General features: G+C 72.9%; 49 protein-coding genes and 1 pseudogene (2 of these 50 running past the window's edge). 33 read left to right on the top strand and 17 right to left on the bottom strand.

From position 1 onward, the window contains the following. A protein-coding gene (locus BX283_RS26145) for a hypothetical protein (RefSeq protein WP_101389932.1) crosses the window boundary here: on the top strand, positions 1-532 show its 3' portion. It extends 146 nt beyond the left edge of the window; only the last 532 of its 678 coding nucleotides appear in the window; its start codon lies off the left edge, out of view; its stop codon occupies positions 530-532. A gap of 163 nt (positions 533-695) precedes the next feature. On the opposite strand, the gene BX283_RS26150 is transcribed toward BX283_RS26145, so the two are convergent. From BX283_RS26150 to BX283_RS26160, 3 genes are read right to left on the bottom strand one after another with little or no spacing between them, the layout of a single operon-like run. Further along, positions 696-1,829, bottom strand: a complete 1,134-nt coding sequence (locus BX283_RS26150; RefSeq protein WP_101389933.1) for an Mrp/NBP35 family ATP-binding protein — start codon at positions 1,827-1,829, stop codon at positions 696-698. A 40-nt stretch (positions 1,830-1,869) separates the two neighbouring features. Further along, positions 1,870-2,451, bottom strand: a complete 582-nt coding sequence (locus BX283_RS26155) for a DUF1003 domain-containing protein (protein WP_101389934.1) — start codon at positions 2,449-2,451, stop codon at positions 1,870-1,872. Beyond that, a complete protein-coding gene (locus BX283_RS26160; RefSeq protein ID WP_101389935.1) occupies positions 2,444-3,715 on the bottom strand; it encodes a magnesium transporter MgtE N-terminal domain-containing protein in 1,272 nt (423 codons plus the stop codon). Before BX283_RS26160 ends, BX283_RS26155 begins: the two co-directional genes overlap by 8 nt. Before the next feature lie 216 nt (positions 3,716-3,931). Here BX283_RS26160 and BX283_RS26165 point away from each other — a divergent pair, with 216 nt between their 5' ends. Further along, positions 3,932-4,681 (top strand): hypothetical protein, encoded by a 750-nt coding sequence (locus BX283_RS26165; RefSeq protein ID WP_101392582.1) that lies wholly within the window; start codon positions 3,932-3,934, stop codon positions 4,679-4,681. Positions 4,682-4,859: 178 nt separating this feature from the next. On the opposite strand, the gene BX283_RS26170 is transcribed toward BX283_RS26165, so the two are convergent. Beyond that, positions 4,860-5,369: a hypothetical protein gene (locus BX283_RS26170; RefSeq protein ID WP_101389936.1), complete on the bottom strand. Its 510-nt coding sequence runs from the start codon at positions 5,367-5,369 to the stop codon at positions 4,860-4,862. Positions 5,370-5,481: 112 nt separating this feature from the next. Between BX283_RS26170 and BX283_RS26175 the strand changes: the two genes are divergently transcribed. Continuing rightward, entirely contained in the window at positions 5,482-6,399 is a 918-nt protein-coding gene (locus BX283_RS26175; RefSeq protein ID WP_257583877.1) for a DMT family transporter, read from the top strand. Here BX283_RS26175 and BX283_RS26180 read toward each other — a convergent pair. Continuing rightward, entirely contained in the window at positions 6,377-7,504 is a 1,128-nt protein-coding gene (locus BX283_RS26180; RefSeq protein ID WP_101389938.1) for a magnesium and cobalt transport protein CorA, read from the bottom strand. The two genes, BX283_RS26175 and BX283_RS26180, sit on opposite strands and share 23 nt — an antisense overlap. A 427-nt stretch (positions 7,505-7,931) precedes the next feature. Between BX283_RS26180 and BX283_RS26185 the strand changes: the two genes are divergently transcribed. The 4 genes and pseudogenes from BX283_RS26185 (at position 7,932) to BX283_RS26200 (ending at position 11,062) form a co-directional block, all read left to right on the top strand. Continuing rightward, positions 7,932-8,516: a suppressor of fused domain protein gene (locus BX283_RS26185; protein ID WP_101389939.1), complete on the top strand. Its 585-nt coding sequence runs from the start codon at positions 7,932-7,934 to the stop codon at positions 8,514-8,516. A 116-nt stretch (positions 8,517-8,632) separates the two neighbouring features. Continuing rightward, positions 8,633-9,270, top strand: a pseudogene (locus BX283_RS26190) (DUF6758 family protein). A 119-nt stretch (positions 9,271-9,389) separates the two neighbouring features. Further along, entirely contained in the window at positions 9,390-10,253 is an 864-nt protein-coding gene (locus BX283_RS26195) for a PHP domain-containing protein (RefSeq protein ID WP_101389941.1), read from the top strand. A 203-nt stretch (positions 10,254-10,456) separates the two neighbouring features. Beyond that, positions 10,457-11,062 carry a MarC family protein gene (locus BX283_RS26200; RefSeq protein WP_101389942.1) on the top strand — a complete coding sequence of 202 codons (606 nt, stop codon included), beginning with the start codon at positions 10,457-10,459 and terminating at the stop codon, positions 11,060-11,062. Between the two features lie 89 nt (positions 11,063-11,151). Here BX283_RS26200 and BX283_RS40745 read toward each other — a convergent pair whose 3' ends face one another. Further along, a complete protein-coding gene (locus BX283_RS40745) occupies positions 11,152-11,304 on the bottom strand; it encodes a hypothetical protein (RefSeq protein ID WP_180357254.1) in 153 nt (50 codons plus the stop codon). 362 nt (positions 11,305-11,666) lie between these two features. On the opposite strand from BX283_RS40745, the gene BX283_RS26205 reads away from it, so the two are divergent. Next, on the top strand, positions 11,667-12,497 hold the full coding sequence (locus BX283_RS26205) for an NYN domain-containing protein (protein WP_257584379.1): 831 nt from the start codon (positions 11,667-11,669) through the stop codon (positions 12,495-12,497). Between the two features lie 293 nt (positions 12,498-12,790). Here BX283_RS26205 and BX283_RS26210 read toward each other — a convergent pair whose 3' ends face one another. Beyond that, a complete protein-coding gene (locus BX283_RS26210; RefSeq protein ID WP_101389943.1) occupies positions 12,791-13,648 on the bottom strand; it encodes an alpha/beta fold hydrolase in 858 nt (285 codons plus the stop codon). A 102-nt stretch (positions 13,649-13,750) separates the two neighbouring features. Further along, positions 13,751-15,742 carry a DEAD/DEAH box helicase gene (locus BX283_RS26215; protein ID WP_306822823.1) on the bottom strand — a complete coding sequence of 664 codons (1,992 nt, stop codon included), beginning with the start codon at positions 15,740-15,742 and terminating at the stop codon, positions 13,751-13,753. 456 nt (positions 15,743-16,198) lie between these two features. Between BX283_RS26215 and BX283_RS26220 the strand changes: the two genes are divergently transcribed. Further along, positions 16,199-16,969: a ferritin-like fold-containing protein gene (locus BX283_RS26220; RefSeq protein ID WP_373979293.1), complete on the top strand. Its 771-nt coding sequence runs from the start codon at positions 16,199-16,201 to the stop codon at positions 16,967-16,969. 21 nt (positions 16,970-16,990) lie between these two features. Here the strand turns inward: BX283_RS26220 and BX283_RS26225 are convergent, their stop codons facing one another. From BX283_RS26225 to BX283_RS26240, 4 genes are all read right to left on the bottom strand, one after another. Further along, positions 16,991-17,254, bottom strand: coding sequence for a hypothetical protein (locus tag BX283_RS26225; RefSeq protein ID WP_101389946.1), 264 nt, complete (start codon positions 17,252-17,254; stop codon positions 16,991-16,993). Positions 17,255-17,444: 190 nt separating this feature from the next. After that, positions 17,445-17,672: a DUF3107 domain-containing protein gene (locus tag BX283_RS26230; protein WP_101389947.1), complete on the bottom strand. Its 228-nt coding sequence runs from the start codon at positions 17,670-17,672 to the stop codon at positions 17,445-17,447. A 133-nt stretch (positions 17,673-17,805) separates the two neighbouring features. Further along, positions 17,806-18,447, bottom strand: coding sequence for a TetR/AcrR family transcriptional regulator (locus tag BX283_RS26235; protein WP_101389948.1), 642 nt, complete (start codon positions 18,445-18,447; stop codon positions 17,806-17,808). Between the two features lie 146 nt (positions 18,448-18,593). Beyond that, positions 18,594-18,812, bottom strand: a complete 219-nt coding sequence (locus BX283_RS26240) for a hypothetical protein (protein ID WP_101389949.1) — start codon at positions 18,810-18,812, stop codon at positions 18,594-18,596. Positions 18,813-18,929: 117 nt separating this feature from the next. Here BX283_RS26240 and BX283_RS26245 point away from each other — a divergent pair, with 117 nt between their 5' ends. From BX283_RS26245 to BX283_RS26310, 13 genes are all read left to right on the top strand, one after another. Further along, positions 18,930-19,898 carry an alpha/beta fold hydrolase gene (locus tag BX283_RS26245; RefSeq protein WP_101389950.1) on the top strand — a complete coding sequence of 323 codons (969 nt, stop codon included), beginning with the start codon at positions 18,930-18,932 and terminating at the stop codon, positions 19,896-19,898. Positions 19,899-19,906: 8 nt separating this feature from the next. Then, positions 19,907-21,388, top strand: coding sequence for a DUF3152 domain-containing protein (locus BX283_RS26250; RefSeq protein ID WP_101389951.1), 1,482 nt, complete (start codon positions 19,907-19,909; stop codon positions 21,386-21,388). An 88-nt stretch (positions 21,389-21,476) separates the two neighbouring features. Next, on the top strand, positions 21,477-21,572 hold the full coding sequence (locus BX283_RS42470; protein WP_317453741.1) for an Ms4533A family Cys-rich leader peptide: 96 nt from the start codon (positions 21,477-21,479) through the stop codon (positions 21,570-21,572). 173 nt (positions 21,573-21,745) lie between these two features. Next, positions 21,746-23,467, top strand: coding sequence for an ABC transporter substrate-binding protein (locus BX283_RS26255; protein WP_101389952.1), 1,722 nt, complete (start codon positions 21,746-21,748; stop codon positions 23,465-23,467). Between the two features lie 2 nt (positions 23,468-23,469). Beyond that, a complete protein-coding gene (locus tag BX283_RS26260) occupies positions 23,470-24,477 on the top strand; it encodes an ABC transporter permease (RefSeq protein WP_101389953.1) in 1,008 nt (335 codons plus the stop codon). Further along, the gene (locus tag BX283_RS26265) at positions 24,474-25,463 is read left to right on the top strand and encodes an ABC transporter permease (protein WP_101389954.1); all 990 of its coding nucleotides are present in this window, start codon (positions 24,474-24,476) and stop codon (positions 25,461-25,463) included. The genes BX283_RS26260 and BX283_RS26265 overlap by 4 nt, the downstream gene beginning before the upstream one ends. Continuing rightward, entirely contained in the window at positions 25,460-27,085 is a 1,626-nt protein-coding gene (locus tag BX283_RS26270) for an ABC transporter ATP-binding protein (protein ID WP_101389955.1), read from the top strand. The genes BX283_RS26265 and BX283_RS26270 overlap by 4 nt, the downstream gene beginning before the upstream one ends. A 192-nt stretch (positions 27,086-27,277) precedes the next feature. After that, positions 27,278-29,707 (top strand): DUF3492 domain-containing protein, encoded by a 2,430-nt coding sequence (locus BX283_RS41715; protein WP_257583878.1) that lies wholly within the window; start codon positions 27,278-27,280, stop codon positions 29,705-29,707. 529 nt (positions 29,708-30,236) lie between these two features. Then, the gene (locus BX283_RS26290; RefSeq protein WP_101389956.1) at positions 30,237-31,292 is read left to right on the top strand and encodes a hypothetical protein; all 1,056 of its coding nucleotides are present in this window, start codon (positions 30,237-30,239) and stop codon (positions 31,290-31,292) included. An 82-nt stretch (positions 31,293-31,374) separates the two neighbouring features. Then, positions 31,375-32,346 carry an NAD(P)-dependent oxidoreductase gene (locus BX283_RS26295; protein WP_067163749.1) on the top strand — a complete coding sequence of 324 codons (972 nt, stop codon included), beginning with the start codon at positions 31,375-31,377 and terminating at the stop codon, positions 32,344-32,346. Then, a complete protein-coding gene (locus tag BX283_RS26300; protein WP_101389957.1) occupies positions 32,334-33,083 on the top strand; it encodes a spherulation-specific family 4 protein in 750 nt (249 codons plus the stop codon). The genes BX283_RS26295 and BX283_RS26300 overlap by 13 nt, the downstream gene beginning before the upstream one ends. Positions 33,084-33,146: 63 nt before the next feature. Further along, complete coding sequence (gene moeZ / locus BX283_RS26305; RefSeq protein ID WP_101389958.1) at positions 33,147-34,325, top strand: adenylyltransferase/sulfurtransferase MoeZ; 1,179 nt, start codon at positions 33,147-33,149, stop codon at positions 34,323-34,325. Positions 34,326-34,451: 126 nt separating this feature from the next. Further along, complete coding sequence (locus tag BX283_RS26310; protein WP_101389959.1) at positions 34,452-34,937, top strand: hypothetical protein; 486 nt, start codon at positions 34,452-34,454, stop codon at positions 34,935-34,937. Positions 34,938-34,984: 47 nt separating this feature from the next. Here the strand turns inward: BX283_RS26310 and BX283_RS26315 are convergent, their stop codons facing one another. The 3 genes from BX283_RS26315 to BX283_RS26325 form a co-directional block, all read right to left on the bottom strand. Next, the gene (locus BX283_RS26315) at positions 34,985-36,541 is read right to left on the bottom strand and encodes an alpha/beta hydrolase (RefSeq protein ID WP_101389960.1); all 1,557 of its coding nucleotides are present in this window, start codon (positions 36,539-36,541) and stop codon (positions 34,985-34,987) included. A gap of 170 nt (positions 36,542-36,711) precedes the next feature. Next, entirely contained in the window at positions 36,712-38,277 is a 1,566-nt protein-coding gene (locus BX283_RS26320) for an alpha/beta hydrolase (RefSeq protein WP_101392584.1), read from the bottom strand. Between the two features lie 81 nt (positions 38,278-38,358). Continuing rightward, positions 38,359-41,202 (bottom strand): YbhN family protein, encoded by a 2,844-nt coding sequence (locus BX283_RS26325; protein WP_373979294.1) that lies wholly within the window; start codon positions 41,200-41,202, stop codon positions 38,359-38,361. 233 nt (positions 41,203-41,435) lie between these two features. Here BX283_RS26325 and BX283_RS26330 point away from each other — a divergent pair, with 233 nt between their 5' ends. The 6 genes from BX283_RS26330 (at position 41,436) to nudC (ending at position 52,968) form a co-directional block, all read left to right on the top strand. Beyond that, on the top strand, positions 41,436-41,888 hold the full coding sequence (locus tag BX283_RS26330) for an MGMT family protein (RefSeq protein ID WP_101392586.1): 453 nt from the start codon (positions 41,436-41,438) through the stop codon (positions 41,886-41,888). A gap of 152 nt (positions 41,889-42,040) precedes the next feature. Next, on the top strand, positions 42,041-45,661 hold the full coding sequence (locus BX283_RS26335) for an ATP-dependent DNA helicase (RefSeq protein ID WP_101389961.1): 3,621 nt from the start codon (positions 42,041-42,043) through the stop codon (positions 45,659-45,661). Positions 45,662-45,746: 85 nt separating this feature from the next. Continuing rightward, positions 45,747-46,649, top strand: a complete 903-nt coding sequence (locus BX283_RS26340) for a hypothetical protein (RefSeq protein WP_101389962.1) — start codon at positions 45,747-45,749, stop codon at positions 46,647-46,649. Between the two features lie 93 nt (positions 46,650-46,742). Next, a complete protein-coding gene (locus BX283_RS26345) occupies positions 46,743-50,492 on the top strand; it encodes an ATP-dependent DNA helicase (protein WP_180357255.1) in 3,750 nt (1,249 codons plus the stop codon). Positions 50,493-50,502: 10 nt separating this feature from the next. After that, entirely contained in the window at positions 50,503-51,921 is a 1,419-nt protein-coding gene (locus BX283_RS26350; RefSeq protein WP_101389964.1) for a dipeptidase, read from the top strand. Between the two features lie 75 nt (positions 51,922-51,996). Next, a complete protein-coding gene (gene nudC, locus BX283_RS26355; RefSeq protein WP_180357256.1) occupies positions 51,997-52,968 on the top strand; it encodes an NAD(+) diphosphatase in 972 nt (323 codons plus the stop codon). Positions 52,969-53,049: 81 nt separating this feature from the next. On the opposite strand, the gene BX283_RS26360 is transcribed toward nudC, so the two are convergent. Beyond that, the gene (locus BX283_RS26360; protein WP_101389965.1) at positions 53,050-53,292 is read right to left on the bottom strand and encodes a mycoredoxin; all 243 of its coding nucleotides are present in this window, start codon (positions 53,290-53,292) and stop codon (positions 53,050-53,052) included. A gap of 239 nt (positions 53,293-53,531) precedes the next feature. Here BX283_RS26360 and BX283_RS26365 point away from each other — a divergent pair, with 239 nt between their 5' ends. The 5 genes from BX283_RS26365 (at position 53,532) to BX283_RS26385 (ending at position 57,399) form a co-directional block, all read left to right on the top strand. Further along, positions 53,532-55,715 carry an ATP-dependent DNA helicase UvrD2 gene (locus BX283_RS26365; RefSeq protein ID WP_180357257.1) on the top strand — a complete coding sequence of 728 codons (2,184 nt, stop codon included), beginning with the start codon at positions 53,532-53,534 and terminating at the stop codon, positions 55,713-55,715. Positions 55,716-55,937: 222 nt separating this feature from the next. Next, complete coding sequence (locus tag BX283_RS26370; RefSeq protein ID WP_101392587.1) at positions 55,938-56,243, top strand: hypothetical protein; 306 nt, start codon at positions 55,938-55,940, stop codon at positions 56,241-56,243. A 161-nt stretch (positions 56,244-56,404) separates the two neighbouring features. Further along, the gene (locus BX283_RS26375; RefSeq protein ID WP_067163768.1) at positions 56,405-56,773 is read left to right on the top strand and encodes a WhiB family transcriptional regulator; all 369 of its coding nucleotides are present in this window, start codon (positions 56,405-56,407) and stop codon (positions 56,771-56,773) included. Beyond that, the gene (locus BX283_RS26380) at positions 56,770-57,093 is read left to right on the top strand and encodes a hypothetical protein (RefSeq protein WP_101389967.1); all 324 of its coding nucleotides are present in this window, start codon (positions 56,770-56,772) and stop codon (positions 57,091-57,093) included. Before BX283_RS26375 ends, BX283_RS26380 begins: the two co-directional genes overlap by 4 nt. A 120-nt stretch (positions 57,094-57,213) precedes the next feature. Next, entirely contained in the window at positions 57,214-57,399 is a 186-nt protein-coding gene (locus tag BX283_RS26385) for a hypothetical protein (RefSeq protein ID WP_101389968.1), read from the top strand. Between the two features lie 146 nt (positions 57,400-57,545). Here BX283_RS26385 and BX283_RS26390 read toward each other — a convergent pair whose 3' ends face one another. Beyond that, positions 57,546-57,671 carry the final stretch of an AarF/ABC1/UbiB kinase family protein gene (locus BX283_RS26390; protein WP_101389969.1) on the bottom strand. Its footprint extends 1,299 nt past the window's final position, so only the last 126 of its 1,425 coding nucleotides appear in the window; its start codon lies beyond the right edge, outside the window; its stop codon occupies positions 57,546-57,548.

Here is a 57,671-nt window from a genome sequence, read left to right on the forward strand (position 1 = left end):
GCCGCGCTGGCTGATGCAGGTGGCCACGGCGGCGGACGGCACCGTGCAGCACGGGTCCACCGGCCACGGCGACGAGCCGTCGATACGGCCCGACGCGACCGACCGCTCCGCCGCCGAGCGCGAGCGCTTCGCGGTGGTCGTGAGCGTGCCCGCCAACCCCACGCGCCGCAGCGGCGACGGTACGGGAGTGCTGGAGGCCACCTCGGTCTCCTCCGCGGCCTGGCTGGCCGGGTCCGGTCTGCTCTCGTTCACCTGGCCCGCCCAGATGGACCACGTGCTGCGCGGCGAGTGGCTGGACCAGCAGACCGAGGCGGCGTGGGAGCTGGCGGACGACCTGGCCGGGCCGGACTGGACGACGCTGTCGTTGCCGGTGGACGGGGTCGCCACGCCGTTCCACTACCGGGAGTCCGAGTTCGGCTGGGTGCTGGCCGGGACGGCCGGGGGCGGGGTGCATCTGGGTGCGTATGGGCGCGGGCTGAGCGCGTACGGGCTCGGGTTCGCGGTGGTGAAGGACATCACCACGTACGCCTAGGTCCGCTTCGGGACGGTTGTATCGCGGCTGCGGGCCGGTGGTGGGTTGCTCGCGCAGTTCCCCGCGCCCCTTAGATGGGCCCGAAGGGCCCTCCCAAGGGCGCGGGGAACTGCGCGACCAGCCCCCACCGGCCCGCAGGTAAGAACTTGTTCCTCTGGAACTCTTAGAACTTGTTCCTCGGGGTGATCCCCAAGGACATGCCCGACAGGCCCCGCTGGCGGCCGCCCAGCTTGCCCGCGATCGCCCGCAGGGCCGCGCCCGCCGGGGAGTCGGGGTCGGAGAGGACGACCGGCTTGCCGTCGTCGCCGCCCTCGCGCAGGCGGACGTCGATCGGGATCGAGCCGAGCACCGGCACGTTCGCGCCGGTCGTCTTGGTCAGGCCCTCGGCGACCTTCTCGCCGCCGCCCGTGCCGAACACGTCGACCATCTCGTCGCAGTGCGGGCAGGGCAGGCCCGCCATGTTCTCGACGACGCCGACGATCTTCTGGTGGGTCTGGACCGCGATCGAGCCCGCCCGCTCGGCCACCTCGGCGGCCGCCTGCTGGGGAGTCGTGACGACCAGGATCTCCGCGTTCGGGACCAGCTGGGCCACCGAGATCGCGATGTCGCCGGTGCCCGGGGGCAGGTCGAGCAGGAGGACGTCCAGGTCGCCCCAGTAGACGTCGGCCAGGAACTGCTGGAGGGCGCGGTGGAGCATCGGGCCGCGCCACACGACCGGGGCGTTCCCGGGGGTGAACATGCCGATGGAGATGACCTTCACGCCGTTCGCCGACGGCGGCATGATCATGTTCTCGACCTGGGTGGGCTTGCCGTCCACGCCCAGCATGCGGGGCACCGAGTGCCCGTAGATGTCGGCGTCGACGACACCGACCTTCAGCCCGTCCGCGGCCATCGCCGCGGCGAGGTTGACCGTCACCGAGGACTTGCCGACGCCGCCCTTGCCGGACGCCACCGCGTAGACGCGGGTCAGCGAGCCGGGCTTGGCGAAGGGCACCTCGCGCTCGGCGGTGCCGCCGCGCAGCGACGTCGCGAGCTCCTTGCGCTGTTCGTCGCTCATCACGTCGAGCGTGACGTCGACGCGCGTGACGCCTTCGACCCGCTCGACCGCCTCGGTCACGTTCTTCGTGATCGTGTCGCGCATCGGGCAGCCGGAGACCGTGAGGTACACCGTGACCGCGACCGCCCCGTCCGTCCCGATCTCGACCGTCTTGACCATGCCGAGCTCAGTGATCGGTCGGTGGATCTCTGGGTCGTTCACCGTCGCCAGTGCCTCGCGCACCGCGTCATCCGTAACCATATGGAGATGGTACGGCGCCGGGTCCCGCCTCCGGAAAGCCCTAGCGGCGGTCTGATTCGTCACTTCCGTAGGGGGCCTCCGGCGGGAATACGACGCGCCGGTCCTCCATCTCCTTGATCATGTCCTGCAGTTCCGAGCGGATCCAGTCGCGGGTGGCGACCTCGCCGAGGCCCATCCGCAGCGCGGCGATCTCCCGGGTCAGGTACTCGGTGTCGGCGATGGAGCGCTCGTTGGACTTGCGGTCCTGCTCCAGGTTGACGCGGTCGCGGTCGTCCTGCCGGTTCTGCGCGAGCAGGATCAGCGGGGCCGCGTACGAGGCCTGGAGCGACAGGGCGAGGGTCAGGAAGATGAACGGGTACTCGTCGAAGCGCAGCGGCGCCGGCGCGAAGATGTTCCAGACCACCCAGAGGATGATGACCAGGGTCATCCAGACGATGAACCGCCCGGTCCCCAGGAAGCGGGCGATCTTCTCGGAGAAGCGGCCGAACGCCTCCGGGTCGTACTCGGGCAGCAGGCGCGGCCGGGGCGCGCGCGGCAGGTCGAGGCGGGTGCGCGGGCCGCGCGGCACGGCGCTCGCCCCCGACGCGCGCGTGCGGTCGCGCTCCTCCGTGCGGTCAGCCATGCGAACCCCCCTCGGCGGCGTGGAACTCCGCCTCGCGCCAGTCCTCGGGCAGCAGGTGGTCGAGGACGTCGTCGACGGTGACCGCGCCCAGCAGCGAGCCGCTGTCGTCCACGACGGGCGCGGCGACCATGTTGTACGCGGCGAGGAACGCGGTGACGGCGGGCAGCGGGGTCTCGGGGGACAGCGGCGGCAGGTCGTTGTCCACGATCGAGGAGACCAGGGTGAACGGCGGGTCCCGCAGCAGCCGCTGGAAGTGCACGGTGCCCAGGTACTTGCCGGTCGGCGTCTCGTCGGGCGGCCGGCACACGTACACCTGCGCGGCGAGCGCGGGCGAGAGGTCCTGCTGGCGTACGCGCGCGAGGGCGTCCGCGACCGTGGCGTCCGGGCGCAGCACGATCGGCTCGGTGGTCATCAGACCGCCCGCGGTGCGCTCCTCGTAGCTGAGCAGTCGGCGCACGTCGGCCGCGTCGTCCGGCTGCATCAGCGTCAGCAGGCGCTCCTTGTCCTCCTCGGGCAGCTCGGAGAGCAGGTCGGCGGCGTCGTCCGGGTCCATCGCCTCCAGGACGTCGGCGGCCCGCTCGTCCTTCAGCTTGCCGAGGATCTCCACCTGGTCGTCGTCCGGCAGCTCCTCCATCACGTCCGCGAGCCGGTCGTCGTCGAGGGCGGCGGCCACTTCGCCGCGGCGCTTGGGGGAGAGGTGGTGCAGCACGTTGGCGAGGTCGGCGGGGCGCAGCTGCTCGAAGGTGGCGAGCAGGCTCTCGGCGCCCTGGCCGTGCTCCTCCAGGGAGAAGCCGGTGACCGCGGACCACTCGACGGTCAGGGTCTCGCCTTTGCGCCGCAGGGCGCCGCCCTTGCCGCGCCGTACGAAGACCTTGTCGATCTCCCAGTCGCGGCGGGCGGGCAGCTGCTGGATGGCCACGTCCAGGACCGTCACCTCCTCGCCCTTCTCGACGAGGGTGACCCGGCGGTCCAGCAGCTCGCCGAGCACCAGCCGCTCGGTGGGGCGCTGTTCGAAGCGGCGCAGGTTGACGACGCCGGTGGTGATGACCTGGCCGGACTCGACGCCGCTGACCCGGGTCATCGGCAGGAAGATCAGCCGGCGGCCGGCCACCTCGACGACGAGGCCGAGCAGCCGGGGCGGGCGGCGGCCGACCCGCAGTATGGCGACGAGGTCGCGCACCCGGCCCACCTGGTCGCCGTTGGGGTCGAAGACGGCGACGCCGGAGAGGTGCGAGACGAAGATCCGGGGGACGCCTGCCGCCATGCTGAGCGCCTCCTCTTGGGCGTGATCCGACCTTGTCGCGGCCTGAAATGGCGCTGAATATCTGATTCAGGCTAGCCGGTGACCATCCGGCGCGCCTTTGAGGGGCGTCCGTACGGCTCTCTGCCGGGCAGCGTAGACGGCCCGGGTAGGGTGCCCTCTGCCGACCCCGACTTCGCGCCCCCCACCTCGCGCGCTCCGACGAAAGGCCGTGTGCCGGTGACCACTCGCTCCCTGTCCGTACGGGCCCGCCGGGCCGCGCTCCCCGTCGCACTCTGCGCGGGGCTCGCCACGGCCGTCACGGCGTGCTCCTCGGACCCGGACGAGGGCACCAACGGCGTCGGCAAGCTCTCCGCCACCGACATCGAGGGCAAGGCGCGCACGGCGGCGGACGGCGCCGACGCGGTGCACCTCAGCGGCACGCTGGTCAGCAAGGGCGGCTCGTACCGGATCGACATGCGGCTCAAGGGGACCGGCGCGACCGGCACGGTCACCTCGAAGAACAGCACGTTCACGCTGCTGCGGGTGGGCGACGAGCTCTTCCTCAAGGCCGACGCCGGGTTCTGGTCGCACAAGGACAAGGGCGGCGACCCGGGGAGCGCGGCGGCGGGCAAGCAGCTCGACGACAAGTACGTCAAGGTGCCCTCGGGCGACCCGTCGTACCAGGAGCTGCGCGGCTTCACGGACAAGAGCGCGCTCCTGAAGGGCATGCTCGGGCTCCAGGGCGAGCTCTCCAAGGGCGACCGGTCCAAGGTGGGCGAGGTGCGCACCATCCGCGTCAAGGCGGGCGAGGACGGCGAGGGCGGCACGCTCGACGTCTCGCTCCAGGGCACCCCGTACCCCCTGCGCTTCGAGCGCGCGGGCGGCGCGGGCGTCCTGGAACTGGGCGACTGGAACCAGGACTTCGCACTGGCGCCGCCGTCGAAGGACGCGACGGTGGATTACGGGAGCCGCCTTCCGAAGCGGTAGGGCTTCGCGGCCCGGTCTTTGTCTGCGGGCCGGTGGCGGGCTGGTCGCGCAGTTCCCCGCGCCCCTATAGATGCGCCCCTTCGGGGCGCCCAGGGGATTGCCGCGGAGCGGCACTTTTAGGGGCGCGGGGAACTGCGCGACCAGCCCGCCACTCACCCGCAGACGAAGACCGGCCCCTTCAGCGCCGCTTCCGCTTCAGCAGAAGCCTCGGCAGCGCCGCCGGCGCCGGCCGACGGGTCGTGGCTGACGTCTCCACCGGGCGGGCGGCCAGCGAACCGGAGGGCATCTCGGTGCGCACCGAAACCGGCGCCAGGCGCAGCACCCGGCACTCCCGCGCCCAGCGCCCCGTCACCGCCTCCCCGTCCGGCGCGTTCAGCCGCTTCGTCTTCAGCTCGGCGGCCACCGCCTCCCACAGCTCGCTCTGCGGCGCGACCTCGCTCACCGCGGCCGTCCAGACCACCAGGCGGCCGCCCTTGTCCTTGCTGCGGACGGTCACCTCGGCGGTGCCGCCGTCGGCCAGGCCTTCGAGGGGCTGCTCGCCGGGGCCGCCGCCCACCACATACGCGGCGCCGTCGTGCCATACGTGCCACAGCGCGCGGTCGGCCGTCCCGGTGCCCCGCACCCAGATCAGCCCGGACTTCTTGGTGGCCTCCTCGACGAGGGCCCGGTCGAGCAGCGCAGGTGTCATGGGGTCACTTTATGGGACGGCCGGTACGGGGGTGGCGGCGTTGTCCACAGCCCGGACCGACAGTTCCGTAAATATGTTTAGCGCCTTACTCTCCGCCCCTTACTCTCTTGTCGTGCCCACCACCACCGCGTCCGCCGCCACCCCGGCCCTGACCGCCTCTCCGGCGGCGCCCCGGCTGGACTTCGCGCTGCTCGCCGTCGCCATCACCAGCGTGTCGCTCTCCGCGCCGCTCATCGCCGCGACGGCGGCCCCCGCGCTGGCCATCGCGTTCTGGCGCAACGCCATGGCGGTGGGGGCGCTCACCCCGCTGGCCGCGCTCAGGTACCGGGCGCAGCTGCGCGGGCTGACCCGGCGCGAGGCGGGCCTCGCCATCGCCGCAGGGGCGCTGCTCGCGCTGCACTTCGGGCTGTGGCTGCCGAGCCTGCGGATGACGTCGGTGGCGTCCTCGACCGCGCTGTGCACCACCACCCCGATCTGGACCACCATCGCGCTGCGCCTGCGCGGCCACCGGCCGCCCGCGATGGTGTGGGTCGGGACGCTGGTCGCCTGCGCGGGCGTGGTGATGCTCACCGGCGTCGACATGACCACCTCGCCGCGCGCCCTGGCCGGTGACGCGCTCGCCCTCGGCGGCGGTATCGCGGCCGCCGGATACGTGCTGCTCGGCGCCGAGGTCCGGCGGACCGTGGACACCGTCCCGTACACCTACCTCTGCTACGGGACGGCCGCCGCCGGGCTGCTCGCCGCCTGTCTGGCGAGCGGCGCGGACCTCACCTCGTACTCCGGGGCGACCTGGGCCAAGCTGGCCGCGCTCACCGTCGCCGCCCAGCTGCTCGGCCACTCCCTGCTCAACCGGGTGGTGCGGGGCCTGGGGGCGTCCGTGACGTCCACGGCGATCCTCCTGGAGACACCGGGCGCCGCCCTCATCGCGGCGCTCTGGCTGGGCCAGCAGCCGCCCGCGCTGGCCTGGCCCGCCCTCGTGGTGATCCTCGCCGGGCTCGCCCTCGTCGTCAGAGCCAACCGTTCCGCTTGAGCGTGCGGTGGATGACGAGGCAGCTTCCGGCGATGGCGGCCAGGACGAGCGGATAGCCGTACTTCCAGTGCAGCTCCGGCATGTGGTCGAAGTTCATGCCGTACACCCCGCACACCATCGTCGGTACGGCGATGATCGCCGCCCATGAGGTGATCTTGCGCATGTCCTCGTTCTGGGCGAACGACGCCTGCGCCAGATTGGCCTGGAGGATCGAGTTCAGGAGCTCGTCGAAGCCGACGACGTGCTCCTGCACGCGCGCGAGGTGGTCGGCGACGTCCCGGAAGTACTTCTGGATGTCCGGGTCGACCAGCCGCATCGGCCGCTCGCTGAGCAGCTGCATCGGCCGCAGCAGCGGCGAGACCGCCCGCTTGAACTCCAGCACCTCGCGCTTGAGTTGGTAGATCCGCCCGGCGTCCGTGCCGCGCGGGCTGCCCTTGGAGGGGGCCGAGAAGACGTCGATCTCGACCTCGTCGATGTCGTCCTGCATCGCGTCCACGACCGCCAGATACCCGTCGACGACCTGGTCCGCGATGGCGTGCAGCACGGCCGATGGGCCCTTGGCGAGCAGCTCGGGGTCGTCCTGGAGGCGCTTGCGCAGCGCCCGCAGCGAGCCCTGGCCGCCGTGCCGGACGGTGATCACGAAGTCCCGGCCGGTGAAGCACATGACCTCGCCGGTCTCCACGACCTCGCTGGTCGCGGTGAGTTCGGCGTGCTCCACGTAGTGGACCGTCTTGAAGACGGTGAACAGCGTGTCGTCGTACCGCTCCAGCTTGGGCCGCTGGTGGGCGTGGACCGCGTCCTCGACGGCCAGCGGGTGCAGCCCGAACTCGGCCGCGATACCGGCGAATTCGGCCTCGGTCGGCTCGTGCAGCCCGATCCAGGCGAAGCCGCCGTCCTCCTGAACCCGCCGCATCGCCTCGCGCGGCGACAGGCACGAGTCGGCCTGGGTGCGCAGCCCGTCGCGGTAGACCGCGCAGTCGACGACCGCGCTGCTCGCGGACGGGTCGCGGGTGGGGTCGTACGAGTTGTACGGGGCGGTGCTCTTGCGCAGCGAAGGGCGCAGGGACGGGCGGACCGCGGCGCGCAGGTCACGGATCATGGACATGGCAGAACTCCTTCACGGAGGGGCCGCCGGCGGGCGTGGCACTGCCGGGAATGGGGACGTGACGCGACGGCTGCGTACAGCTGCGTACGTCCGCAAAGCGGGCGGTACCGCGGGTGCGGTGACGGCGTTCGCTACGGAAACGGACTGGGTGAGGCGATGTGCTCTTCCGTCGTGCGAAATGCCATGAGACTCAGAGGTTTCCCGGTGGAACGGCCGGGTAAGGAGGTCTCGATCACAGGGAACAACGAAGGCGCACGGAAGAGCGGTTGGTACTGCCAGGCCGACTTCGATCCATCGCAGCCCCACCTCCTCCGGCCGGTCCCCCGTGAGGGACTTCCTGCTGCCCTGAACAGCGGCCAAGACTATCAGCCGGCGCAAGTGTCAAGTCCGTACTTTGCTCGTTCGATACGGCTTCTATGCTCAACTCATGGTTGATGTTCTTGCTCTCGTCGAGGCCAGGCTGCGTACCGCCCTCGGCGAACCGGACGCGCGCGCCGCGGTGACCTTCCTCGGTACGGACCGCATCGAGGTGCTGCGCTTCGCCGACGGGGACATCGTCCGCTACGCCACCCTCGGCATGTCGGCCCAGCCCATGACCGACCCGGCCGCCGCCCTCGCCGACCCGGTCAAGGGCCCGCGCGCCGAGTTGGTCCTGTCCGTACGGGCCGGGCTCGCCGACACGGACAAGGTGCTGCGGCCGCTCGCCGTCCTCGCCTCCACCCCGCAGGTCGAGGGCGTGATCGTGGCCCCCGGCGCCTCGCTCGACATCGGGGAACCGCTGTGGCCCGGAGCGCCGTTCAGCTCGGTCCTGGTCGCGGAGCCGGGCGGCCTCGTCGAGGACCTGGAGCTCGACGACCCGATGGACCCGGTCCGCTTCCTGCCGCTGCTGCCGATGACGGCGAACGAGGCGGCGTGGAAGCGGGTGCGGGGCGCGCAGGAGCTGGAGGAGCGCTGGCTGGCGAACGGGACGGATCTGCGGGATCCGCTGCGGGGGTCCGTGCGGCTGGACTGAACGTTCCGCCGCGGCCGCACGATGCCGCGGCCCCGCGTCCGTCACCGGGGCGCCCCACACGCCGGACGGGTGATCGTCCTTGACGCGGCGCGGGACGGGGAGGACCGTGGGCATTTATGAGGGGCGAACCCAGTTGCCCGAAGTGCGGAGGCCGGGTCAGGGCGCCCGGTCTCTTTGCCGACTCCTGGCAGTGCGATGTGCACGGGACGGTGCATCCGCTGCAGCCGGTGGTCCCCCGAGCGTCGAGGCCCTCGGCGTCGTGGTGCACCGGTCGAAGGTGCCCGTCTGGATGCCGTGGCCGCTGCCGATCGGCTGGCTCTTCACCGGCGTGGCGTGCGCGGGCGACGACCGCAACGGCGGGCGCGCCACCGCGGTGGCCTGCTCCGGCCCGGCCCCGCTGGGCGGCATGGGTGAGCTGCTGCTCGTCGCGGAGGAGCTGGGCGTCGGCCTCGGGGCGCGGTACGCGGGCATCGACGGCCCCGACCCCGGCCCGTACATCAGCGTCGACCAGCCGCCGCACACCAAGGTCCTCGCGGCCGGGCGGCCCACCCCGCTGTGGCATGTGACCGGCACGCCCGACGACCGCGCGGTCTTCGCGGGCGAGGCGCGCGGCCTGTGGCTGTGGGCGATCGTCTGGCCCGAGCAGTCGGGCCTGCTGCTCTACGACGAGCTGGTCCTCACCGATCTGCGCGACGCGGGCGCCGAGGTCGAGCTGGTGCCGTGCGGGGCGCTGTCGCCGCGGATCCTGTCGTGACGCGCGCGTGGCAGGGCGCCCCGAGTGCGGTGACCGCCACAGCCGTTACGGGCGGGACAGGGGCTACGCGCAGTTATCCTTGATTGTCCCCCCTGCCGGTTCTACGCCTGGAGTCACGCGTGCGCATCGATCTGCACACCCACTCCACGGCCTCCGACGGTACGGACACCCCGGCCGAGCTGGTCCGCAACGCGGCCGCCGCCGGTCTCGACGTCATCGCGCTCACCGACCACGACACCACCCGGGGATACGCCGAGGCGACCGCCGTGCTCCCCGCGGGCCTGACCCTGGTGACCGGCGCCGAGCTCTCCTGTCGGGTCGACGGCATCGGGCTGCACATGCTGGCGTACCTCTTCGACCCCGAGGAGCCGGAGCTGGCGCGCGAGCGCGAGCTGGTCCGCGACGACCGGGTGCCGCGCGCCCGGGGCATGGTCGCCAAGCTCCAGGAGCTGGGCGTCCCCGTCACCTGGGAGCAGGTGGCGCGGATCGCGGGCGACGGCTCGGTCGGCCGCCCGCACGTCGCCGAGGCGATGGTCGAACTGGGTGTCGTCGGCTCGGTGTCGGACGCGTTCGTGCCCGAGTGGCTGGCGGACGGCGGACGTGCCTACGTCGGCAAGCACGAGCTCGACCCGTTCGACGCGATCCGGCTGGTCAAGGCCGCCGGCGGGGTCACCGTCTTCGCGCACCCGCTCGCCGTCAAGCGCGGCCGGGTCGTGCCCGAGACGGTCATAGCCGAGCTCGCCTCGGCCGGCCTCGACGGCATCGAGGTCGACCACACGGACCACGACGCGCCCACGCGCGCGAGGCTGCGCGCACTGGCCGGCGAGCTCGGGCTGCTCACCACCGGCTCCAGCGACTACCACGGCGACCGCAAGGCCGTGCGGCTCGGGGAGTGCACCACCGACCCCGAGATCTACGGTGAGATCACCCGCCGTGCGACGGGCGCGTTCCCCGTTCCGGGCGCGGGCGGAACCGACCGCTGAGCGCTCCGCGAGGAGTGCGGTTCGTTCGGCTGCGGGTTGTCTGTGGCTGGTCGCGCAGTCCCCGCGCCCCTTGGGGGCGCCGGTACCGCACCGGCCTTCCGTAAGTCCGCCGAGCCCGGGCCCTTTCGCTTGCCCTCCCCGGAGGACTCCGCCATGCGGGGTCCCCCTTTCCCCGTACACCCCTCTTCCTGCAAGGCACCACCGTGTTCGACGCTGCCGTCTTCGGCTCCCTGTTCCTCACCCTCTTCGTCATCATGGATCCCCCCGGGATCACGCCGATCTTCCTCGCGCTCACCTCCGGCCGCGCCGCCAAGGTGCAGCGCAAGATGGCGTGGCAGGCCGCGGCCGTGGCCCTCGGCGTGATCACCGTGTTCGGTCTGGTGGGCAACCAGATCCTGGCGTATCTGCACATCGACGTGCCCGCGCTGATGATCGCGGGCGGTCTGCTGCTCCTGCTCATCGCGCTCGACCTGCTCACCGGCAAGATGGAGGAGCCGAAGCAGACCAAGGACGTCAACGTGGCGCTGGTGCCGCTCGGCATGCCGCTGCTCGCCGGTCCCGGCGCGATCGTCCAGGTGATCCTCGCGGTCCAGAACCACGACACGTTCTCCGGCCAGGTCGCCGTGTGGAGCGCGATCCTGGCGATGCACATCGTGCTCTGGCTGGTCATGCGGTACTCGCTGCTGATCATCCGGGTGATCAAGGACGGCGGTGTGGTCCTGGTGACGCGGCTCGCGGGCATGATGCTCTCCGCGCTCGCGGTGCAGCAGATCATCAACGGCGTCACCCAGGTGATCCACGGCACCTGACGGCTGTCCGCCGCGTAACGGAAAGCGCCCCCGCACCGACGATTCGGTGCGGGGGCGCTTCGGCTTGCCGCGTAGAAGATCCTTACGCGTTACGAAGCCGGACTGTCGGCCGGGCGGATGTAGATGCGCTGGCCGATTGCGGCGGCCTGCTGCACGATCCGGTTGACGGAGGCGGCGTCCACGACGGTGCTGTCCACGGCGGAGCCGTCGACGTCGTTGAGGCGCATGATTTCGAAGCGCATGGCTTCTCCCTTCGTCTGATCCTCCTGAAGGAGAACTACTGGTGCGGGGGGCTCGGCTTCTCCAGCCTGCACCCTCACGGAGTCCGGACAGTTGCCCGCCCGTTACGACTGTTCAACGGGTTGCCCTTGGCAAACATTCCCTACGCTAAGGAAATTTTTTCACGGTCTAAATACTGGCAGGTAAGGCACCGGTTGTGTGGGATCGCTCACGCCACGGAGAATGGGGGGCAATGAGCGACGCAGGCGACATCCCAGGCATCCCCGACGGCCCCGGCGGCCCGGTCCACCCCACCGACGCGGGCGGCTCCGCGGCGTCCGGCATCGGCGCGCAGCTGGAGCGCACCAACCAGCTGCTGCGGCGGATGCTGGCCGAGGTGGCCAAGACGCCCTCGACCCACGCGATCTTCGTCGACGCGGGCTATGTGTACGCGGCGGCGGGCCTGCTGGTCGCCGGGACGGAGGACCGCCGGTCCTTCGACCTCGACGCCGAGGGGCTGATCGAGGCCTTCATCGACAAGGCGCGCACGATCTTCGCGGACAGCCGGCTGCTCCGGGTGTACTGGTACGACGGCGCGCGCCGTCGCATCCATACCTCCGAGCAGCAGTCGATCGCCGAGCTGCCGGACGTCAAGGTCCGCCTCGGCAACCTCAACGCCAACAACCAGCAGAAGGGCGTCGACTCGCTGATCCGCTCCGACCTGGAGTCCCTCGCCCGGCACCGCGCCATCAGCGACGCGGCGCTCATCGGCGGCGACGAGGACCTGGTCTCGGCGGTGGAGGCGGCGCAGGGGTACGGCGCCCGGGTCCATCTGTGGGGCATCGAGGCGGCGGAGGGGCGCAACCAGGCGGAGCCGCTGCTGTGGGAGGTCGACAGCCAGCGCACGTTCGACCTGGACTTCTGCAAGCCGTACGTGACGCGGCGGCCGGTGACGATGTACGAGGACAGCGGGCCCGCGCCGACGCGGGACGACGTCCGTTTCGTGGGCGCGCAGATCGCCGCGACGTGGCTGTCCTCGCGGGGCCGGGCGGCCCTGGCCCAGCTGCTGCCGGGTCACCCGTATCTGCCCGGCCCGGTCGACCAGGACCTCCTGGTGGAGGCGGAACGCCTGCTCCAGCGGTCGCTGCGGGGCCATGCGGATCTGCGGCGGGCGCTGCGGGATGGGTTCTGGCAGCACTTGCAGTCCCAGTACTGAGTGCGCCCCTTGTCGGCCCGGTGTTCGTCTGCGGGTGGGTGGGTGGCTGGTCGCGCAGTTCCCCGCGCCCCTGGGGGGTCGGCCGCAGCCGGAGAACCCAGCTTAGCCACAGGCTTTTAGGGGCGCGGGGAACTGCGCGAGTAACCGGCCACGGTCCGCAGACGAGCGAGGGGTTAGGGGCGCGGGGAACTGCGCGACCAGCCACCCGCGGCCCGCAGACAAACGACGGCCTCTTCAGGGGCGCGGGGAACCGCGCGCTCAGATCACCAACGGCCCGGAGACGAACTGCCGCCTCAGACCCCCGTCGCCCAGAACTCCGTCAGCGCCGCAGCCAACGCCTCGGCGTGCGAGACGTTGGGGGAGTGCCCCGCGCCCGCGATCACCGTGTGGCGCGCATCCGTGGAGCGGGCGAGCGCAGCCAGCTCCTCGACCGTCCACACCGTCTCCCCCGACCCGTACGCGACATGCAGCGGCACCGGCAGCGCCGCGATGTTCTCGGTCCGGTCCGGTTCCGTACGCAACTGCCGCCCGGCTGCGATGAGTTGGCCGGGCCGGGTGTTGAACCACCGCTGCCGCAGGAACGCGGCGATCTCCGGCGCGTCCGGCTCGTACGCCGGATCGCGGCTGTCCAGCCACCGCGTCACCGCCCACACCGCCGCCGGGGGCAGCACCGGCAGCGCGGCCCGCAGCAGCCGGATCTTGGCCCGCTGCTCCGGACCGACATGGCCCGGCCCCGACGACAGCAGCGTCAGCGAGCGGAACGAGCGGGGGGAGAGGCGGACGGCCGAGCGGGCCACCAGTCCGCCGAAGGAGTGGCCGACGAGGTGCACCGGCCCGTCGCCGAGCGCCGCCGTCTGCGCGATCACGTCCTCGGCGAGGGTGCGGGGCGTGTAGCCGCCCGCGCCGCGCGGCCCGGGGCTCTCGTGCTGGCCCCGCCCGTCGACCGCCACCGCCCGGTACCCGGCCCGGGCGAGCGGCTCCAGGAGCGCGAGGAAGTCCTCCTTGCTGCCGGTGAAGCCGGGCAGCAGCAGCGCGGTGCCGAGCGCCGGTCCGACGGGTTCCGCGTCGAGCACGGCGAACCGGCCGCGCGGTGTCACCAGCGCGTACGCGCGCGTGCCCGAAGGCAGGACCAGGGACCGGGGCTTGCTCATATGCCGAGCGTAACCGGGGTGCGCGGGGCCCGGAGCGGCGCCCCGGACGCACTTCGGCCCGGCACCCCCGTGGGGATGCCGGGCCGAAGGACGCGGTGTTGCTTACGCCTCGGGCGCCGCGACCTTGCGGGTGCGCGTGCGGCGGGGCTTGGGCTCGGCCTCGGTCGCCTCGGGGGCGGCCTCCGCCGTCTTCTTGGCGCGCGTACGACGCGGCTTGGGCTCGGCGGCGACCGACGCGTCGGGCTCGACGGCGACGGCCTTCTTGCGCGTACGCACCGGCTTCGTGGCCTCCGCCGCCTTCGCGGCGGCGATCTCCAGCGCGGCCGACTCCGGCGTCAGGAAGCCGACCTCGGCCTCCGCGGCCTTGCGGATGCGGCGGCGCGGCTTCGCGGGCGCCTCGACGACGGCCTCGACGACGGGAGCGGCGACCTTGCGGGCACGCGTGCGGCGGGGCTTCGGCTCGGCCTCGGCGACCGCGACGGGCTCGGCCGGGGCCGGGACGACGGGCGCCTCGGCGACGGCCGCGACGGCCTTGCGGGTCCGGGTGCGGCGCGGCTTGGGCTCCGCCTCCACCACGGTCTCCACCACGGCCTCGACGACCGGCGCGGCGACCGGCTCGGCCACGGCCACCGGAGCGGCGACGGCCTCGGCGACCGGGGCCGCCTCCACCGGGGCCACCCGCGTACGACGACGGCGGCGCGGGGTGCGCGGCTCCGTGTCCGCGGCAGCCGCATCGGCCGGCTCCGTGGCCACGGGCGCCGGAGCGTCCGCCTCGACCGTCGAGCCGCCACGGGTGCGGCGGCGCTGGCGCGGGGTGCGGGTGCGCTCGGGGCGCTCCTCGGTCACGACCGGCGCGGCGGACTTGCGGCCGCGGCCGCCCGTCTCGCCCAGGTCCTCGAGCTCCTCGGCCGCGAGACCGGCGCGGGTGCGCTCGCCGCGCGGCAGGACACCCTTCGTACCCGCCGGGATGTTCAGCTCCTCGAACAGGTGCGGGGACGTCGAGTACGTCTCGACCGGGTCGGGGAAGCCCAGGTCCAGCGCCTTGTTGATCAGCTGCCAGCGCGGGATGTCGTCCCAGTCCACCAGCGTGACCGCGATGCCCTTCTTGCCCGCGCGGCCGGTGCGGCCGATGCGGTGGAGGTAGGTCTTCTCCTCCTCCGGCGACTGGTAGTTGATGACGTGCGTCACGCCCTCGACGTCGATGCCGCGGGCGGCGACGTCGGTGCAGACCAGCACGTCGACCTTGCCGTTGCGGAAGGCGCGCAGCGCCTGCTCGCGGGCGCCCTGGCCGAGGTCGCCGTGGACCGCGCCGGAGGCGAAGCCGCGCTTGGCGAGCTGCTCGGCGATGTCGGCGGCCGTCCGCTTCGTACGGCAGAAGATCATCGCGAGTCCGCGGCCCTCGGCCTGCAGGATGCGCGCGACCATCTCCGGCTTGTCCATCGAGTGGGCGCGGAAGACGTGCTGCGTGGTGTTGGCCACGGTCGCACCCTCGTCGTCCGGCGAGGTGGCGCTGATGTGCGTGGGCTGCGACATGTAGCGACGGGCCAGGCCGATGACGGCGCCCGGCATGGTCGCCGAGAACAGCATGGTCTGGCGCTTCGCCGGAAGCATGTTGATGATCTTCTCGACGTCGGGCAGGAAGCCCAGGTCGAGCATCTCGTCGGCCTCGTCGAGGACGAGCGCGCGGACGTGGGAGAGGTCCAGCTTGCGCTGGCCCGCCAGGTCGAGCAGCCGGCCGGGGGTGCCGACGATGACGTCGACGCCCTTCTTGAGGGCCTCGACCTGCGGCTCGTACGCCCGGCCGCCGTAGATGGCGAGCACGCGGACGTTGCGGACCTTGCCGGCGGTGAGCAGGTCGTTGGTGACCTGGGTGCAGAGCTCGCGGGTGGGGACCACGACGAGCGCCTGCGGGGCGTCGGTGAGCTGCTCGGGCTTGGCCCGGCCCGCCTCGACGTCCGCGGGGACGGTGACGCGCTCCAGGAGCGGCAGACCGAAGCCGAGCGTCTTGCCGGTGCCGGTCTTGGCCTGGCCGATCACGTCGGAGCCGGAGAGCGCGACGGGGAGCGTCATCTCCTGGATGGGGAACGGGGACACGATGCCGACGGCTTCGAGGGCCTCGGCGGTCTCGGGAAGGATCCCGAGCTCTCGGAACGTAGTCAGGGTGCTGCCTCTTCTGTGAGACGCGGTACGGAGGCGAACGCGGCGGGTCGTACCGTGCCGGGGTACATCCGGCCGGTGTCGGGGATCGACCGGGCCGGGTGGCGCGGGACCACTGCCGTCGCTCAAGCGCTCGTGCCGCTGAGGGTCCCTCATCTGCGGTTACGCACTGTCACGTGCCGCACTGGAGGGCTGTCGGGTCGGAGCCGACCGGGCGACCGACCGGGCATCCTCATTCATCAAGCCGCCCGCCGAATACATGATCCTCGGCAGGCTCATTACCACTGTACCCCGGATTCGCGCATGTGTGTTGGGCGAATTCCCGGGAACCGGTCGCGCGCTCTGGCTGACCAGGCCCTTCCTCCCTGTCGCGAGCGGGCTATTGTGCGCTCCATGGAGACGCCTGACAACGCCCGCGCGGCCGGTACCGAAGCCGACGCGAACGCCGGAGAAGAGACCGTGGAACCCACCGGGATCGCCGCCCAGGACTGGGCGACGGCCTCCGCCGAGCCGCAGTACCGGGCTGCCGTAGTGGATCTGCTCGGCGCGCTCGCGTACGGCGAGCTGGCGGCCTTCGAGCGGCTCGCCGACGACGCCAAGCTGGCGCCCTCGCTCGCCGACAAGGCGGAGCTGGCGAAGATGGCCTCGGCCGAGTTCCACCACTTCGAGCGGCTGCGCGACCGCCTCGCGGAGATCGACGCGGAGCCGACCGCCGCCATGGAGCCGTTCGCCAAGGCGCTGGACGACTTCCACCACCAGACCGCCCCGTCGGACTGGCTGGAGGGCCTGGTCAAGGCGTACGTGGGCGACTCGATCGCCAGTGACTTCTACCGCGAGGTGGCGGCCCGGCTCGACTCGGACACGCGCGGCCTGGTGCTCGCGGTCCTCGACGACACCGGCCACGGCAACTTCGCGGTGGAGAAGGTGCGCGCCGCGATCGAGGCCGACCCGCGGGTGGGCGGCCGTCTCGCGCTGTGGGCCCGCCGGCTGATGGGCGAGGCGCTGTCGCAGGCCCAGCGCGTGGTCGCGGAGCGTGACGCGCTCTCGACGATGCTGGTCGGCGGGATGGCGGACGGCTTCGATCTGGCCGCCGTCGGCGAGATGTTCACCCGGATCACCAAGGCCCACACCAAGCGGATGGCCGCGCTGGGCCTGGCGGCCTAGGGCCTGTCGGGGTGTCGCCGCCTACGCCGCTGAGCGGCGCAGGCGGCCCGCCGGGCGCAGCAGCAGCGACAGGGCGACCACGGCGATGAACGTGGCGCCCACGACCGTCGTCACCGCGTGGCCCGGGCCGACCGCCGAGTGGGTCAGGAAGGCGCCGAACAGGGCGCCGACGGCGCCGACCGCGAAGACGGTCCGGCGCTCGGGCAGACGGTGCGGCAGACGGGTCGCGGCGGTCCAGGCGAGGGCGATTCCGAGCAGTACGGAGCCGAGCGCTTCCAGCAGCATCTGCGTCCCTCCCGCGGTGTGGCCAGGCGTATCAGGTCACCAGCCGTCCTACCCGACGCTCGCGGAGCGCAATCCTCCCCTCACCGTGTGGAGCACAGCCGGGGCACAGGCCGGGACCCGGCCCGGACACGGCGGAGCGGCCCGGCGGTCGATGACCGCCGGGCCGCTCCCTTGCCACGTGTGTGTCGGGCTACAGCTGGCCGAAGCCCACCCGGCGAACCGTCGGCTCGCCGATCTCCACGTACGCGATCTTGTCGGCCGGCACCAGGACCTTGCGGCCCTTGTCGTCCTGGAGGCTGAGCAGCTGCGCCTTGCCGGCGAGGGCGTCGGCGACGGCGCTCTCGACCTCTTCGGCGGACTGCCCGCTCTCCAGAACGATCTCCCGGGGCGCGTGCTGCACGCCGATCTTGACCTCCACGGCTATGTCCCTCCGACGGTCTGCGGTGCGCGGTCAGCCGCGCCGTACCCCGCACACATTAGCCCGGAGAGGGGACCCGGACGGGCGCGGCGCCGCACGCTACGAGCGAACACCCGCGCCCCGCAAGCGCTGTTCAGTGGCCCTCGGAGCCGTGCAGCGGGAAGCCCGCGATACCGCGCCAGGCCAGCGAGGTGAGCAGCTGCACCGCCTTCTCGCGGGGGATCGCCGACTCGCTGGAGAGCCAGTAGCGGGCGACCACCTGGGAGACCCCGCCGAGGCCGACGGCCAGCAGCATCGACTCGTCCTTGGACAGGCCGGTGTCCTCGGCGATCACGTCCGAGATGGCCTCGGCGCACTGGAGGCTGACCCGCTCGACGCGCTCGCGCACGGCGGGCTCGTTGGTCAGGTCGGACTCGAAGACGAGGCGGAAGGCGCCGCCCTCGTCCTCCACGTACGCGAAGTAGGCGTCCATGGTGGCGGCGACGCGCAGCTTGTTGTCGCTGGTGGAGGCGAGCGCCGTGCGCACCGCCAGGAGCAGCGCCTCGCAGTGCTGGTCGAGCAGGGCCAGGTACAGCTCCAGCTTCCCGGGGAAGTGCTGGTAGAGGACCGGCTTGGAGACGCCGGCCCGCTCCGCGATGTCGTCCATCGCGGCCGAGTGGTACCCCTGTGCGACGAAGACTTCCTGGGCCGCGCCCAGAAGCTGATTGCGGCGGGCCCGGCGGGGCAGGCGCGTGCCTCGCGGGCGCGCTGCCTCGGTCTGCTCGATGGCTGTCACGCCGCCTCCCAAAAATTGATCTCGTGCGCGATGGACGCGCGCCGCCATCGTACTTTTGGGTAACCCGGCTGTGCGCGGCGCGCACGCAGAATTTCACGGACCGGACGCGCTGGGTAGCTGGAGATACACCGGCTTATCCGAACAAATCAGCGGTAGTCGTCCTCGTCGAGGGAGACGACCCGGGTCTGTTCGAAGGCGTCGGCCTCGTCCGCGGCGTCCGGGTGGACGCGGCTGAGCGGCTCGTCGCGCTCCTGCCGTACGTCCGTGTGCTGTTCGGCGGCGTCCGCCTCGGGAGTCTCCTGGGCGAGCTCCACGGCGTCGTCTTCTTCCTGGAAGGCTTCGGGATCAGTGGGGTCGAGGGGCATGATTGCTCCCTTTTGGAGGGCTTGGTTACGAGCCTATGGGCTAGGTCTGCGCACCGCTATGCGATCTGTGACGGCGAACACATGAACCACGGTGTGATCGTCTCGTAACATTGCCGCATGTCTTCGACCGACCTGCCGGAAACCCTTGCCGCCGCTGCCGCCCCGGTTCCCCGGGTGGGCGCGGTCCGGGTGGCGGACGGTGAAGAGCTGCGCTCGGTGAGTCTGCCCGGCCTGACGCTGAACATCCGCGCCCGTCCGGGCAGAAGATCCGGTCTCGACCCCGCCCTGTTCGTGCACGGGCTCGGCGGCTCGTCGCAGAACTGGTCCGCGCTGATGCCGCTGCTCGACGACAGGCTGGACTGCGAGGCCGTGGACCTGCCCGGCTTCGGGGACTCCGCGCCGCCGGACGACGGCAACTACTCGGTCACCGGCCACGCGCGCGCGGTGATCCGGCTGCTCGACTCGGCCGGGCGCGGGCCCGTCCACCTCTTCGGGAACTCGCTGGGCGGCGCCGTCGCCACCCGGGTCGCCGCGGTCCGCCCGGACCTGGTGCGCACCCTCACCCTGGTCTCGCCCGCGCTCCCCGAGCTGCGCGCCCAGCGCACCGCCTGGCCGACCGCCCTGCTCGCGGTGCCGGGCGTGGCCTCGCTGTTCACGCGGATGACCAGGGACTGGACGGCCGAGGACCGCACCCGCGGCGTGATGGCCCTCTGTTACGGCGACCCGGGCAAGGTGAGCCCCGAGGCCTTCCGGGCTGCGGTCGAGGAGATGGAGCGGCGGCTGCGGCTGCCGTACTTCTGGGACGCGATGACCCGCTCGGCGCGGGGCGTCGTCGACGCCTACACCCTGGGCGGGCAGCACGGGCTGTGGCGGCAGGCCGAGCGGGTGCTCGCCCCGACGCTGCTGGTCTACGGCGGCCGGGACCAGCTGGTCGGCTTCCGGATGGCACGCAGAGCGGCCGCGGCCTTCCGCGGGTCGAGACTGCTGACCCTGCCCGACGCCGGGCACGTGGCGATGATGGAGTACCCGGAGGTGGTCGCGCAGGCCTTCCGGGACCTGGTCGACGACTGCGGAAACAGGAGCTGATCCGGGGCGTGGGACGACACAGCCGACCCAAGGGCGCCGCGGGAACTCCCGATTCCTCCCGCACCGCCGAGACCACCGGGCCCGTGCCCGTGGTGGAGGGCGTGCCGGGGACGGGCGGACGCCGCCGCGCCGACGGCCCGCCGACCGGCCCGGTACCGAGGATCCGCCCGGTCCAGGGCGACCCCGCCCCGCAGCACTACGGCGGCACCCCCGCGCACGGCGTGCCCCAGGTGCGCGGCGGCCACCCCGAGCACCACGAGGGCGGGGGCGGCTGGGGCGGGCCCGCCGCGCCGCACTCCGGCGACCGGCAGGCCGTGTCCGGCCCCGGTGTCCGAATACCGGGACCCCGGCGTGAGTACGTGGACGCCTTCGACGGCGCCGACTGGACGGACACGGGCACGCACCGCCTGGCCGAGCCGGGCGGCACGGGCTCGTACCGAAGGCCGGAGCCCACGGATACGGGCTCGTACCGGAGGCCGGAGCCCACGGACACCGGCACCTATCGCCGGGTCGCCCCGACCGACACCGGCTCCCACCGCCGGGTGGATCCGACGGACACGGGCTCCCAGCGCCGGGCCGCCCCCGCGCCTCCCGCCCCCCGGCCGGTCCCCGTGCCCGAGCGGTTCGAGACGGCTCCCGAGGACGGGACGGCGAAGGCGGCCAAGCCGGGGAAGTCCGGCAAGGGCTCCAAGGGCCGTACCCTCACCGGGATCGCGGCGGCGGCCGTCACCACCGTGCTCGCGGTCGTGGTGGCCGGGCAGGTCACCTCCGACGGCGGCCACCGGACCGGCGCCCAGTCGGCCGACGACAACGGCCGGGGCGCGGACGGGCCCGCCTCCCGCTCCAAGGACCGGCCGACGCCCGCGCAGGCGGCCCCGGCCAAGCCCGCCTCGTACGAGCAGAAGATGGCTCTGCAGTACCCGATCGACCCGAAGCTGAAAGGTTCCGGCGAGTTCGAGGCGGTGCCCGGGTCGGCGGCCGCGCCGGGCAAGGGGCGCAAGTACCGCTACCGGGTGGACGTCGAGAAGGGCCTCGGCCTGGACGGCGGCCTCTTCGCCGAGGCCGTGCAGAAGACCCTCAACGACGACCGCAGCTGGGCGCACGACGGGGCCAAGACCTTCGAGCGGATCTCCTCGGGCAAGCCGGACTTCGTGATCACCCTGGCCAGCCCGGGCACCACGGCGACCTGGTGCGCCAAGTCGGAGCTGGACACCGCCGAGGAGAACGTCTCGTGCGACTCGGCCAAGACCGAGCGCGTGATGATCAACGCGTTCCGCTGGGCGCAGGGCTCCGACACGTACGGACCCCAGGCGATGTACGCGTACCGGCAGATGCTCATCAACCACGAAGTGGGACACCGGCTCGGCCACGGTCATGTGAGCTGTCGCACTCCCGGGGCGCTCGCTCCGGTGATGCAGCAGCAGACCAAGTCCTTGGACATAGACGGGATCAAGTGCCGTCCCAACCCCTGGGTCTACCCGACTGGTTGAGACCAGCCGAGCCCTGCTGTCCACACTGTGGGACGACCGTCCCAATCTCGGTTGACAGTGGACAGCGGGGCTTTGCATAGTTCTCGGCATGCCGCACCGCCCCGTCACCCCCGCACGCGCCGCCATCGAGCTGGCGCTGATCGGCGTGACCGGGCTCTGCGTAGCCGACATTCACTGTTGCTGACGCCCACTCGTGCGCAGTTTTCTTTCACTTGCGCTCGGGTAATTCCGTCTTTGCTCTTCCGCGCGGGCGCAGCACTCCCTCTTGTTCGAAGACCATGACGCCGTCATGGGCCGAGACGCACGCCCGCGTCCCCTTTGCCCTGTACGTGCAGTCACCGAGAGGTCTTCATTCCGATGCGTCAGATGTCCGGAAACGTCGCAAGAGCGGCAGCGATAGCCGTGGTTCTCGCCGTGGGCGCCGTCGCCTGCGGCCCCGATGACAGCGGCGCCAAGAACGCCGGCGGCAGCTCGGACGGCAAGCCCCAGAAGGGCGGCACGCTCTCCGTCCTGAACAACGAGCCGCAGACCGACTTCGACCCGGCGCGGCTCTACACCTCCGGCGGCGGAAACGTTCCGTCCCTGGTGTTCCGCACGCTCACCACGCGCAACCGCGAGGCCGGCGCCGAGGGCACCAAGGTCGTCCCGGACCTCGCCACCGACACCGGCAAGCCCAACGCCGACGCCACGGTGTGGACGTACACCCTCAAGGACGGCCTCAAGTACGAGGACGGCACGGCGATCACGACGGCCGACATCAAGTACGGCATCGAGCGGTCCTTCGCGGCCGAGCTCTCCGGCGGCGCGCCCTACCTGCGCGACTGGCTGGTCGGCGGCGACAAGTACGAGGGCCCCTACAAGGACGGCGGCAAGGGCCTCGCGTCCATCGAGACGCCCGACGCCAAGACCATCGTCTTCCATCTGAACAAGCCCGAGGGCGAGTTCCCGTACCTGGCGACCCAGACCCAGTTCGCGCCGGTCCCCAAGGCCAAGGACACCGGCACCAAGTACGAGTCGCACCCGGTCTCCTCCGGCCCGTACAAGGTCGTCAAGAACGAGAACGACGGCGAGCACCTCGTCCTGGAGCGCAACCCCAACTGGTCCGAGGCCACCGACGCCGAGCGCAAGGCGTACCCGGACAGCATCGACGTGCGCTCCGGCCTCGACGCCTCCGTCATCAACCAGCGCCTGTCCGCCTCGCAGGGCCCGGACTCGGCCGCCGTCACCACCGACACCAACCTCGGTCCGGCCGAGCTGGCCAAGGTCGGCGGCGACAAGGCGCTCGCCGGGCGCGTGGGCACCGGCCACTTCGGCTACACCAACTACATCGGCTTCAACCCGAAGGTGAAGCCCTTCGACGACCCGAAGGTGCGCCAGGCCATCGCGTACGCGGTGGACCGCAGCTCGGTCGTCAACGCGGTCGGCGGCTCCTCGCTCGCCGAGCCCGCCACCACCTTCCTGCCCAACCAGAAGGCGTTCGGCTACACCGCGTTCGACCACTTCCCGGCGGGCGAGTCCGGCAACGCCGCCAAGGCCAAGGAGCTGCTGAAGGAGGCGGGCCACGCGGACGGCCTCACCGTCACGCTCACCCACTCCAACGCCAAGGGCAGCTCCAAGGGCCCCGAGGTCGCCACCGCACTCCAGGACGCCCTGAAGAAGGCCGGGATCACGGTCAAGCTCCAGGGCCTGGAGGCCAACGACTACAACGACACCATCCAGACCGTCAGCAAGGAGCCCGGCTTCTTCCTGCGCGGCTGGGGCGCGGACTGGCCGTCCGGCGGCCCGTTCCTCGCCCCGATCTTCGACGGCCGCCAGATCGTCAAGGACGGCGCCAACTTCAACACCGGCCTGCTGGACGACCCCTCGGTCAACAAGGAGATCGACGAGATCAACAAGCTGACCGACCTGGCGGCGGCCGCGCCGCGCTGGGGCGCCCTGGACAAGAAGATCGGTGAGCAGGCCGTGGTGGTCCCGCTCTTCCACCCGGTCTACAAGCGGCTGGTCGGCAAGGACATCAAGAACGTCGTCATCAGCGACTGGACCGGTGTGCTCGACATCTCCCAGGTCGCGGTCAAGTAGCCATGAGTGAGGCCTTGTTGGCCTCGGAGGCGGGAGCGGTCCAGGTGGCCGCTCCCGCTTCGGGGGCCCGTCAGTTCTGGCGGCGGCTGCGCGCCCAGCGCGCGGTGACCGTCGCCGCCGTCGTGTTCGCGCTGCTCGTGCTCGTCGCGCTCACCGCGCCGCTGCTCACCGCCCTGGAGGGGCAGGACCCCAACGCCTTCCACCCCGCTCTGGTGGACTCGGCGGCCGGCGGTGTGCCCAAGGGCTCCTTCGGCGGGATCAGCGGCGACCACTGGCTCGGCGTGGAGCCCCAGACCGGCCGCGACCTGTTCGCCCGGCTCGTCTACGGCGCCCGGGTCTCCCTCGGCGTCGCCTTCATCGCCACCCTGGTGCAGGTGTTCATCGGGGTGAGCCTCGGACTGCTCGCCGCGCTCGGCGGGCGCTGGGCCGACCAGGTCATCAGCCGGTTCACCGATGTGGTGGTGGCGCTGCCGCTGCTCGTCATCGGCCTCGGCCTGATCGCGGTCGTGCCCGACTCGGTGCCGCGCCCGGTCCTGATCACTTTCGTCATCTCCGTCGTCGGCTGGTCCGGCACCTCCAAGATCGTGCGGTCCTCCGCGCTCAGCCTCAAGTCGCTCGACTACGTCTCGGCGGCCCGGCTCAGCGGCTGGGGCCGGCTCGCGGTCGCCCGGCGCGAGCTGCTGCCCGCGCTGGGCGCGCCCGTCATCACGTACGGCGTGCTCCTGGTCCCCGCCAACGTCTCCATCGAGGCGGCGCTCTCGTTCCTGGGCGTCGGCATCAAGCCGCCCACCCCGTCGTGGGGGCAGATGCTCACCGACGCCAACACCTGGTACCAGTCGGCGCCGACCTATCTGCTGCTGCCCGCGGGCTTCCTGTTCGTGACGGTCCTCTCCCTCACCGTCGTCGGCGAGGGCGTGCGCACCGCGCTCGACCCCCGCGCCGCCTCCCGGCTGAAGGTGGGCGTCACGTCCCGCAAGGACGCCAAGACCCGTAAGGAGGCCGTGAAGTGACGGGCTTCCTGCTGCGACGGCTCGGCGGCGCGGTCTTCGTGCTGCTCGCCCTCTCCGTCGTCGTCTACCTCGTCTTCTACGCCGCTCCCGGCGACGTCGCCCAGATCGTCTGCGGCGAGCGCTGCTCCCCGGCCCAGGTGGCCCAGGTGCACGACCGCCTCCAGCTCGGCGACCCGATCCACGTCCAGTACTGGCACTTCCTCCAGGGGCTGTTCGCCGGGCGCGACTTCTCCTCCGGCGTCGGCGTCGTCCACTGCGACGCGCCCTGCCTGGGCCTGTCCTACCGCCAGGACTCGCCGGTCACCGACATCCTCGTGAACAAGCTGCCCGTCACCGGCTCGCTGGTGATCGGCGCGTTCGTGCTGTGGATCCTGCTCGGCGTCGGCACCGGGCTGCTCTCCGCGTGGAAGCGCGGCGGCGCCATCGAGCGGACGCTGACCGGGCTCACCCTGATCGGCTTCTCGACCCCGGTCTTCGTGATCGGCCTGGTGCTGATCATCGTCTTCTGCTCGACGCTCGGCTGGCTGCCGTTCCCGCAGTACACGCCGTTCTCGGACAACCCCGAGCAGTGGTTCTGGGGACTGCTGCTGCCGTGGATCTCGCTGGCGCTGATCGAGAGCGCCAAGTACGCGCGCCTGGTCCGCAGCTCCATGCTGGAGACCCTCGCCGAGGACCATGTACGCACCTTCCGGGCGTACGGACTCACCGAGCGGGCCATCGTCGGCAAGCACGCCCTGCGCGGCGCGGTCGCCCCGGTCATCGCGCTCAGCGCGCTGGACGCGGGCTCCATGTTCGGCGGCGCCGTGCTCACCGAGTCGCTCTTCGGCATCCAGGGCATCGGCAAGCTCCTGGTGGACTCGGTCCGCCAGGTCGACCTGCCCGTCGTGGTCGGCGTCGTCATGACGACCGGATTCTTCGTCGTACTGGCCAATGCCGTCGCGGACGCGCTGTACGCGATGGCGGACCGACGGGTGGTGCTCCAGTGACCGAGGCTACGACTGAGGCCCTGGTGGAGGTCGCCGACCTCGGCATCTCCTTCGGCGAGACCCGGGCGGTCGACGGGCTCTCCTTCAGCCTGGCGCCCGGCGCCGCGCTCGGCGTGGTCGGCGAGTCCGGCTCCGGCAAGAGCGCGTCCGCGTACGCCCTGCTCGGCCTGCACCGGGGCACCGGCGCCGTGGTCGACGGGACCGTCCGGGTCGCGGGCACCGACGTACAGCGGGCCTCCGACGCCGAACTGCGGCGGCTGCGCGGGGGAGTGGCGGCGATGGTCTTCCAGGACCCGCTCTCCTCCCTCGACCCGTACTACGCCATCGGCGACCAGATCGCCGAGGTGTACCGGGTGCACCGGGGCGGCTCCAAGCGCGCGGCACGCGCGCGTGCCGTCGAGGTGCTCGACCGCGTCGGCATCCCGGACGCCGCCCGCAAGGCGCGCTCGCGCCCGCACGAGTTCTCCGGCGGCATGCGCCAGCGCGCGCTCATCGCGATGGCGCTGGCCTGCGAGCCCAAGCTCCTCATCGCGGACGAGCCGACCACCGCACTCGACGTCACCGTCCAGGCCCAGATCCTCGACCTGCTGCACGGGCTGCGCCAGGAGACCGGGATGGGGCTGCTGCTCGTCACCCACGACGTGGGTGTCGCGGCGGAGAGCGTCGACGACGTCCTGGTCATGCGGCAGGGACGCGCGGTGGAGCGCGGGCCCGTAAGGGACGTGCTCGGCGCGCCCAAGGCCGCGTACACCAAGGAGCTGCTGTCGGCGGTGCCGCGCCTGGACACCGTGAAGACGGCGGCCCCGGACGCCGGTGAGCCGCTGCTCGAAGCCCGTGACCTGCTCAAGGTCTTCGGACGAGGCAAGTCGTCGTTCACCGCCGTCGACGGCGTCTCGCTCACCGTGCGGCGCGGCGAGACGCTCGGCGTGGTCGGGGAGAGCGGCAGCGGCAAGACGACGCTGGGCCGGATGCTGGTGGGCCTGCTCGACACCACGTCGGGCACGATCCGCCGGGACGGCACCGCCGTCCAGATGGTCTTCCAGGACCCGGTCGCCTCCCTCAACCCGAGGCGCTCGATCGGCGAGTCGGTCGCCGACCCGCTGCGCGCCTCGGGCGTACGGGACGACAACCGCATCCGCGCGCGCGTGGGCGAACTCCTGGAGCGGGTCGGCCTCGACCCGGACCGCTACGACCGCTACCCGCACGAGTTCAGCGGCGGCCAGCGCCAGCGCGTCGGCATCGCCCGCGCGCTCGCCGCCGAGCCGCAGCTGATCGTCTGCGACGAGCCGGTGTCCGCGCTCGACGTGACCACCCAGGCCCACGTCACCGAGCTCCTCGCGGAGCTCCAGCGCGAACTCGGCCTCGGGCTCGTCTTCATCGCGCACGACCTCGCCGTCGTACGGCAGGTCAGCGACCGGGTCGCGGTGATGCGCCGGGGCCGGATCGTGGAGGAGGGCGCGGTGGACGAGGTGTACGCATCGCCCAAGGACCCGTACACCCGGCAGCTGCTGGCGGCCGTCCCCACCGTCGACCCGGTGCTCGCCGCGGTGCGCCGCGCCGCCCGCAAGGAGCTGCGCGAGCAGCTGCGGGAGCAGAACCGCGACGAGGTGGCCGCAGCCTGACGCTCTGTCACTCTCCCGCCCCGTAGCGCGACGGAACGCGACCGGGGTGGGAAAGTTACGTGCATTCACCCCTTCCGGTGGCGCGATGGACAACCGTCCATCGCGCCACCGTCGTATCCGCATACGTTCTTCCCGCTGCGAGTCGCCGGTGCAACGGCGGCCGCCCACCAGGGAGATCGGGGGTGCGTACATTTGCGGATCGGACTGCTCACCGACGGCGGCTATCCGTACACGACCGGCGAGTCCAGGCTGTGGTGCGACCGGCTCGTGCGCGGGCTCGCGCGGCACGAGTTCGACATATACGCGCTGAGCCGCACGGCGGCCCAGGAGGAACGCGGCTGGGTGGCCCTGCCGCCCCAGGTCCGCCGGGTGCGCACGGCCCCGCTGTGGGCCCCGCAGGAGTGGGCGCACTCCGGTACGGGCGCGCAGCCGCCCCGCCGCCTCGGCCGCCGCGAACGGCACCGGTTCGCCACATGCTTTCGCGAACTGGCCGGAGCGATCTGCATGGCGGGACCGGGCGGGGCGGCGGACGGCGGGAGTACGTCCTCGGGACGGAACGCGGCGTCCGGCCGGGGCGGGTCGCCGACCACGGTGCCCGGGCAGCGGCCGGGCGGGAGCGGCCGCGCCTCGGACCCGGACGCCCTGACCATCACCGACCTGACCGTCTCCTTCGACGCGCTGGCCATGGAAGGGCAGGTGGTGGTCGGCACGGCGGCTGAGGGCGGGACTTCGGGTGCCGGTGGTGGTGCCGGTGCCGGTGTTGGTGTCGGGCCCGCCGCCACGGGCGGTTGTACGCGGTTCGCCGAGGCGCTGTACGGGCTTGCCGACCTGGCCCGCGAGTGCGGCGGGCTTGGTGGCGCGCTGCGCTCCGAGACGGCCGTGCGCGTCCTGGAGGCCGCCTGCCGCACCCCCGGCGCGAGCCGCGCGGTGCAGGCCGCGCGCGTCCCCGACTACCTCGCCTTCGCCGACCTCCTGGAACGCGCCCTGCGCCCCCTCTCGCTCGACTGGTACGACGCGGCGGGCCTCGGCGACGTCGACCTCTGCCATGCGGCCGGAGGCGGCCCCGCCGCCCTCCCGGGCCTTCTGGCCAAACGCTTCTTCGGGGTTCCGCTGCTGGTCACCGAGTACGGGGTGCAGCTGCGCGCGCAGTACCTCGCGGCGGGCGACGCGCGCGTCCCGGTCCGGGCGCTGACGGCCGCGTTCCACCGGCGGCTCGCCGCCGAGGTGTACGAGCGGGCCGCGCTCATCACCCCCGGCAACACCCACACCCGCCGCTGGCAGGAGAAGTGCGGCGCCGACCGCGCCAAGCTGCGCACGGTGTACCCGGGCATGGCCGCCGACCGCTTCCAGACGGTCGGCGAGGACACCGACGGGGGCGACCCCGGCACGCTGGTCTGGGTCGGCCGCATCGACCCGACGAAGGACCTCATCGCCCTGCTCCACGCCTTCGCCGAGGTCCGCCGCGCGGAGCCGGACGCGCGCCTGCGCATCTTCTATGCGGGCCAGGCGTCGGGGGCGGCCGCGCTGGGCACGCAGTCCCATGGGGCCGGGTCCCACGGGGTGGGGCCGTCCCTATGTCGCGAGGCGCCGGGCGGTTCGGAGTACGGGTACGGGGCGGGCCTCGGGGCCGGTTCGGAGTACGGCTCGGGATCGGCGCACGGGGCCGGACCGGCGTACGGAGCCGACGGCCCGGGATCGGGATACGGCGCCGGGTACGGGGTCGGGTCCGGGTACGGGGCCGGCCCGGGATACACCGGCGGCCCCACCTACGGCTCCGCCCAAGCATTCGGCGCCTCCTCCCTCTCGCCCGAGTCCGCCGCCTACCTCGCCCACTGCCGCGCCCTCGCGGCCCAGCTCTTCCCCGACGAGGCCGCCGACGCGCACGCGGTCGGTGACAACCCGGTCTCCTTCGAGGAGATCGGCGGGCCCGGCGCCCCGGAGCTGGCCGACGCGTACGCCAGCGGCAGCGTCGTCGTGCTCTCCAGCGTTGTCGAGGGTTTCCCCGTCAGCCTGGTCGAGGCGATGTTCTGCGGCCGGGCCACGGTCTCGACGGACGCGGGCGCGGTGGTCGAGGTCATCGGCGGCACCGGCCTCGTGGTGCCGCCGCGCAACCCGCGCGCGCTGGCCGACGCGTGCGTGACCCTGCTGCGCGACCCCGAACGCCGAGAACGGCTCGGCGCCGCCGCCCGTGCCCGCGCCCTCGAACTCTTCACCGTCGAGCAGAACCTCGCGGCATTTCGCGGCATTTACCTGGAGCTGATGTCCCACTGCCCGGTCCAGCGGGAGGCCGTGGACGAGAGCGGCGACCCGGTGCTGTTCGCCCACCCGGCCGAGGCCCACGTCCCCGGCAGCTGGGCCGCCACGACCGCCCCGTCCACGGCCGCCGGGCACGCCCCGAGCTGGGCGGACGCGGACGCGCGCGGCGGCGGTACGAGGAGTACGGGCACGGCTCGCGCGACCGCCCGGAACACCGACCCGGCCGGGCCGCCGACGACCGGCCCCGGCGCGCCCGCCGGATCCGGCCCCCGCGCGACCGGCCCCTCCCGTACGGCGCCCGGGCACTCGGTCCCGCCCGGCACCGGCCGCTCCGGCTCCGCCCACGCCGAGGAGGCGACCCGATGACCCGCCCCCGACGACCCGGCCGACGGACGGCCCCGCCGACAACGACATCCCGCGCGCCCCCGAGAGCTCGGGCGCCTGGGACATCCGCTCGGAGGCCCTGCTGGCCGACCCGGTCCCGAAGCGCCCCCCGGGCGTACGGGGCCAGCGGCTGCCGATCCCGAAGCCCAACCCGTCCTCGGCGGAGGGGAGTTCGAAGGGGGCGGGGAGCACGGTGCGCACAGAGTCCCTCAGCGCGAACTCCGCCCGCGCAGAGTCCCTGAGCGGGAACTCCACCCGCGCAGAGTCCCTCAGCCCGGACTCCGCCCGCCCCGCGGCCGGTTCGCCCTGGGAGACCCCCGCGCCCCCGGAAGACCCGCAGCCCCCGACGGCCCGTGACTCCGTCGCAGCCGAGGAGCCCATCGGGGCCGAAGAGCCTCCCCACGCCGAGGAGCCCACCGCCCCCCGGCGGTCCGCACCCCCGGACCAGCCCCCCGCCGGGGCCCCGCGGCCCCGCCCCCGTCGCGGCCCCGCCGACCCCGTGAAGGCGCTCATGCACCGGCACCGGGACCTGTGCGAGCGGGCCGTCGACCCGCTGGAGATCGCCGCCGGGCTCGAAGCGCACGGGGTGACCGACCGGACCGCCGCCCGCTTCCGGCACCGGGACGTCTTCTCGCTCGCCGAGGAGCTCTACGCGCGCGTGCCGCGCGACACCGAACCGCCGCGCCATGACCTGGAGCCCGCGCCCCAGCCCGCCGGGCGGCCGTTCCGGGTGCTGCGCGCGCTGCTGCCGGGCGCCCTGTGCGCCCTCACCGTGACGGCGAGCCGGATCACCGTCGGCGGGGCACGGCTCGCCGCGATCGCCGCCGGGGCCGCCGCCGTCGGCGCCGCCTTCGCGTACGCCGTCCGGTGCGGCCCCCTGCGGACCGGCCGCGGCGCCGGGCTGCCCTGGGCGCTCTGGCTCGCCGCGTACGCCGTCGCGGGCAACGGCCTCCTGGACGCGCTGGTCGCGGGCGGCCCGGACGGCGGCCCCGGCAGCCCCGGCGGCTGGGGCGCCGACCCGGCGGCCGCGGTCGGCCTCACCCTGGCCGTCGCCCCCGCCACCTGGTGCGCCCGCCTCTTCGCCGTACGCGCCCGGCGCGGCCTCGCCACCAGCCGCGGCCTGGAGGAGTTCACCGGCCGCTCCCGCCCCCTCCTGCTCGGCACGGTCGCCCTGTTCCTGGCCGTCCTCGCCGCGATCCTGCTGACCGGCCGACTCGCTTACGGGCACGGCTCGTTCGCGTCCGCCGCCGCACCCGGCGCGCTGCTCTTCCTGGCGCGGCTGCTCACCCTGCACGGCTTCGCACCGGCCGCCGCCGCCGGACTGCGGGCGGCGGCCTGCGCCGAGGCGGCCGCCCTCGCCCTGGTGCTCGCCGGCCGCCTGCCGGGCTGCGGCGTCCTCGGCCGCCCGGTGACCGCCGCCGTCGAGGCGGGCGGCGCGGGAGCCGTACCGGCCGCGATCTGCGGCGCGGTCGCCCTCGCCCTGCTCGTCCGGGCCACCGCGGTCCTCGCCCGCGCCTCGGCCCACTCCGTACCCCCACCGACCCCCGAACAGCACTACACGCATTGACGCGCACTGATGCCCGAAGGAGAACGAGACACATGACCGCCCTGCCCCCGGCCTCCTGCCGACCGCACGGAAAGGCCGTGCGATGAGGGTGCTACTGCTCGGTGCCAACGGATATCTGGGCCGTTTCGTCGCCGACCGCCTGCTCGCCGACCCGGCCGTCCAACTCACCGCGCTCGGGCGCGGCGACGACGCCGACGTCCGGTTCGACCTCGCCTCCGGCAGCCCGGGAGCCCTGACCCGCTTCCTGGACGCCGTCCACCCCGGGGTCGTGATCAACTGCGCCGGCGCCACCCGCGGCGGCGCCCGCGAACTGACCCGGCACAACACGGTCGCCGTCGCCACCGTCTGCGAGGCCCTGCGCCGCAGCGGCTGCGGCGCCCGCCTCGTCCAGCTCGGCTGCGCCTCCGAATACGGGCCCTCGCAGCCGGGGTCCTCCACGGCCGAGGACGCGGTGCCGCGCCCCGGCGGCCCGTACGGCGTGAGCAAACTCGCCGGGACCGAGCTGGTCCTCGGCTCCGGCCTGGACGCCATCGTGCTGCGGGTCTTCTCCCCGGTCGGGCCCGGCACCCCCGCGGGTTCCCCGCTCGGCCGCCTCGCCGAGGCGATGCGCCGGGCCATGCAGTCCGGCGACGGCGAACTCAAGCTCGCCGGGCTCGGCGTGCAGCGCGACTTCGTGGACGTCCGCGACGTCGCCCGCGCCGTGCACGCCGCCTCCCTCTCCGCCGCCCAGGGCGTCGTCAACATCGGGACCGGCCGCTCGGTGAAGCTGCGCGACGCGGCCGCCGTCCTCGCCCGGGTCGCCGGGTACGGCGGCGCGCTCCACGAGCTGGACGCCGGACCGGGCCTGCGGCCGGGAGTCATCGGCGCCCCCCGCCCGTCCGCCGACGCCGTCCTGGAACATCTGGCGGCGTCCCCGGCCCCGTACCCCGACGGCTGCGGCAGCTGGCAGCAGGCCGACGTCCGCACCGCGCGCGACCGGCTCGGCTGGCGGCCTCGCATCAACCTGGAGGAGTCCCTGGCGGACATCTGGATGGAGGCGGCGTGCCGCATCTGACCACCACCGGCGCCCCGCGCGCGGCGACCTCGGGACGGCTCGGGTTCGGCGTCCCCGGCTGCGCGCACCCCCTGGTCGCCCCGGTCGAATGGGCCGAGCTGACCCGCCCGGGCACCCCGCTGCACTGGGCGGTCCTGAACGTCGCCGACGGACCGGGCACCCGGCCCGACCCGCACTGCCTGGAGGCCGCCGGGAAGCTGCGCAACGCGGGCATCCGGGTCCTGGGCCACCTCGACACCGCGTACGGGACGCGCCCCTTCGGCGAGCAGATCTCCGACGCGCACCGCTTCCTCGACTGGTACCGCGTCGACGGCTTCCTGCTGGACCGCTGTCCCACGGACCGGGACGCGCTGCCGGAGGTGCGGCGCACGGTGTCGACGCTCAGAGCCCTGCGCGAGGGCGCCCACCTGGTCCTCGGCCAGGGCGCCCACCCGTACCCGGGCTACGCGGAGACCGCCGACCAACTGGTCACCTTCACCGGCCCGTGGAACGAGTACCGGTGGTCGCAAGTGGCCGAGTGGACCGCCGACTACCCGGCGGAGCGCTTCTGCCACTTCGTCCACGGGGTGCCCCGCACCCACCTCGAGGAGGCCCTGCGGATCGCCCGCTGGCAGGGCGCGGGGACGATCTACTTCACCGACCGGGGCGACGCCGGGGGACAAATGAACCCATTCGAGACACTGCCCGGCTACTGGGACGAAATCGTCTCGCGTATCGGACCGGGTATCTCGGAATGAGAAGCGGCGTGGCAGTGTTGCGGAGAGAACAACCGTACTGACATACCGACCGACGGAGTTTCCGTGTCGCTGCCACCCTTGGTCGAGCCGGCCGCCGAGCTCACCGTAGACGAGGTCCGCAGGTACTCGCGCCACCTGATCATTCCCGATGTCGGGATGGACGGGCAGAAGCGGCTGAAGAACGCCAAGGTGCTCTGTGTGGGCGCCGGCGGCCTCGGCTCGCCGGCCCTCATGTACCTGGCCGCCGCCGGTGTCGGCACGCTCGGCATCGTCGAGTTCGACGAGGTCGACGAGTCGAACCTGCAGCGCCAGATCATCCACAGCCAGGCCGACATCGGCCGCTCCAAGGCCGAGTCCGCCAAGGACTCGGTCCTGGGGATCAACCCGTACGTGAACGTGGTCCTGCACGAAGAGCGGCTCGAAGCCGACAACGTGATGGACATCTTCAGCCAGTACGACCTGATCGTCGACGGCACGGACAACTTCGCCACCCGGTACCTCGTCAACGACGCGTGCGTGCTGCTGGGCAAGCCGTACGTATGGGGCTCGATCTACCGGTTCGACGGCCAGGCCTCGGTCTTCTGGTCCGAGTACGGCCCCTGCTACCGCTGCCTGTACCCGGAGCCCCCGCCGCCGGGCATGGTCCCCTCCTGCGCCGAGGGCGGTGTCCTGGGCGTGCTCTGCGCGTCCATCGGCTCCATCCAGGTCACCGAGGCGATCAAGGTCCTCGCGGGCGTCGGCGAGCCGCTGGTCGGCCGACTGATGATCTACGACGCCCTGGAGATGCAGTACCGCCAGGTGAAGGTCCGCAAGGACCCCGACTGCGCGGTCTGCGGCGCGAACCCGACCGTCACCGAGCTCATCGACTACGAGGCCTTCTGCGGCGTCGTGTCCGAGGAGGCCCAGGAGGCGGCGCTCGGCTCGACGATCACTCCCCGGCAGCTCAAGGAGTGGATCGACGCCGACGAGAAGATCGAGATCATCGACGTCCGCGAGCCGAACGAGTACGAGATCGTCTCCATCCCGGGCGCCAGGCTGATCCCGAAGAACGAGTTCCTGATGGGCAACGCCCTCCAGGACCTGCCGCAGGACAGGCGCATCGTCCTGCACTGCAAGACCGGCGTCCGGTCGGCCGAGGTGCTCGCGGTCCTGAAGTCCGCGGGCTTCGCGGACGCGGTCCACGTCGGCGGCGGCGTGATCGGCTGGGTCAACCAGATCGAGCCGGAGAAGCCCGTCTACTGATACCGGTCCCGGCCCGTAGGACATTTGTCCTGCGGGACCCGGGACGGTCATCTCTGCCGTGGCCGGTGCCCCCTGGGCGAAGCTCTCTGTTGTCAGCGAGAGAGCGCACGCGAAGGGGGCACTGTGATGAGCACGGTGGCAGTCGAGAACCAGGTCCGCACGGCCGGAGCCGAGGTCCGCACGGAGACCGCAGCCGACATCTCGGCGCAGGCCGGGACCACGGCGCAGCCGGAGATCAAGGGCCTGCCCACCTGGTACTTCCCGCTGGTCGGCTGCTTCGCCGGGGTCTTCGACATCGCCCGCGCCTACCCGGTGGTCTACTGGCTGATCCCGGTCGTGGCCGTCCTGAACATCGCGCTCACGCTCACCGTGCTCCGCGCCCGGATGCGCTACATGCGGGCGCTCTGGAAGAACAAGCGCACCCGCCTGCTCGCCCTCGGCCTGCTCGGCGTCCGCTTCGCTGTCCGCTTCGGCCTGAGCTTCGCCGGCCTGGCGATGGGCGCGGCGAGCGGCAGCCTCGTCGTCGGCATCGTGATGGCGGTGCTGGGCACGGCGATGGCCTGGGGCGACCAGTGGCTGATCCTGCGCACCCTCAAGCGCGCCCAGGCCTGACGGCCGCCCGGCCGGACCTGAGCCCGGCCAGTCGCGGTCCGCGTCCGCTAGGACGAGCAGACGGTCCCGTTCGCCGGGACCTTGCCGTCCAGCAGGTACGCGTCGACCGTCCGCAGCACACAGGCGTTGCCCTCGCTGTACGCGCCGTGGCCCTCGCCCTTGTTGGTCAGCAGCACCCCCACTCCCGCGCCCAGCTTGTCCGCCATCTTCTTCGCGCCCTCGTACGGGGTCGCCGGGTCGCCGGTGGTGCCCACCACCAGGACCGGACCCGCCCCCGGGGCGCTCGCCTCCGGCACGTCCCGCTCGCCCGGCACCGGCCAGTTCGCACACCAGCCGGCCGTGTCCCAGGCCAGGAACTCCCCGAACACCGGCGATATCCTCCGGAACTCCGGCAGCAGCGCCCGCGCCTGCGCGGCGGTCGGCCGGGCCTTGGTGTCGTCGCAGGAGATCGCCCGCTGCGAGTGGCTCTGCGTCCCGTAACGCCCGCTCTTGGAGCGGTCGTTGTACGAGTCGGCCATCGCGAGCAGCAGATTGCCGGTGCCGCGCTCCTTGACCTCGGCGAGCGCCTGGGTGAGGTAGGGCCAGCTCTCCTTCGAGTACAGCGGCATGACGATGCCGGTCAGTGCCAGGGTCTGGTTGAGCGCCCGCCCGCTCGACGTGGGCAGCGGCCGCTCGTCGAGCCGCGCCAGGAGCTTCGCGATCCGCTCGGTGCCCGCCTTCGGCTCCTGGCCGGTCGACTTCAGGTAGTCGTCGAGCGCCCGCTGGAAGCCGATTGCCTGGTTCCGGGCGTGGCCCACCGTGTCGGCGGTCGGGTCGACCACCGCGTCCAGGACGGTCCGCCCCACGTTGCGGGGGAACAAGTGGGCGTAGGTGCCGCCCAGTTCGGTTCCGTACGATATTCCGAAGTAGTTGAGCTTCGCGTCGCCGAGGACCTGGCGGAGCAGGTCCATGTCCCGGGCCGCGTTGCTCGTCGCCACATACGGCAGGACCTTCCCGGAGCGGCGGGCGCAGCCCGCGCCGAAGTCGGCGCCGTCCTTGAGGAAGGCCGCCTCCTCGGCCGGGGTGTCCGGGGTGGCGTCGATCCGCCGCTCGGCGTCCGCCTGTTCCTTGTCGTCGCGGCACACCACGCCGGCGCTCTGGGCGACGCCGCGCGGGTCGAAACCGACCAGGTCGTAGCGGGCGTTGAGGGAGCGGTAGGTGCTCGCGGCCCGTGGCAGGATCTCGACGCCCGAGCCGCCGGGCCCGCCGAAGTTGAAGAGCAGTGAGCCGATCCGCTTGTCCTTGTCGCGCGCCTGCTTGCGCACGAGCGCGAGGGAGATGGTGTCGCCGGCCGGTTTCGCGTAGTCCAGCGGCACCTTGACCTCGGCGCACTGCCACCCCGAGCTCTTGCACGAACTCCAGCGCGGCCGCTGCCCGGTGAGCGCGTCCGGCAGCGCCCGCGCCTTGTCGTCCGTGCTCGGCGCCGGCTTGGCGGAGGCCGTGCTCTTCGGCGGGGCCGTGGCGCCCGAGTCCTTCCCGCCGGAGTCGCAGCCCGCCAGGAGCCCTGCCGCCAGCACGGCGACGGCGGCAAGTGCTCCCGCCCGTACACGTACAAGACCGTTCATCGACGCCCCCCGCGGACCGAGTGAATCAAGTCCGGCCATCGTAGGCGGGCCCACTGACAACGCCCCCGCGAGCCCGCCCGGCACCGGCCCGGAGGCCCGTCCGGCACCGGTCCCGAGCCCGCCCGACCGGCCCGGAGGCCCGTCCGGTGCGGGCCGCGAGCGCGCCCGGGTTACTGGCAGACCGTCCCGGCCGCCGGGGTCTTGCCGTCCAGCAGATACGTGTTCACCGCGTCCTGCACGCACTTGCTGCCGCTGTTGTACGCCCCGTGCCCCTGCCCCTTGTACGTCAGCTCCACCCCGACGCCCGGTCCGAGCTTGTCGGCCATGTGCTGGGCGCCCTCGTACGGCGTGGCCGGGTCGCCGGTGTTGCCGACGACCACGATCGGCGCCGCGCCGGGTGCGCTCACGTCCGGGGTGCTCCACTGGCCGGGCACGGGCCAGGCGGTGCAGCCCAGCATGCCCCAGCCGAGGAAGTCGCCGAAAACGGGGGACGCCTTGCGGAACTCGGGCAGCTTGGCCTTCGTTTGGTCCAGTGAGTAGCGGTCCTTGAAATCAGCACAGTTGATGGCGGTGTTGGCCGCCTGGATGTTGCTGTAGGTACCGTCCTTGGCCCGGCCGTTCATCGCGTCGGACAGGGCGAGGAGGAGGGCGCCGTTCCCGCCCTCCGCCTCGTCCACTCCCTCTTCCAGGAGCTGCCAGTACTCCTTGGAGTAGAGGGCCTGGGCGATGCCGTTGGTCGCCTCGGTCTGCGTCAGCATGCGGGTGCCGCTGCCCGGGATCGGCTGCTTGTTGAGGCCGTTCAGGAGCTTGACGATGACGGCCTCGACCTCCTTCACGTTCGCCCCGGCCAGCTTGCACCGGTCGCCCCGGTCCACGCAGTCCTGGGCGAAGTTGTCCAGGGCGAGCTGGAAGCCCTTGGCCTGCCCGAGCGCGCCCTGCTCGGAGGTGCTGGTGGGGTCGACGACGGCGTCGAAGACGGCCCGGCCGACGTTCTTGGGGAACAAGTGGGCGTACACCCCGCCCAGTTCGGTCCCGTAGGAGATGCCGAAGTAGTACAGCTTGTCGTCGCCCAGGACCTGGCGCATCAGGTCCATGTCGCGCGCGGCGCTGGTGGTGCCGACATGGGGCAGGACCCGCCCCGAGTTGGACTGGCAGGTCGCGGCGAACGACTTCATGTTGTCGGTGAGCGACTTCTCCTCGGCCGCGTCGTCCGGTGTGAAGTCCTGCGCGAAGTACCGGTCCAGCTGACTGTCGCTCTCGCACTGCACGGGCGCGCTGGCGCCGACCCCGCGCGGGTCGAAGCTCACCAGGTCGTAGCGGGCCCGGAGTTTGTCGTAGTCGCCCGCGGCGGCGGGCAGGGTGGTCACCCCGGAGCCGCCCGGCCCGCCGAAGTTGAAGATCAGCGACCCGATGCGCTTGTCCTTGTCACGGGCCTCGGCCCGGATGAGCGCGAGCTCGGCCGACCCGGCGTCGGGCTTGTCGTAGTCGAGGGGCACGCGCAGGGTGGCGCACTTCCACTCGCCCCCGCCGGGCGGCGGCGAGGGCGCGTCCCCGCTCCCCTCCGCCTGGGAGGGTGCGCCGCACTTCTTCCAGTTCAGCTTCTGGGAGGCGAGCGCCGACGCCTTGGCCGGGGACGACTCGTTGGTCCCGCTGTCGGAGCATCCGGTGGCGGCGAGCAGCAGGGCGGCGGTGGCGGTGGCGAGAGAGGCGGCACGCAGGGCGGCGGAGTTCTCCATGCTCCCCATCGTGGGCCCGTCGGCCGGGACCCGCGCGAAACCGCAGGCCATGCGGGTGGCCGGGGCCCACGCGCGGGTCCGTCAGAGCTCGCCCCTGCGGGTCAGGTAGTTGAAGCACAGCCACCCCGGCAGCACCGGCAGCCAGAACGTGAGCAGCCGGTAGAGCAGCACGGCGGAGGCCGCCGTCTCGGCCGGCAGGCCCGCGATGGTCAGGGCCGTGGAGAGCGCCAGCTCGACCGCGCCGACACCGCCCGGCGTCGGGGCGGCCGATCCCAGCGCGTTGGCGGTGAGGAAGACCACCGCGACGCTCGCGTAGCTGAGGGTGTTGTCGCCGGAGCCGAACGCCCGGATGGACGCGTCCAGGCACATCACGAAGGTGCCGGTGATCAGCAGTATTCCGCCGATGCCGGTGAGCAGCTTCTGCGGCCGCTGGAGCACGTCCAGCATGCGCGGCACCACTCCGGCGAACAGCGACCGGACCCGGGTGACCACGAACTTCCGCAGGAAGGGGATGGCGGTGACCACCAGGATCAGCACCGCCGCCGTGAGCAGACCCGCGATGACGGTCCGGGACGGTGACAGGTCCGGGGTCTTCTCGGTGCCCGTCACATAGCCGAAGACCAGCAGCAGCGAGATGTGCGAGGCGAGCCCGAAGAGCTGGGAGGCGCCCACGCTCGCCACCGCGAGGCCGGGGCGGACCCCGGCGCGCTGCAGGAAGCGGGTGTTCAGGGCCACGCCGCCGACCGCCGCCGGGGCGACCAGCTTCACGAACGAGCCCGCGACCTGCGCGATCACGGCCCGCCCGAACGGCACCTTCTCCGGCACGAAGCCCAGCAGGCTCGCCGCCGCCGCCGGATAGGAGAGCGCCGAGAAGAGCACGGCCGCCGCCACCCAGCCCCACTGCGCGTTCGCGACGAGATCGCCGAACTTGATGTGGGTGATCTGCACCAGCAGGTAGTACGCGGCGATGGCGCCGGCGACGAACGTCAGCAGGGTCTTCACCTTGATGCGTTCCAGGCGCACCGGCTCGACCGGCGCCTGCGGGCGGATCAGCAGCACCTGGGCGCGGATCTGGGTGAGCAGATCGTCCTCGCGCGCGTTCTCCAGGGCCTCGTCGATGGCCTCCTTCTCGGCCTTCTTCTCGGCGCGCACGGCCTTGTTCTCGGCCCGTCCGGCCTTGCGCTCCTCCCCGGCGGCCGACGGCTGCTCGGGGGCGCTCGGCGCTGCGGCCTCGCGCTGCCTGGCCTCCGCCGCCTCGGCGGCCCGTGCCTCCTTGGCCGCGAGCGAGGCCTCGATGACGGCCTCGCGCTCGCGCTGCGCCTGCTCGCGCGCCAGACGGCGCAGCGTCGCGCGCGTGGAGCGGCTCAGCGCGATCGGCTGGAGCAGCGGCAGGCTGTCGGCGACGGTGTCCGGGCCGAGCACGTCCACGGCGGCGGCCACCGCGCGCTCGGCGCCGACCCGTAGCCCCAGGGTGACCAGGAGCTGAGCGATGTCCATGCGCAGCACCACGTCGCCGGCCGCGATCTCGCCGCCGCGCAGATCCGTGAGGATGACCGTGCCGGAACGATCCACCAGGATCGCGTCCCCCGCGAGTCGGCGGTGGGCGATGCGCCGCGACTGGAGCGCGCGCACCTGCCGCCAGGCGCTGCGCATCAGCTCGTCGGTGATCTCCTCGTCGGCCAGCGAGTCCAGGGAGCGCCCGCCGGTGTGCTCGTACACCAGCATCACGGCGTCCGGGCCGAGCTCGGAGGTGGCGATGAGCTTCGGCGCGTGCGCCCCGGCCGCGATCGCCGCGTACGCGAGCAGCGCCTCCTGCTCCAGGGCTTGGCGCAGCGACTGGATGGAGCGGCGGGTGGTGATGGAGCGCAGGGTCAGGCGCCGCCACACCCGGTAGAAGAAGCCCTGGGCCTGCTGCTCGCGGTCGACGACGGTGACGTCGAGCGGCGGCGCGTCCTCCAGGGTCACGAAGTAGCGGCGGCCCCGGTCGCCCTGCTCCATGGAGTCGGGGACGTCCTCGGCGCGCATCGCGGTGAGCGGCCGGAAGCCCACGTTCCGCAGTCCGGCGAGGAGGGTCTGGCCGGTGGGGCGGACGTTGGGCGAGCCCACCGCGTACAGCGTTCCGTAGGCGACCGTCCAGCCGATCAGGACCGTGACGAGGATCGAGAAGGCGGTCGTCTGGCCGCCGACGAGCACGGCGAACGAGTTGAGCAGCAGGACCGCCCACAGGGCGACCCGCCAGCGCGGTCTGCGGGCCATGCCGACGGCCGTCATATAGGCGATGACCGGGGCGAGATAGCCGTGCACGGGGTCGGTGAGACCGCCCGAGCCGGACTGCTGGGTGAGCGCGCTGGTGATCGACTCGGGCGCCGACTTGGCGACCCAGAGGTCGGTGGCGAGGGCGGCGCCGTGGGCGAGCACGGCCGCGAGCACACCGTCCGCGATGCGCAGCCCGTCGCGTTTGATCAGCCGCTCGATGGCGAAGGCGACCGGCAGGATCAGCACGGCGATGGAGGAGACCAGACCGGCCAGCCGGATCAGTACGTCCGGCGCCTGGTCGGAGCCCTTGCTGATGTCCTGTTCGAGGCCGGACGTGGTGTGGTGGGCGATGGCGGCGATGGTGAGCACGATCGCGATGGCCAGCACGCCGCTGATCAGCCGTACGAGGTCGGAGGGGCGGTGCACGCGCGCGGGGAGCAGCGGTTCGTCCACGGAGACGCGCTCGATGGAGGCCGAACCCTCACAGGCCTCGAAGCCGGACCCGGACTCCTTCTCCGCCGCGCCGCGCAGCGCGGAGGCGGCCGTGGCGCCGGACGGAGCCACGGTGGAGGGCCTGGCGCCGGGCGCGGCCTTCGCGCCGGAAGCGGGTACGTCGGAGCGCGCCCCCGTCTCCGGGGTGCTGCCGGCCGCCGCTTCGGGTGGCTGCACGCCCCGCTCCTTCGCCGTCTGGTCCGCTGTCTCGCCGGTCTGGTCTTCGGTCTGGTCTTCGTGCTCTCGTATCACCGGTCACCGCCCGCATGATGGTGGCATGACCGGGCCCCGCAGGGGGGCATCAGGGTGCGTCGAGAGGGCGTACGCCGTGCGGTGCACGCCCTGTGGCCCTGGGGCGCCAGGTCAAGGGGCGTCTGCTCCCCGGCCCGCTGTCGGTGGCGTACGGCAGGATGGACAGGGTGAGCGATGAGCTTCCGGAACTCCCGGAGTATGCCGAACGGGTCCTGGACGTCGCCGAGCAGATCCCGCCCGGCCGGGTGATGACGTACGGGGACGTCGCCGAATGGCTGGGCGAGGGCGGCCCCCGCCAGGTCGGCCGCGTCATGGCGCTGTACGGCGCCGCCGCGCCCTGGTGGCGCGTGGTGCGCGCGGACGGGGCGCTGCTGCCGGGCCACGAGCTGCGCGCCCTCGGCCACTACCGGGACGAGTCCACGCCGCTGCGCGAGGCGAGCCGGGCCGCCGAGGGACATCTGCCGCGCCTCGACATGCGCCGGGCGCGCTGGGACGGCGGCGCGCGGGACGGTGCGGGCGCCGGGAGCCGTTCCGGGCGCGCCGGGGACATACCGGCCGCGCGTGCGGCGGGCGCGGAGCGCGAGGTCGGCGGCGGGGCGGCTCATATCTGACAGCTTCGGCCATCGGGCGTCACCGGGGGCGGCCGCAGGCCCGTACGGATGACTCGCTGCGTGCCGGGCGCGCTTCGGCGTACCGTCGACAGTCGGCACGGCCCCCGTCCGCACCCTCATCACCAGCACACCCACCAGGACCGGCGATCCACGTGAGCTCCTCCTCCTTCACCGGGCGTACGACGTACCCCCAGGTACGACGGCGGTCCGCCGGCGCGTACCGACTGGTACGTACCCCGTTGAGCCCGGTGGACCCCCCTTTGCTGGACGCACGTCAGCGGGCGGTGGTTGACCACGACCGGGGGCCGCTGCTCGTCCTCGCCGGACCCGGCACCGGCAAGACCACGACGCTCGTCGAGGCCGTCGCGGCCAGGGTGGCCGCCGGGACCGACCCCGAGCGGATCCTCGTCCTCACCTTCAGCCGCAAGGCGGCGGTGGAGCTGCGCGACCGGATGGCGCTGCGCCTCGGCGGCACCCGGGGCCCGCAGGCCACCACCTTCCACTCCTACTGCTACGCCCTGGTCCGCGCCCACCAGGACGCCGACCTGTTCGCCGAGCCGCTGCGCCTGCTGTCCGGCCCCGAGCAGGACGTGGCCGTACGCGATCTGCTGGCCGGCCAGCTCGGCCTGGAGCGCGAGGGACTCGCCCCCGTGCGCTGGCCCGACGAACTGCGCGCCTGTCTGACCACGCGGGGCTTCGCCGACGAGGTGCGCGCGGTGCTCGCCCGCAGCCGCGAGCTGGGCCTGGGCCCGGACTCGCTGGCCGACTTCGCCCGGCGCACCGGCCGCCCGGACTGGCGTGCGGCGGCCGCGTTCTTGGCCGAATATCTCGACGTCCTCGACCTCCAGGGCGTACTGGACTACGCCGAACTGGTCCACCGGGCGGTGCTGCTCGCCGAGCGCGCCCCGCACTCCGCCGCCTCGTCCCACGTCTCCTCCTCCGCCCCGCCGTACGGGCCCGCTCCGGCCGATGCGTACGACGCGGTGTTCGTGGACGAGTACCAGGACACCGACCCGGCTCAGGTCCGCCTGCTGCGGGCCCTCGCGGGCGGTGGCCGCACGCTGGTCGCCTTCGGCGACCCGGACCAGTCGATCTACGCGTTCCGGGGCGCCGACGTCAACGGGATCCTCGACTTTCCGGACACGTTCCGGCGCGCCGACGGCACCCCGGCGCCGGTCGAGGTGCTGACGACGTCGCGCCGCTCGGGCGAGGCGCTCCTGGCGGCGACCCGGCTGCTGACCCGGCGGATGCCGATGCCGCGCCTGCCGTCCGAGAAGGTACGGGCCCACCGCGAGCTCGCGGCGGTACGCGCGGGCGGGCGCGTCGAGGCGTACACCTACCCGACGGCCTCCACGGAGCTGGAGAACATCGCGGACATCGTCCGCCGCGCCCATCTGGAAGAGGGCGTTCCGTGGCGTGACATGGCGGTCCTGACCCGCGCGGGCACCCGCGCCCTGCCGGCCCTGCGCCGCGCCTTGACGTCGGCGGGCGTCCCGGTGGAGGTGGACGGCACGGACATCCCGCTGCGCCACCAGCCCGCGGTGACGCCGCTGCTGACGGCCCTGCGGGCGGTGGCGACGGCGGCGCTGCCGGGCGCGGCGCAGGGGGGCGGGGAGGGCCTCGGGGCCGTCGCTGCTGCCGACGGCGACGCGGCAGAGGGCGGCCCGGTGGGGGGCGTCGGCTCGGAGGGCGTCGGTTCGGAGGGTGAGGCCGACGCGGCAGACGACGTTGCCACGGCAGACGGCCTTGTCACGGCGGCCGTCGGCGAAGGGGCCGTCCACGGCCGCGCGGCCGATGGTGGCGGTTCGGCGGCCGACGGCGGTTCGGCCGACGACGGCGGTTCGGCGGATGGCCCTGACACGGCTTCCGGCGGCGACACCACCGATGACACCCCGCCCACCTGGCTCGACCCCGAGACCGCCCTCGATCTGCTCACCTCGCCCCTCGGAGGCATGGACAGCGCCGACATCCGCCGCCTGGGCCGCGCTCTGCGCGACGAGGAGCGGGCGGCGGGCAACCGTGTGCCGCCGCCCTCCGACGTCCTCCTCGCGCGCGTGCTCGCCGAGCCCGAGCGGCTCGTCGCGCACGACCCCGCGTACGCCCGGGGCGCCCAGCGCCTGAGCGCGCTGCTGCGCAAGGCCCGCGAGCTCCTGGAGGGCGGCGGCACCGCGGCCGAGGCCCTGTGGGAGCTGTGGAGCGGCACCCCGTGGCCGCAGCGCCTGGAGCGCGCCGCGCTGCGCGGCGGCACGGCCGGCCGCAACGCCGACCGCGACCTGGACGCGGTGTGCGCGCTGTTCGACACCGCGGCGCGGGCCGAGGAGCGCACCGGCGGCCGGGGCGCGCTCAACTTCCTGGAGGAGATCGACGCCCAGGACATCGCCGCCGACACCCTCACCCGCCGCGCCGTGCGCCCCGACGCCGTGCGCCTCATGACCGCCCACCGCTCCAAGGGCCTGGAGTGGAGCCTGGTCGTCGTCGCGGGCGTCCAGGAAGGGCTCTGGCCCGATCTGCGCCGCCGCGGCTCGCTCCTGGAGGCCGACCGCATCGGCCGCGACGGCCTCGCCGAACCGCTCACCCCCGGCGCCCTCCTGGCCGAGGAGCGCCGCCTCTTCTACGTCGCCGCCACCCGCGCGCGCGACCGTCTCGTCGTGACGGCGGTCAAGGCCCCGGCCGACGACGGCGACCAGCCCTCCCGCTTCCTCGCCGAGCTCGGCGAGGAGCCCAAGGACATCACCGGCCGGCCCCGCCGCCCGCTGGCCGTCGCCGCGCTGGTGGCGGAGCTGCGCGCCACCACCGTCGACCCCGAGGCGTCCGAGGCGCTGCGGGACGCCGCCGCCCGCCGGCTCGCCCGCCTCGCGGCCCTCACCGACGACGAGGGCCAGCCCATGGTCCCCGCGGCCCACCCGTACCGCTGGTGGGGGTTGAACGAGCCGACGCGCTCCGCGGTTCCCCTGCGCGACCGCGATCACCCGGTCGTGCTCTCCGGCAGCGCGCTCGACCAGCTCGCCAACACCTGCGCCCTGCAATGGTTCCTGGGCCGCGAGGTGAAGGCCGACGCGCCCGCGACCGCCGCGCAGGGCTTCGGCAACGTGGTGCACGTCCTCGCGGACGAGGTCGCCTCCGGACGTACGCCCGCGGACCTGGCCGTGCTGATGGAGCGGCTGGACTCGGTGTGGGACGCGCTGGCCTTCGACGCGCCCTGGAAGTCGGTCCAGGAGAAGAACAACGCGCGCGTGGCGCTGGAGCGCTTCCTGCGCTGGCACACCCTCGACCGGGCGGGCCGCACCCCCGTCGCCACCGAGCACGACTTCGACGTGACGCTGGAGGCGGGCGAGTACGAGGTCCGCATCCGCGGCTCCATGGACCGGGTCGAGCAGGACGAGGCGGGCCGCGCCTACGTGGTCGACTTCAAGACCGGCAAACAGGCGCCCACCGCGAGCGAGGTGGCCGCCCATCCGCAGCTGGCGGTCTACCAGCTGGCGGTCGAGCGGGGCGCGGTCGACGAGGCGTTCGCGGGCGAGCGCCCCGCGCCCGGCGGCGCCGAACTGGTCCATCTGCGCCAGGCCGCCCCCAAGAAGGAAGGCGGTGAGGCGTACCCGAAGGTGCAGGCGCAGGAGCCGCTGGCGGGGGAGTGGGTCGGCGACCTCCTCGCCACGGCGGCGGGCCGCGTCCTGGACGAGCACTTCACCCCGAACCCGGGCCAGCACTGCACGAACTGCACGTTCCGTACGTCGTGCTCGGCCCAGCCGGAGGGGCGGCAGGTGCTGGAGTGACGGATGTGGGGGCGGGGGCGCTGTATTGATGGGGCCACGACAGGCGCACAATGTCGCGGGTCCATCGGTCTGCGAGGAGAGACACATGTGGGTCAGTCGGAAGGTTCTGGGCATCGCGGTGGTCTGTACGACCGCCGTCGCCGCTCTTGCGGGTTGCGACAAGGACGGTGACAACAAGGCCAAGGACGTTTCCGAGGCCAAGAAGCCGTCCGCGACGGCTTCCCCCACACCCGCGGACCCGTTCGCGGGGATGACCCCCGACGCGATCGCCGAGAAGGCGGTCGGCGTGACGAAGGCGGCGAACACCGTCAAGGTGTCCGGCGCGGGCATCTCCGACGGCGAGCACATGGCCCTTGAGGTCACGGTCACCCGCCAGGGCGACTGCTCCGGTAAGGCGACCGTCAAGGGCGGCACGGTCCACCTGCTCAAGGCCGACGCCAAGTCCTTCTACATGAAGGGCGACGAGAAGTTCTACCGGGCCATCGCCCAGAAGGACGGCACCCCCAAGCGCAAGGCCGACGCCATGATCGAGGTCCTCAAGGGCCGCTGGATGAAGATGCCCGCGGACGCCCCGGCGAAGTCGAAGAAGAGCCACGGCAAGGCGTCCGGCGACGGCATGGGCGAGTTCTGCGTGCTCTCCGAGATCGTCGCGGGCATGGACGACGACAAGGGCGACCGCACCGGGATGACCAAGGGCGCCGACACCGTCGTCGCCGGTGTGCCCGCCGTCACCCTCGCCAAGAAGAAGAGCGACGGCTCCACCGTGACGATGTACGTCGCCAAGCAGGGACCGGCCCGGCTGCTGAAGGTCGCCGAGACGGGCGGCGACGAGCCGGGCACCGTCACCTTCGGTGACTACGACAAGCCGGTGACGATCACTGCGCCGCCCGCCGACCAGGTCATGGACCTGGAGAAGCTGGGCATGAAGCCCGGCGGCGGCTCCGGCTCCGGCTCCGGCTCCGGCGGGACCGGCGAGCTGAAGGCCTGACACCCGGGCGCCCCCCGGCCGCGGGTGCGGGGAGCGTCACACCGGCACCGACGGGGACCACGGTTGTCAGTGGCCCCCGTTAGCCTCTCTGGGGTGCCCCTCCTCACCGACCCCGAAGAGCTCAAGGAGCTCCTCGGCATCCCGTTCACCCCGGAGCAGACGGCGTGCATCACCGCCCCGCCCGCCCCGCAGGTCGTCGTGGCCGGCGCCGGGTCCGGGAAGACCACCGTCATGGCGGCCCGGGTGGTCTGGCTGGTCGGCACCGGGCAGGTCGCCCCCGAGCAGGTCCTCGGACTGACCTTCACCAACAAGGCCGCGGGCGAGCTCGCCGAGCGGGTCCGCACCGCCCTGGTCCGCGCGGGCATCACCGACCCGGACGCGATCGACCCCGACAACCCCCCGGGCGAGCCCCGGATCTCGACGTACCACGCGTTCGCCGGACAGCTCCTGACCGATCACGGCCTGCGGATAGGGCTGGAGCCCACCTCCCGGCTGCTCGCCGACGCCACCCGCTACCAGCTCGCGGCCCGCGTGCTGCGCGAGGCGCCCGGCCCGTACCCCGCGCTGACCAAGTCCTTCGCCTCCCTGGTCAGCGACCTGCTGGCGCTGGACGCGGAGCTCGCCGAGCACCTCGTACGACCGCAGGAGCTGCGGGCGTACGACCGGGAGCTGCTCCGCGCCCTGGAGGGCGCCAGGCTCAGCAACGCGGATCTGCGCAAGGTGCCCGAAGCAGCCGAGGGGCGGCTGGAACTCCTCGACCTCACCGTCCGTTACCGGGATGCCAAGAAATCCCGTGACCTGCTCGACTTCGGCGACCAGATCGCGCTCTCCGCCGAGCTCGCCCTCACCCGCCCCGAGGTCGGCCGGATCCTGCGCGACGAGTTCCGCGTCGTGCTGCTCGACGAGTACCAGGACACGTCGGTCGCCCAGCGCCGGCTGCTCGCCGCCCTTTTCGGCGGCGGCACCGGACACGCGGTGACCGCCGTCGGCGACCCCTGCCAGGCCATCTACGGCTGGCGCGGCGCCTCAGTGGCCAACCTGGACGACTTCCCGCGCCACTTCCCGTACGAGGACGGCAGCCCGGCCGCCCGCCACTCGCTCAGCGAGAACCGCCGCAGCGGCGGCCGTCTGCTCACCCTCGCCAACTCGCTGGCCGCGCCGCTGCGCGCGATGCACGCGGGCGTGGAGGCGCTGCGCCCCGCCCCAGGCGCCGAGCGCGACGGCACGGTCCGCATCGCCCTGCTCGACACCCACCAGGAGGAGATCGACTGGCTCGCGGACTCCCTGGCGCACCTGGTCCGCACCGGCAAGGAGCCCGGCGAGATCGCCGTCCTGTGCCGGACCGCGGGCGACTTCCCGCAGATCCAGGGCGCGCTCGTCGCGCGCGACATCCCCGTCGAGGTCGTCGGCCTCTCCGGGCTGCTCCACCTGCCCGAGGTCGCCGACCTGGTGGCGGTCTGCGAAGTCCTCCAGGACCCGGGCGCCAACGCCTCCCTGGTCCGCGTCCTGACCGGCCCCCGCTGGCGCATCGGCCCCCGCGACCTCGCCCTGCTCGGCCGCCGCGCCCGCCATCTCGTACGGCGCGAGAGGGCCGGATCGGACGACCCGGACCAGCGGCTCGCGGACGCCGTGGAAGGCGTCGACCCGGCCGAGGTGATCTCCCTCGCGGACGCGCTCGACACCTTCCTGGAGTCGGGTGACGGCGAGGACGACGGGCTGCCCTTCTCGGCCGAGGCGCGGGTCCGCTTCGCCCGGCTCGCCGCCGAGCTGCGCGATCTGCGCCGCTCGCTCGCCGACCCGCTGATGGACGTGCTCCACCGCGTGCTCACCACCACCGGCCTGGAGGTCGAGCTCTCGGCCTCGCCGCACGCCCTGGCCGCCCGCCGCCGCGAGACCCTCGCCAACTTCCTGGACATAGCGGCGGGGTTCGCGGCCCTCGACGGCGAGGCCTCCCTGCTGGCCTTCCTCGGCTTCCTGCGCACCGCCGCCCAGTACGAGAAGGGCCTGGACAACGCCCTGCCCGGCGGCGAGAACACGGTGAAGGTGCTCACCGCCCACAAGTCCAAAGGACTTGAGTGGGACGTGGTCGCCGTCCCCGGCCTGGTCAACGGAACGTTCCCCTCCACCCAGTCGCGGGAGGCCTGGACGGCCCAGGCCAAGGTCCTTCCGCACGCGCTGCGCGGCGACGCCCCCACCCTCCCGGCCACTCCGGAGTGGGACGCCAAGGGCCTCAAGGCCTTCAAGGAGGAGCTCAAGGAGCACCAGCACACCGAGGAACTGCGCCTGGGCTACGTCACGTTCACGCGCCCCCGCTCGCTGCTCCTCGGCTCGGGCCACTGGTGGGGCCCGAGCCAGAAGAAGCCGCGCGGCCCGTCCGAGTTCCTCCAGGCGCTGTACGCCCACTGCGAGGCGGGCCACGGCGAGATCGAGGCCTGGGCGGATGCCCCGGCCGAGGACGCCGAGAACCCGGCCCTGAGCGAGTCGGCCGCCACGCACGCGTGGCCGCTCCCGCTCGACCCGACGTCCCTGGCCCGCCGAAGGGCGGCGGCCGAGACGGTCCTGGCGTACCTGGACGCGGAGGGGGCGGCCGGTGCGGAAGAGTCGCACTACGCGCGCGAGGACTCGGTCCACGCGCGCGTGGCGGACGACCTCTCCTACGAAGCCGACTTCCCCCACGAGACCGACTTCCCCTACGAGGACGGTCTCTACGAGGACGACCCGCTGCCGCCCGAAGGCTCCGGCGCTTTCGACGACTTCGACAGCTTCGACGCCTACGGTGACGCGGACGACCTGGATGTCCTCTCCGCGCTGGAGGACGGCTGGGAGAGCCTGCCGACCCAGCGCCCGGTACCGGCGGAACACGTGGCACCGGCGGAACACGCGGAATCGGCGGGGCGCCTCGCACCGCCCCAGTGCCCCGCCCCGACCCAGCCCTCCGCACTGCCCGACGCCCACGCGCGCGCAGACGTCCCCGCCCAGCCCTCCCGCCCGCGTACTGACGCCCGTACCGACCGCGCCCCGCAGGAGCCGCCCGCCCTCACCCCCGAGGAGCGCCGCGCCATCGCCTCCTGGGACCGCGACCTGGAGGCGCTCACCACCGAGCTCCGCCGCGCCCGCGCCACGAGCCGCGAAGTCCCGGTGCCGCCCTCGCTCACCGCCTCCGACCTGCTGAGACTGGCCGCGGACCCGGACGGCTTCGCCCAGGAGCTGGCCCGGCCGATGCCGAAGCCGCCGCAGCCCGCCGCCCGCCGCGGCACCCGGTTCCACGCCTGGGTGGAATCCCGCTTCGAGGAGCTGCCGCTGCCCATGCTCGGCCCCGACGAGCTCCCCGGCGGCGACGAGAGCGACGCCGACATCGCGGACGAGCGGGATCTGGCGGCCCTCAAGGAGGCGTTCGAGCGCTCCCCGTACGCCCGGCGCACCCCGCTCCGCACCGAAGCGCCCGTCCAGCTCACGCTGGCGGGCCGGGTCATCCGCGGCCGGATCGACGCCGTGTACCCGGGCGAGCGGCCGGGCACGTACGAGATCGTCGACTGGAAGACCGGCCGCGGTGCCACCGGCGACCCGCTCCAGCTCGCCGTCTACCGGCTCGCCTGGGCCGAGCAGCACGGCGTCCCGCTGGAATCCGTTACGGCCGCCTTCCTGTACGTACGTACAGGGGAGACGGTCCGCCCCGCCCGCCTCCCGGGCCGTGCCGAGCTGGAGCGGATCCTGCTGGGGGAGAGCGGCGGAACGGGCGGCGGCCGGGCCGAGCACGGGCACGCGCGCGAGGAGCCTGCCCCCGCGGCCCCGCACGGACCGACCGGGACACCGGCGGACATGCCACCACCAGCGGCCGGATAGGCTCAATGGCATGAGCGAGACCCCGGACAGCGCCGTCCAGACCGCAGCCGACGACACGGTGCGCGCGTACATCGAGCAGCATCGCGCCGCCTTCCTCGGCGACCTCGCGCAGTGGCTGCGGATCCCGTCCGTGTCGGCCCAGCCCGAGCACGACGGCGACGTACGGCGCAGCGCCGACTGGCTGGCCGCCAAGCTCAAGGAGACCGGCTTCCCGGTCACCGAGGTCCTGCCGACCCCGGGCGCCCCGGCCGTCTACGCGGAGTGGCCCTCCGGCGACCCCGAGGCCCCCACCGTGCTCGTCTACGGCCACCACGACGTGCAGCCCGCCGCGCGCGAGGACGGCTGGCACACCGAGCCCTTCGAGCCGGAGCTGCGCGACGGCCGGCTGTACGGGCGGGGCGCGGCCGACGACAAGGGCCAGGTGTTCTTCCACACCCTGGGCGTGCGGGCGCACCTCGCCGCCACCGGCCGCACCGCGCCCGCCGTCAACCTCAAGCTCCTGGTCGAGGGCGAGGAGGAGTCCGGCTCGCCGAACTTCCGCGCTCTCGTCGAGGCACACGCCGACCGCTTCGCCGCCGACGCCGTGATCGTCTCCGACACCGGCATGTGGTCGGAGAACACACCTACGGTGTGCACGGGCATGCGCGGCCTCGCCGAGTGCGAGATCCGGCTGTACGGACCGGACCAGGACATCCACTCCGGCTCCTTCGGCGGCGCCGTGCCCAACCCGGCCACCGCCGCCGCCCGCCTGGTCGCGGCGCTGCACGACGCCGACGAGCGGGTAGCCGTGCCCGGCTTCTACGACGGCATCGCCGAGCTGACGGACGCCGAGCGCGAACTCGTCGCCGAGCTGCCCTTCGACGAGGCCGAGTGGCTGCGCACCGCCAAGTCCCGCGCCACCCACGGCGAAGCCGGATACTCGACCCTCGAACGCGTCTGGGCCCGGCCGACCGCCGAGGTCAACGGCATCGGCGGCGGCTACCAGGGCCCTGGCGGCAAGACCGTCATCCCGTCCTCGGCGATGGTGAAGCTGTCGTTCCGGCTGGTCGCCGGGCAGGACCCGGAACGGATCGAGAAGCTCGTCACGCAGTGGGCCGCCGACCAGGTCCCGGCCGGCATCCGGCACGAGATCACCTTCAGCGCGGGCACCCGCCCCTGCCTGACGCCGCTGGACCACCCCGCCCTGCAGTCCGTCGTACGGGCCATGGGCCGCGCCTTCGGCCAGAAGATCCGCTTCACGCGCGAGGGCGGCTCCGGCCCGGCCGCCGACCTCCAGGACGTACTCGGCGCCCCGGTGCTCTTCCTGGGGATCTCCGTCCCGTCCGACGGCTGGCACGCGCCCAACGAGAAGGTCGAGGTCGACCTCCTCCTCAAGGGCGTCGAGACCACCGCCCACCTGTGGGGCGACCTCGCCGCCGTACGGCGGTGAAGGGCCGCGGCCCCGCCGCACCACCGCCGAACGAACACCGCTGAACCCATCCACCCGGGGGAGTTGGAAGCACCTGTGAGCACCACCAGCACCACCAGCAGTGACGCCACCGCGGACCGGCCGATCGGCCTCGCCACGCCCATCAGCCTCACCGAGGCGAGCGGCATCGACCGCGCCGCCCACCACCGCCTGGACGAGGCCTGGCTGGCGGCGGCCTGGAGCCACCCGACGACCAGGGTCTTCGTCGTCTCCGGCGGTCAGGTCCTGATCGACGACACCGCCGACGGCCGTACGGAACTCGTGATGACCCCGGCCTTCGAGGCCCCCGTCACCGAGACCCACCGCTACTTCCTGGGCACCGACGACGACGGCGTCAGCTACTTCGCGCTCCAGAAGGACTCCCTCCCGGGCCGGATGGACCAGTCCGCGCGCGCGGCGGGCCTGCGCGAGGCCGGGCTGCTCCTGTCGCCCCGCGACACCGGCCTGATGGTCCACGCCGTCGCCCTGGAGAACTGGCAGCGGCTGCACCGCTTCTGCTCCCGCTGCGGCGAGCGCACGGTCATCGCGGCCGCCGGCCACATCCGCCGCTGCCAGGCGTGCGGCGCCGAGCACTACCCGCGCACCGACCCGGCCGTGATCATGCTGGTCACGGACGAGCAGGACCGCGCGCTGCTCGGCCGCCAGGTGCACTGGCCGGAGGGCCGCTTCTCCACCCTGGCCGGCTTCGTCGAGCCCGGCGAGTCCATCGAGCAGTCGGTGCGCCGCGAGGTCTTCGAGGAGGCGGGCGTCACGGTCGGCGAGGTCGAGTACGTCGCCAGCCAGCCCTGGCCGTTCCCGTCCAGCCTGATGCTCGGCTTCATGGCGCACGCCACGTCGTCCGAGATCAACGTGGACGGCGAGGAGATCCACGAGGCCCGCTGGTTCTCCCGCGAGGACCTGCGCGCCGCCTTCGAGTCGGGCGAGGTCCTGCCGCCGTACGGCATCTCGATCGCGGCCCGCCTCATCGAGCTCTGGTACGGCAAGCCGCTGCCCAGGCCCACGCACTGATCCCGGCGCCCACGCGCCCCGGCACACGGAGGGCCCCCACCGCACCGGTGGGGGCCCTCTACGCGCGCGTGGAGCGGAGGCTCAGGCGCCTATCTTCTGCTTGACCTGCGCGAGCGACGGGTTCGTCAGCGTCGAGCCGTCGGCGAAGAGCACGGTCGGCACCGTCTGGTTGCCCCCGTTGGCCTTCTCGACGAACGCCGCCGACTCCGGGTCCTGCTCGATGTTGATCTCGTTGTACGCGATGCCCTCGCGGTCCATCTGGCTCTTCAGCCGACGGCAGTAGCCGCACCACGTGGTGCTGTACATCGTCACAGTGCCCGGCATGCTCTCGCACTCCTCATGTTCGGCTCGGTGGGGTGGATCTTGGTCGGTGGCCCTCAGCGGGTGAGCGCCAAGGGGAGAACGTACGCGATCGGGCCGCCATTCCCGACCGATACGCGGAGACAGCCCGAAGGCGGCGGGGGAGACAGCGGGGGGACAGCGGCGAGGTATTAGTACGACCAATCCCGCCCCCTGTGGACAACGCGTCCCGTCCGCCTCCGCCGACCTGGCAGCATGGCGGGGTGACATCAGCAACGCACTCCTCGCTCTTCCCACAGGTCCCCGACTCGGCGGACGCGGTGCTCGACGGCCTCGACCCCGAGCAGCGCGAGGTCGCCACGGCCCTGCACGGACCGGTGTGCGTGCTGGCCGGAGCCGGGACGGGCAAGACCCGCGCGATCACCCACCGGATCGCGTACGGGGTGCGGGCCGGGATCCTGCAACCGAGCAGCGTGCTGGCCGTCACGTTCACCAACCGCGCGGCGGGCGAGATGCGCGGCCGGCTGCGCCAGCTCGGCGCGGGCGGCGTCCAGGCCCGCACCTTCCACTCGGCCGCCCTGCGCCAGCTCCAGTACTTCTGGCCCAAAGCGGTCGGCGGCGAACTGCCCCGGCTCGTCGAGCGCAAGGTCCAGCTGGTCGCGGAGGCAGGCGCCCGCTGCCGCGTCCGGCTCGACCGGGGCGAGCTGCGGGACGTCACGGGCGAGATCGAATGGGCGAAGGTCACCCAGACCGTCCCCGCCGACTACCCGGCGGCGGTCGCCAAGTCCCAGCGCGACGCGCCGCGCGACCCGGCCGAGATCTCCCAGATCTACGGGGCGTACGAAGAGCTGAAGCGCGACCGGGGAATGATCGACTTCGAGGACGTGCTGCTGCTCACGGTCGGCGTCCTCCAGGACCGGCACGACATCGCCGAGCAGATCCGCGGCCAGTACCAGCACTTCGTGGTCGACGAGTACCAGGACGTCAGCCCCCTCCAGCAGCGCCTCCTGGAGCTGTGGCTCGGCGAGCGGGACAACCTCTGCGTCGTCGGCGACGCCAGCCAGACGATCTACTCGTTCACCGGCGCCACCCCCGACCACCTGCTGAACTTCCGCACCCGCCATCCGAACGCGACAGTGGTCAAGCTGGTGCGGGACTACCGCTCGACCCCCCAGGTCGTGCACCTCGCCAACGGCCTGCTCGGCCAGGCGCGCGGCCGCGCCGCCGAGCACCGCCTCGAACTCGTCTCCCAGCGCGAAGCGGGCCCCGAACCGGTCTACACGGAATACGGGGACGAGCCCGCCGAGGCCGAGGGCGTCGCCCGGCGCATCCGCGACCTCATCGCCTCCGGAGTCTCGGCCGGTGAGATCGCGGTGCTCTACCGGATCAACGCCCAGTCGGAGATCTACGAGCAGGCACTCGCCGACGCGGGCGTGCCCTACCAGCTGCGCGGCGCCGAGCGGTTCTTCGAGCGGCCCGAGGTCAGAGAGGCGGGCGTCGCCCTGCGCGGCGCGGCCCGCGCGGGCGGCAACGACTCGCTCCTCGACGACGCCGTGGACCTGCCGTCCCAGGTCCGGGCCGTCCTCGGCACCAAAGGCTGGACCGCCACACCCCCGGCGGGCTCGGGTGCCGTCCGTGACCGCTGGGAATCGCTGGCGGCGCTGGTCCGGCTGGCCGAGGACTTCGCGCGTGCCAAGGCCGGCGCGACACTCTCCGACCTGGTGGCCGAGCTCGACGAGCGCGCCGCCGCGCAGCACGCGCCCACGGTCGAAGGCGTCACCCTGGCCTCGCTGCACGCCGCGAAGGGTCTGGAGTGGGACGCGGTCTTCCTCGTCGGTCTCACCGAGGGCATGATGCCGATCACATATGCGAAGACCGACGAGCAGGTCGAGGAGGAGCGCCGACTGCTCTACGTGGGCGTCACCCGGGCCCGGGTGCACCTGGCCCTGTCCTGGTCGCTCTCGCGCTCTCCCGGCGGACGGCCGTCCCGACGCCCCAGCCGCTTCCTGAACGGCCTGCGGCCCGGCTCCGCGGCCCTCGGCGCCCGCTCCTCGGCGGCGGGCTCCACGAGCGGCATCGAGCGCGGCGCCGCCCGCAGACGGACCCGGCGCGGCCCGGTCCTGTGCCGGGTGTGCGGCAAGACGCTCACCGAAGCCGGTGAGATGAAGCTGATGCGCTGCGAGGACTGCCCCTCCGACATGGACGAGGGTCTGTACGAGCGACTGCGCGACTGGCGGGCGGGCCAGGCGAGCCTGCTGGGGCAGCCGCCCTACTGCGTGTTCACCGACAAGACCCTGATGGCGATCGCCGAGGCCGTGCCGTCCAGCGGCGGGGAGCTCGCGGTGATCTCAGGCGTCGGCGCCCGCAAGCTGGACCGCTTCGGCACCGATGTTCTGGCCATCTGCGCAGGTCAGGAGGTTGGCGGAAGCGATCAGGAGCCCTCTTGAAAACTCGTGGGAAAAATAGTTTGCGCCCGCCCCAGGAATCCCCATAGGTTCTTAACCACGGAAACAGCGGCTTCTCAGGGGCCCTGCATCCGTGCTCTACTTGCTGTACTTATCCGAATACGCATGGGATCAAGGCCCCCGGGCCCCAGCTCCCCGAGACGCCGAGAGGAGGCGAGACCAGTGACCAGCTTCATCAACTTCACCAGCATCAGCACCACCAAAATGACCGATCGCTCGGTCGTCGCCACCTGCCCGCTCGGCTCCTCGTTCCAGGGCACCGGTCTGTCCGCCGGCGTCTCCGGTCTGCTCGGCCTCTCGGCCGTCATTCCGTCCTCCCTGGCGAGCCTCCCCGTGCGGAACGGCAATGAGCGACCGACCCAGGCACCGGAAGCAGCAGTAGTGAAGGGACAGGCCCAGCAGGCCTATGTCTTCGCGGCGGCCGGTGCCGGAGCCGAGAAGCAGCAGACGACGCAGCACCACACGATGTGGGCCTTCCGTGGGCTCGAACCCTGGAGTGATCCAGCCTGATCCAGGATCAGGCAGGCGCCTTCAGGGCCGCGGAACCCCACCAGGGATCCGCGGCCCTTCTGTTTGTCCCCGAACGGGGACGACAGCGCGAAGGGGTCTCGGTACCAGCCGAAAACCGGCCGACCGGCCGGACCGACAACAAGACGAGGAAGAAAAACACCGTGCAACTCGAAGCGCACGCCCCGTCCGTACCGCCCGCCCAGACGATCCCCCCGCCCGGTCTCACGGAGGACCCCGCCTTGACTCCCCTCACCGCGCTCACCGCGCTCGACGACGCCATCGAGAACCTCGGCGTACCCGTCCCCTGCCGCTCGTACGACCCGGAGGTCTTCTTCGCCGAGTCCCCGGCAGACGTCGAGTACGCCAAGTCCCTCTGCCGCACCTGCCCGCTGGTCGAGGCCTGCCTCGCCGGGGCCAAGGAGCGGCGCGAGCCCTGGGGTGTCTGGGGTGGCGAGCTCTTCGTCCAGGGTGTGGTCGTAGCCCGCAAGCGGCCGCGTGGCCGCCCGCGCAAGAACCCGGTCGCCGCATGAACCGCCCGGGAACCATCGACCGCCCCCTCACGAACGACCCCCAGAAGCAGGCCCCGATGACGACGTCCGCCAGCGAGCCCATGGGCTCCGCGACCCCAGACTTCACCACCACCGGCGCGAACGCCTCGCGTCAGAACAGGACCCTCGAAATGCAACTCATGCCAGAAGCCCTCGCCCGTGCCCATATGCACGAGCGCCTGCGGCAAGCCGAGGCCGAGCGGCAGGCCATGCGCCTGATCGCCGCCCGGCGGATGCAGCGCCGCGCCGAGCGCGTGTCGATGCGCGCCCGCCGCGCCCTGGCCATGGCCGTCATGCAGTAACGGCCGCACCGCCAACCAGTGCGCGAAGTGATCAATGAGCCCGCGGGGGCCGGTCCGAACGGACCGGCCCCCGCGGTGCGTTGTGCCCGCAACCACCGGCCGCGGCGGTATCGTCACGAAATGGACGACCCGACCCAGCCGGTTGCCGAGACCGTTGTGTGCTCGAGCTGCGGCACCCCCGCCGAGAGCACTCCGCCGACCTGGACCTACTCCGTCGAGAACGGCGAGCGTCTCTACTTCTGCGACGCCTGCGCGCGCGCCAACATCCGGGCGATCGAGAGCAGGCTCGACTCTGTGTGGTGGTGACTTCCTTCCGGGGGGGCCTCCCCCCCCCGCCCCCCCGCCCCCCCGGCCCCACCCCACCCCGCCCCCGGCCATGCGTCATCGCCTGCCGTCGGTCCTCACGCCCCGCCGGTCCTCACGCCCCGGCGGCCGTCACAGGCCGCCCGGCCTCACGCCCCGGCGGGCTGTTCGTCCTCCTCCTCGTTCGGCTCCCCGGCTCCCAGGACCGTCAGGTTCTCCAGCTCACCCAGCTCCTCCTCCTCGGCGGCGGAGAGGAACCCGGGCACCCACTGCTC

The organism is Streptomyces sp. TLI_146, assembly GCF_002846415.1.
Lineage (GTDB): Bacteria > Actinomycetota > Actinomycetes > Streptomycetales > Streptomycetaceae > Streptomyces.

Coding starts and splice junctions, on each gene's coding strand:
- BX283_RS26150 (WP_101389933.1), bottom strand. CDS start 1,829: ATGGTTACGGATGACGCGGTGCGCGAGGCACTGGCGACGGTGAACGAC.
- BX283_RS26155 (WP_101389934.1), bottom strand. CDS start 2,451: ATGGCTGACCGCACGGAGGAGCGCGACCGCACGCGCGCGTCGGGGGCG.
- BX283_RS26160 (WP_101389935.1), bottom strand. CDS start 3,715: ATGGCGGCAGGCGTCCCCCGGATCTTCGTCTCGCACCTCTCCGGCGTC.
- BX283_RS26170 (WP_101389936.1), bottom strand. CDS start 5,369: ATGACACCTGCGCTGCTCGACCGGGCCCTCGTCGAGGAGGCCACCAAG.
- BX283_RS26180 (WP_101389938.1), bottom strand. CDS start 7,504: ATGTCCATGATCCGTGACCTGCGCGCCGCGGTCCGCCCGTCCCTGCGC.
- BX283_RS26185 (WP_101389939.1), top strand. CDS start 7,932: ATGGTTGATGTTCTTGCTCTCGTCGAGGCCAGGCTGCGTACCGCCCTC.
- BX283_RS40745 (WP_180357254.1), bottom strand. CDS start 11,304: ATGCGCTTCGAAATCATGCGCCTCAACGACGTCGACGGCTCCGCCGTG.
- BX283_RS26205 (WP_257584379.1), top strand. CDS start 11,667: ATGCTGGCCGAGGTGGCCAAGACGCCCTCGACCCACGCGATCTTCGTC.
- BX283_RS26210 (WP_101389943.1), bottom strand. CDS start 13,648: ATGAGCAAGCCCCGGTCCCTGGTCCTGCCTTCGGGCACGCGCGCGTAC.
- BX283_RS26220 (WP_373979293.1), top strand. CDS start 16,199: ATGGAGACGCCTGACAACGCCCGCGCGGCCGGTACCGAAGCCGACGCG.
- BX283_RS26225 (WP_101389946.1), bottom strand. CDS start 17,254: ATGCTGCTGGAAGCGCTCGGCTCCGTACTGCTCGGAATCGCCCTCGCC.
- BX283_RS26240 (WP_101389949.1), bottom strand. CDS start 18,812: ATGCCCCTCGACCCCACTGATCCCGAAGCCTTCCAGGAAGAAGACGAC.
- BX283_RS26245 (WP_101389950.1), top strand. CDS start 18,930: ATGTCTTCGACCGACCTGCCGGAAACCCTTGCCGCCGCTGCCGCCCCG.
- BX283_RS42470 (WP_317453741.1), top strand. CDS start 21,477: ATGCCGCACCGCCCCGTCACCCCCGCACGCGCCGCCATCGAGCTGGCG.
- BX283_RS26255 (WP_101389952.1), top strand. CDS start 21,746: ATGCGTCAGATGTCCGGAAACGTCGCAAGAGCGGCAGCGATAGCCGTG.
- BX283_RS26260 (WP_101389953.1), top strand. CDS start 23,470: ATGAGTGAGGCCTTGTTGGCCTCGGAGGCGGGAGCGGTCCAGGTGGCC.
- BX283_RS26290 (WP_101389956.1), top strand. CDS start 30,237: ATGCACCGGCACCGGGACCTGTGCGAGCGGGCCGTCGACCCGCTGGAG.
- BX283_RS26295 (WP_067163749.1), top strand. CDS start 31,375: ATGAGGGTGCTACTGCTCGGTGCCAACGGATATCTGGGCCGTTTCGTC.
- BX283_RS26310 (WP_101389959.1), top strand. CDS start 34,452: ATGAGCACGGTGGCAGTCGAGAACCAGGTCCGCACGGCCGGAGCCGAG.
- BX283_RS26315 (WP_101389960.1), bottom strand. CDS start 36,541: ATGAACGGTCTTGTACGTGTACGGGCGGGAGCACTTGCCGCCGTCGCC.
- BX283_RS26320 (WP_101392584.1), bottom strand. CDS start 38,277: ATGGAGAACTCCGCCGCCCTGCGTGCCGCCTCTCTCGCCACCGCCACC.
- BX283_RS26330 (WP_101392586.1), top strand. CDS start 41,436: ATGGACAGGGTGAGCGATGAGCTTCCGGAACTCCCGGAGTATGCCGAA.
- BX283_RS26340 (WP_101389962.1), top strand. CDS start 45,747: ATGTGGGTCAGTCGGAAGGTTCTGGGCATCGCGGTGGTCTGTACGACC.
- BX283_RS26350 (WP_101389964.1), top strand. CDS start 50,503: ATGAGCGAGACCCCGGACAGCGCCGTCCAGACCGCAGCCGACGACACG.
- BX283_RS26360 (WP_101389965.1), bottom strand. CDS start 53,292: ATGCCGGGCACTGTGACGATGTACAGCACCACGTGGTGCGGCTACTGC.
- BX283_RS26370 (WP_101392587.1), top strand. CDS start 55,938: ATGACCGATCGCTCGGTCGTCGCCACCTGCCCGCTCGGCTCCTCGTTC.
- BX283_RS26380 (WP_101389967.1), top strand. CDS start 56,770: ATGAACCGCCCGGGAACCATCGACCGCCCCCTCACGAACGACCCCCAG.
- BX283_RS26385 (WP_101389968.1), top strand. CDS start 57,214: ATGGACGACCCGACCCAGCCGGTTGCCGAGACCGTTGTGTGCTCGAGC.